The organism is Streptomyces sp. NRRL S-455, from assembly GCF_000717875.1.
In the GTDB taxonomy this organism is placed as follows: Bacteria; Actinomycetota; Actinomycetes; order Streptomycetales; family Streptomycetaceae; genus Streptomyces.
The window spans coordinates 679,004-736,674 of sequence record NZ_JOCT01000004.1 but is presented as its reverse complement, the minus strand read 5'-3'; the positions used below and the strand labels follow the sequence as shown (position 1 = coordinate 736,674).

The window sequence follows — 57,671 nt, the reverse complement described above, 5'->3', positions numbered from 1 at the left end:
TGGGGGTGGCCGGCGGGCTGGGCGTGCTGCGGCTGTTGCTGCTCGCGATGTTCGCCCGGGCCCATGTGCGCCGGCTGGAGCGGTTCCGGACCGGAGCGCCCTGGATGCGGGACACTTCCGGGCCGGTGACCGTGCTGGTCCCGGCGTACAACGAGGAGGCCGGGATCGGGTCGACCCTGCGGTCGCTGCTCGACTCCAGTCATCGCGAGTTGCAGGTCGTCGTCATCGATGACGGGTCGACCGACCGGACCGCCGATATCGCCGGGAACATGGGTGATCCCCGGGTGGAAGTCGTACGGCAGCCCAACTCCGGCAAGGCCGCCGCCCTCAACCGCGGTCTCGCCCATGCCCGTCACGACATCGTCGTGATGGTCGACGCCGACACCGTCTTCGAGGCCGACGCCATCGAGCGGATCGTCGAGCCGCTCGCGCATCCGGCCGTCGGGGCCGTCAGCGGCAACACCAAGGTCGGTAACCGGCGCAGTCTGCTGGGCCGTTGGCAGCACCTCGAGTACGTCTTCGGGTTCAACCTCGACCGGCGCATGTTCGAGGTGCTGGAGTGCATGCCGACCGTGCCGGGGGCCATCGGGGCGTTCCGCCGGGACGCGGTGATCGGGGTCGGCGGGGTCAGCGAGGACACCCTCGCCGAGGACACCGACCTGACGATGGCCCTGTGGCGGGCCGGCTGGCGGGTGCTGTACGAGGAGTCCGCCGTCGCCTGGACCGAAGTGCCCAGCAGCATCAGGCAGTTGTGGCGGCAGCGGTACCGGTGGTGCTACGGCACCCTCCAGGCGATGTGGAAGCACCGCGGGGCCGTCCTCAGCACCGGGCCCGCCGGGCGGTTCGGGCGGCGCGGGCTGACGTATCTCGCGCTCTTCCAGGTCGCCCTGCCGCTGCTCGCTCCGGTCATCGACGTCTACGCCCTGTACGGGGTGCTGTTCCGGGACCCGTGGGAGTCGGCCGCGGTGTGGTTCGCGTTCCTCGGTGTGCAGATCGTCTGCTCCGGTTACGCGCTGAGACTCGACGGGGAACCGGTGCGGGCGCTGTGGTCGATGCCGTTCCAGATCGTCGTCTACCGGCAGTTGATGTATCTCGTCGTGATCCAGTCGCTGGTCGCGCTGCTGCTCGGGAGCCGGCTCAGGTGGCAGCGGATGAAGCGGTCCGGGACGGCCGCTGAACAGATCGGTGGGCCCGTCCCGTATAGGAGTGTGCCGATGCGCTGACCCGAGAGCCCCCCACAGCACCTTCGAGGCGTCGATGAGCGACTGGACCGACCGTCCGGGACAACCCCCTGCGGAGTGGACCCCACGGCGGGAGCCGCCCGCGCCCTCTCTCGCGTCCCCGCCGACCCCCCGTACCGCACCCCCGCCCTCGACCCGCACCGCCCCCCTGCCCGGCATGTCCTCGCCCGCCGCGCCCGGCCGCTACTACGACAGCGGCGTCCACGAGCGCGGTCGGCGGGGCGGCGGCAGACCGGGCGGCAGCAGGAACCCGCGGCGCCGAGCCGGCAAGGGCCGCCGGTTCGTGCGGACGGGTGCCGTGCTGTCGGCCGCCCTCCTGCTCGCCGGCACCGGTACGTACGTCTGGGCCGACACCCGGCTCAACCAGGAGGTCGACCTCGGCACGCTCAGTGGCCGGGCGCGGGCGGGGGAGGGCACCACCTACCTGGTCGTCGGCTCCGACAGCCGCGAGGGACTGTCGGAGCAGGACCGGAAGGACCTGAACACCGGCTCCACCGACGGCCGCCGTACCGACTCGGTGATCCTGCTGCACACCGGTGCGAACGGCACCACCATGCTCAGCCTGCCGCGCGACTCCTGGGTCACCCTCCCGCCCTACGTCGATCCCGACACCGGCCGGAGCTACCGGGCCGCGCCGGACAAACTGAACGCGGCGTACTCGCTGGGCGGCCCCGACCTGCTCGTGCGGACCGTCGAGCGCAACACCGGTGTGCGCGTCGACCACTACGCGGAGATCGGCTTCGCCGGGTTCGTGGACGTCGTGGACGCCGTCGGCGGCGTCGACATGTGCCTGGACAAGCCCGTACGGGACAAGGACTCCGGCGCGAACCTGCCGGCCGGCTGCCAGACCCTCGACGGCGCCGAGGCCCTGGCCTTCGTGCGGCAGCGCAAGCAGGAAGCCCAGGGCGACCTGGGACGCACCCGCAACCAGCAGAGATTCCTCGCCGCCCTGGCCCGCAAGGCGGCCACCCCGTCCACCCTCGCCGACCCGTCCAAGTCCCTCCCGACCGTGCGCGCCGGCCTCGACACGCTCATCGTGGACGAGGGTACGGAGCTGCCCGACCTCATGTCGTTGTTCGAGGCGCTGCGGAAGGCGGCGTCGGGCGCGGGCCGGCAGCTCAACGTGCCGGTCGCCGACCCGGATCTGCGGACTTCCAAGGGCAGCGCGGTGAAGTGGGACGACCGGCGGGCCCGTGCCCTGTTCGCGGCCTTGCGGGAGGACCGGCAGGTCGGCTGATCAACGGGCCACGGGGCAGGCGGTGCCTACTCGGGCGCGGGGGAGCGCCACCGCAGCAGGCGGCCGAAAGCCCGCGTCAGCCCGGCCACCACACCCCACAACAGGAGTGCCAGGACGGCGCCCGTGAACAGGCCGGGCCAGAAGTCGGTGGCGAACAGGGGCGGGAGGGTGTTCTCGTCGGCCTCCGGAGCGTCGGCCGGGGCGGGCTCGAACTGCGGCCGGTCGGTGCGCGGGGTCTTGTCGAGGAAGGTCATCAGCGTGTCGAGGCGCTTGCCGAGGAGGTGGGGGTCGGCCTCGTCCCCGCTGCTGTCGCCCACCGTGACGGAGTCCGGCAGGCCGAAGGACAGGTGGTTGGAGTCCAGGCGCAGCCCGTGGTTGAAGACGTCGATCGTGCCGTCGTCCGGATCGGCGACGACGTATATCCCGTCCTCGCCCACCTTGGCGTGCACCGCGGCGGCGAACAGCCCCGAGTCGCCGGCCGCCTCGCTTTCGAAGGGCTGCGGCACGAGGGAGACGTACACCGGGCCGCCGCCGTCGGAGCGCCGGAAGTCCCGGATCCGGTCGTGCAGCCGGTTCAGCCGGGGGGAGTCGAGCACGCGAGGGCTCTCCGGGTCGGCGTAGACGGGGTCCTGCTTCAGACCCGCCGCGACGCGTTCGACGCGGGCGACCAGCTCGGCGGGGGTCGGCGGCTTCGCCGCGCTCGACTTGGTCTCGTCGAACACGACCGATGCGGTGACGGCGATGGCCGTGGCGGTGAGGGCGGCCACGCCGGGCACAACCCACCGGGGGACGCGCCGCTCGGCCCCGGACCGCCGGCGCCGGCGCCCCACGTACCCGGCCAGGAGCATGATCAGCAGCGGTACACCGCTCAGCAGGGTCCCCGTGAGGAGCGACTGGTTGCGGCGGTCGGACGGGCCGATGTACATGTCGGCGGGCTCACGGTCCTGGTACTTGTCGCGAGCGGCCTCGGCTCGGGCGGTGGCCTTCTCCCCGCCCTGCGCGATGACGTCGATGAACCGCTCGAAGCGCCGCAACGGTCCTGCGTCGTAGGGGAGTTCGTACAGCGCGACGGTGACGGCGGCGTCAGTGGGGGCGCGGACGCCGTAGGCCGCGGCCTCCGCGAGGTCCGTCCCTTCGAACAGGACGTACAGCCCGTCGCGCCCGAGCCGGTCGTGCACCTCTCCGAGCAGCCGCTTGGCGTCCGGGCCGGAATGCATGGGCAGGATCAGGACGTAGGTCGGAACGCCGGTCCTCTTCGCGAGCCTGGCGAAGTCGGGGGCGGTGGACCGCGGGATCTCGCGGGGGAGTTGGTCGGTGATGTGGACGGGGTTCTCGCGGAGGCGGTCGGCGAGGTAGGCGGCCTGGGTGACGGGGGGCCTCTCTGCCGCCCGGGCCGGGGTCGCGGTTGCGAAGACGGCGGTCATGGTGCAGAGGGCAAGGAGCAGCCGGAGTATGCGGGAACGGTCACCGATGCTCGCCCAAGTCCGCGCTGCGCAGGACTCGTTCGCCGTTATTGCTCTCACCGGTGTCGCTCCCCCGCGGTCCGATCACTGTCCGCGCGGCACTCTACCTGGGGCTTCGCGAGTGCCCAGTCGGTGAACCGCTGGTCGGAACATTCGATGGATCTGCACACCGTTCACCGTGAAGGCGCGAGAAACCGGGGCAAGGACTGTGCGCCACACACCAACCGCGCCGCACATTGCACTCCTGTACCGCGCAACGGCGGAACGTGTGAAGGTGGTGGGTATTTCGGTGACCGGAAATTCACATAGATGAATGCGGTCGCCGAAATCCGCGCGCAGTAATACCAGTGACTGGCCGTCTGTTCTCCCGACGTGCTTTGATCGGTCGCGCTCGAGCACGATCGAATTGTTTATACGAAGGGAACCGCCCCCCATGGCCCTCACCCCGCAGATCGAGACCGCCCAGATGTCCGACGCCGACCTGGACACCATCGCCGGCGGCCAGGCGGGCGGCGCCGCGGGTGCCGGTGCCGCGGCCGGCCTCTACGTCGAGACGACGGCCGCAAGCGTCACCGCCGGCCTGGGCGGCGGCGTGGGCCTCGCCGTGTCGCCGGAAGGCGTCGCGGCGGACCTCCACCTCAACGCCGCCGTCGCTCACTGACGACGCGAACGAAAGGCCCCGGATCTCCGGATCCGGGGCCTTTTCATGCTGCCGCTTCATCAACTTTCTTGGGTTCATAGGATCTCTGTAGGCTCTGCACACCTCTCCGCGCGCAGTTCGCCTCACGGCGCTCCACACACGACCCCGGGACACCGCCATGCCACGACGCCGCATCTCAAGCTCGTCCCGTTCGACGGGAAGCTCGATGGGAAGCTCGACGGGAAGTGCAGGAGCCGCGGGAACCACGACCCAGCGGGCGCCGCTCGAGGAGTCGCTCCCGACGCGGCGCGACGCGATCCCCGCGGTGGGATGAACACCGGGCTCCTCGCCACGGCCGCCGCGCTGTGGGGCGCGGCGGCGGGGATGTTCCTGCCGCGCGCGGCCTATCGGTTCTCGGCACCGTCCGGGGAGCCGTGGCGCCGTGAGTGCCCCGGCGGCCACGCTCTCAAGGGCTGGCTGGGACGGGCCTCCTGCCCGCAGTGCGAGGGGGCCGCGTACGGGCCGCGTACGACACCACTGGTGATCGCCACGGCCCTCGTCTGCGCCGTCCTCGCCGCCGCCACCGGTACCCGGCCCGAGCTGGGCGTGTGGCTGCTGCTCGCGCCCGTCGGAGTGCTGCTGACGGTCGTCGACCTTCGGGTGCGGCGACTGCCCGACCCGCTCACGCTCCCGTTCGCCGTGGCCGCACTCGTCCTGCTCGGCCTGACCGCGCTCGTGCCGGAGCACGCGGGGGAGTGGACGACCGCCCTGCTCGGCTCGCTCGCGCTGGGCGGCGGCTACTTCGTGCTGTTCCTCATCAACCCCGCGGGGATGGGCTTCGGCGACGTCAAGCTCGCCCTGGGCGCGGGAGCGGTACTCGGCTGGTACGGCTGGCCGACCGTGATGCTGGGCACCTTCGCCGGGTTTCTGTTGGGCGCGCTGTACGGCGGGGCCCTCGTCGTCGCCCGGCGGGCCGACCGCAAGACGGCGATCGCGTTCGGGCCGTTCCTGATCGCGGGTGCCTTCCTGGGGCTGCTGGTCGGGGCCGCGACGGCCTGACGTCCAGTGGTCCGCAGGGCTGGCGTACGCTGGCCTGGTCCGTCCACAACCCTTACGAAAGGGACGCCCGGTGACCGAGAAGGCCGACCTTCAGCCCATCCTCGACCGTGCCGCAGCCGGTGGACGGATCACCCCCGAAGAGGCGCTCGTGCTGTACCGGGACGCCCCGCTGCACGCGCTGGGCGCCGCCGCCGACGCCGTACGCCGCCGCAGGTACGCGGGCACCGAGCACATCGCGACGTACATCATCGAGCGCAACATCAACTACACGAACGTGTGCGTCACGGCCTGCCGGTTCTGCGCCTTCTACGCCGCCCCCAAGGACACCGCCAAGGGCTGGACGCGCGACCTGGACGACATCCTGCGCCGGTGCGCCGAGACCGTCGAGCTGGGCGGCACCCAGATCATGTTCCAGGGCGGGCACCACCCGGACTACGGCGTCGAGTACTACGAGAAGCACTTCGCCGCGATCAAGAAGGAGTTCCCGGAGCTGGTCATCCACAGCCTGGGGGCGTCCGAGGTCGAGCACATGGCCCGGATCTCCAAGGTGAGCGTGGAGGAGGCCATCCAGCGCATCCACGCCGCCGGGCTCGACTCCTTCGCCGGCGCCGGCGCCGAGCTGCTCCCCGAGCGGCCCCGCAAGGCCATCGCCCCGCTGAAGGAGTCCGGCGAGCGCTGGCTGGAGATCATGGAGATCGCGCACAACCTGGGTGTGGAGTCGACGTCGACCATGCTGATGGGCACCGGCGAGACCAACGCCGAGCGCATCGAGCACCTGCGGATGATCCGGGACGTCCAGGACCGCACGGGCGGCTTCCGCGCCTTCATCCCGTACACCTACCAGCCCGAGAACAACCACCTGAAGGGCCGGACGCAGGCGACGATCTTCGAGTACCTGCGCATGATCGCCATCGCGCGGCTGTTCATGGACAACATCGCCCACATCCAGGGCTCGTGGCTGACCACGGGCAAGGAGATCGGGCAGCTCTCCCTGCACTACGGCGCCGACGACCTCGGCTCGATCATGCTCGAGGAGAACGTCGTCTCCTCCGCCGGAGCCAAGCACCGGTCCAACCGGCTGGAGATCATCGACCTGATCCGGAAGGCCGGCCGCGTGCCCGCGCAGCGGTCCACCACGTACGAGCACCTCGTCGTCCACGACGACCCGGCGAACGACCCCGTCGACGACCGCGTGGTCTCGCACATCTCGTCCACGGCCATCGAGGGCGGCACGGCTCACCCCGAGCTGAAGCTGCTCGCCCCCAACTGAGCCACGAGCCGATTCCCCTCCTGATCAGCCCTCAACCGATCGGCAGCGCAGCAGAGTTGGAGACCATCCACACGGCCGACGCGGTCCGCGTCACCTGGGACTCCGAGCCCGTCAAGGGCGGTGCCGTGGTCGTCGGGCGGGACCGGATCGGCGCCGTCGGGAAACTCGACGACGTGCGCGAGGCGTTCCCGAACGCCCGGGTGCGTCGCTGGCCCGGCACGCTCGGCCCCGCCCGCGTCCACGAGGGCCCGCTCCCCGACGCCCCGAGCCCGCGCGAACGCGTCCACGCGGTGCTGAAACTCGGCGCGGTGGCGGTCCTGGAGGAGTACGTCGACTCGGCGGAACTCCGGTCCGCCGCCGACCGCAACGACGTCGTCGTCCTGCCCCGTGCGCGGCACACCGCGATCGTCCCGACCGGGCGCGCCGACCTCGCCGTGTACGACGCGGCGGGGGAGTGCGTCGCGACGGTGTGCGCGGGACGGCTCGTGCACCGGCGGCGCTGAGCCGCCCCCGGGTGCCGGGTCAGCCGGCGAACTCCTCCGCGAACGCCCCGGAACTCTGCCTCACCCCGCTGCAGTCGGTCGCCGCCCGGTCGGTGGCCGTGCCGTCCGGGCACTGCCGGTCCCGCGCCGTCGCCCACATCGACACCCACCCGATGCCCTTCTCCTCGGCGAACGCACGGACCTCGGCGGCGTCGGCGAGGGTGAAGGTCTCGCCGGCGACGTCGTTGACGCCGATCATCGAGGTGAGCGCCATGCCCCGCCAGGCTTCCGCGTCCGTCGTGTCGAAGACCTTCTTCAGTTGCCCGTGCGCGGCCTCGGCGGCCGCGAGGGCGTAGCCGCCCATGTCGCCGTCGTAGGACGCGCCGTAGTTCATCGTCATCAGGTTGACCGTGGCGACCCGTACGGCGTTGTCGTTGGCGGAGTTGAGCAGCGCCAGGCTGTCCTTGCCCAGGCCGTGGGGCATCACCGGGAGCGTGAAGGAGACCTCCAGGTCCGTGCGTTCCTTCTGGAGCAGTGCGATCGCCTTCGAACGTACGTCGATGGAGGCGGAGTCGGCGAGTTCGTCACCTTCGACATCGAAGTCGGCGAGGCTGGCACCGGCCGCGTCGAGGGCCTTGCCGTAGGCAGCCGCAAGCTCCGGGGCGCTGTCGCAGGCCGCCGCGAGCTCCTTGCCGGAGGCCCCGCCGAAGGAGACCCGGACCCGTGCGCCGTCCTCCTTGAGCTCGGCGATACGTGACTTCACCGCCGGGTCACCGATGTCACCGGTGCCGTCCCAGCGCGGGGTGCACGCGTCACCGCCGGCCAGGACGAAGGCCAGGTTGTACGTCGTGGGGGAACCGGCGGTGTCGGTGCCGGCGGCCTCCGTGGCGCTGACGTACGGGGCGTACGAGGTGCCGGACCCGTCGGGGCGCGCGGTGCTCGGCGGGGCCGGCGCCGAGGGCGCGGGGCGTGCCGCCTCGCCCTGTTCGGAGCACGCCGTGGCGGCGAGGGCGATCAGACAGCCCAGCCCGATCGCCGCGGGCTTCCGGTGACTCCGCATCGCGCACGCTCCCGTTCTCGTGAGGTCACTCCAGGCAATGGGTACAGACCCCCAGTACGTTTCCCGGCAGCGAACGTTTCACGGTGGATTTCTCGCACGAGTGCTGATTTCAGGGCATAAAGGAATTCTAGTGTCCAGGCCAAGCGTTCGAGCCGAGGCCTCAGCCCGGAGGGCGTACTGCAAGAATGGCCCCGTGACCCGCGCATCCCTGGACAAGCAGCCGCACGAAGTCGCCTCGATGTTCGACGACGTGGCGGAACGGTACGACCTGACCAACGACGTGCTGTCCCTCGGCCAGGACCGGCGATGGCGCAAGGAGGTCGCCAAGGCGGTCGACGCGCGCCCCGCGCAGAAGGTGCTCGACCTGGCGGCGGGCACGGGCACCTCCTCGCTCCCCTTCGCCCGGACCGGCGCCTACGTCGTCCCCTGCGACTTCTCCCAGGGCATGCTCCAGGTCGGCAAGCAGCGGCAGCCCTGGCTCCCCTACACCGCCGGGGACGCGACGCGGCTCCCCTTCAAGGACGGCACCTTCGACGCCGTCACCATCTCCTTCGGGCTGCGCAACGTGCAGGACACGGACGCCGCCCTGCGCGAGATGCACCGGGTGACCCGGCCCGGCGGGCGGATCGTGATCTGCGAGTTCTCGCACCCGACGTTGGCGCCCTTCCGCACCGTCTACACGGAGTACCTGATGCGTGCCCTGCCGCCGATCGCCCGGGCCGTGTCCTCCAGCCCCGACGCCTACGTCTACCTCGCCGAGTCCATCCGCGCCTGGCCCGACCAGCCGGCGCTCGCGGAGCGGCTGGGCGAGGCCGGCTGGTCACGGGTGGCCTGGCGCAACCTGAGCGGCGGGATCGTCGCCCTGCACCGGGGCTTCAAGGAGAGCTGAGGCTCACGGGGAGCTGGGGACCAGGTACGGGTCGCCCGGCTCGTCCAGCTCCCGTTGCAGTCCGCCCCGGGGCGGACGCGGGATCCGCGGCTCGTGCACCCCTCCGCCGCCCTCGCCGGGGCCGAAGTCGAACCAGACGTAGACCATCGAGTCGCGCGGCACCTGGGCTCCGGGCCGCGGGTACTGGCGTACGACGTAGTCGACGACGGCGAGATGGAAGTCGGGCCGGTCCGGAGCGCTGAGGAACAGGCCCTGCGTCCGGGCCGTCTCGCGGGCGTCCACGGCCATCAGGCCGACCAGATGAGGTACACGCACTTCGGGCGCTTTATGGGACATGTGCACAGATGTCACCCCCAGCGGTACGGGAAGGGTAACTCTCCCCCGATGAGGGCCGGAAGCAGCAGGTGTCTTACTGTGACGTCGACTACGCAGTGTGCACAGGTGGTTCCGTTCGCGGGGCGGCCCTTCGGCCGGGCGGCGAACGCCGCTGCATAGACTGCGCATGACCAGTGCCGGTCGGCACCAGATTCCGAACCTTGGGGAGATCCCGCCGTGACCGACGTGACCGAGCCCCTCTCCGAGAACACCGCCGACGTGATCGTCGTGGGCGCGGGGCCGGCCGGCTCCACGACCGCCTACCACCTCGCCAAGGCGGGCCTCGACGTCCTCCTTCTGGAGAAGACCGCGTTCCCGCGCGAGAAGGTCTGCGGCGACGGCCTCACCCCGCGCGCCGTGAAGCAGCTCGTGGCGATGGGCATCGACATCTCGGAAGAGGCCGGCTGGCTGCGCAACAAGGGCCTGCGGATCATCGGCGGAGGGGTGCGGCTCCAGCTCGACTGGCCGGATCTCGCCTCCTTCCCCGACTACGGTCTCGTCCGCAAGCGCGACGACTTCGACGAGCAGCTCGCCCGTCAGGCGCAGAAGGCCGGTGCCCGCCTGTTCGAGCGCTGCAACGTGGGCGGTCCGGTCATCGACGACCGTACGGGCCGCATCACCGGCGTGCGCGCCAAGCTCGGCGAGGACAAGCGCGAGGTCACCTTCCACGCGCCGCTCGTGGTGGCCGCCGACGGCAACTCCACCCGCCTGTCACTCGCCATGGGCCTGCACCGCCGTGAGGACCGCCCGATGGGCGTGGCGGTGCGGACGTACTTCACCAGCCCGCGGCACGAGGACGACTACCTGGAGTCCTGGCTGGAACTGTGGGACCGCCGCGGCGCCGAGGACCGCCTGCTGCCCGGCTACGGCTGGATCTTCGGCATGGGCGACGGCACCTCGAACGTCGGTCTCGGCGTGCTGAACACGTCCGACTCCTTCAAGGAGCTGGACTGGCGCGAGGTCCTGAAGGCCTGGTGCGCGTCCATGCCGGAGGACTGGGGCTACACCCCGGACAACATGACCGGCCCGATCCGCGGCGCCGCCCTGCCCATGGCCTTCAACCGCCAGCCGCACTACACCAAGGGGCTGTTGCTGGTGGGCGACGCCGGCGGACTGGTGAACCCCTTCAACGGCGAAGGCATCGCCTACGCCATGGAATCCGGCCAGATCGCCGCCGACGTCATCGTCCAGGCGCACGCGCGATCGACGCCGGCCGGCCGCGAGACGGCCCTGCAGCGCTACCCGCGTGTCCTCAAGGACACCTACGGCGGCTACTACACGCTCGGCCGCGCCTTCGTGAAGCTCATCGGCAACCCGAAGGTCATGCAGGTCGCCACCCAGCGCGGCCTCACGCACCCGCTGCTGATGAAGTTCACGCTGAAGCTCCTCGCGAACCTCACCGACCCGACCGGCGGCGACGCGATGGACCGCATCATCAACGGCCTGAGCAAGGTGGCGCCCAAGGCCTGATCCGGCGCCGAGCGCCTCGGCGTCGGCGGCCCGGCGGGCGAGCACCTCGTTCCGTCGGGCGAGCCCTTTCGTGACGCCGCAAAGCCTCAGAAGCGGCTCAGGGGGCCCGGCAGCCGGCTCGGCCGGTCCGGGAGCCTCCGGCCCGGGACAGGCCGGGAGAACGCCGCGAGGGCGGCGGGAGAGGCGCGCACAGCGGTTGAGGGCCGCTGCCCGCAGAGGCAGCGGCCCTCAAGCCCGTACGCGTGAGATCAGAGGACGCGCACCGCGCCCGACGCCGGGTATCCCGACAGTTCCTGGATGACGACGCCCTTGGACGGGTTGGCCGCGTCCAGGTACTGGCCGTTCCCGATGTAGACACCCGTGTGGTAGGCGGAGCCCTTGCCGCCCCAGTAGAGGATGTCGCCGACCTGGAGGTTGGACAGCGAGACCTCCGTGCCGGCCATCGACTGGTCCTGCGAGACACGCGGCAGGTCCACACCAACCTGCTTGAACGCGGCCTGCACCAGGGAAGAGCAGTCCCAGGCGTTCGGACCGGTGGCGCCCATGACGTAGGCGTCGCCCACCTGGGCCTTGAGGAAGGAGATGACGGTCGCGACGCTGCCGCTGGCGGGCGCCGACACCGAGGTGGACGCGGACGCGGACGAGGACGCGGACAGGGTGGCGCGCTCGGCGCTGCGCGTGGCGCGCTCGGCAGCGGCCTTGCGGGCGGCCTCGGCGGCCTTCTTCTTGGCTTCCGCCTTCTTCTTCGCCTCGGCGAGGTCCTTCTTGGCCTCCGCGGCGGCCTTGGCGGCGGCGGCGTCACGCTCGGCGCGCAGTTCGTAGTTCGCTGCCGCCTGCTGCGTGACGGCCGCGGACTGGGCGACCTGAGCGGACAGGTCGGCCGTCAGGGTGGGCAGTTCGATGGTCTGCGTCACCGGCTCGGCGGCGTTCGCCGAAGCCGACGCACCCGCCGCTGCCATGCTGAGAACGCCACCGGCAACTCCGGCACGCAGGGCGATCGTGGAGGTCGCGCTGCGGCGGGGTTTCCGGTGGCTGCGTATGTGAGCGGTGTGGGACATGGGAACAACCGGTACCAGGGGCTCCTTCATATCTTCAAGAAACGTGGGCTGTGCCACAGTTACTCAATGGGGGCCCCAAAAACCCCTCGCGAGGGCCTTTATTGACGCCGTAACGGACATTGCGGGCGCCTTGTAACCAGCCTGTGATCACGGCCTTTGATCAATACGCCCGAATTGCCCCGCACCTACCATCGGTTGGCTTGATTGGCCAAGCCCCGTTCTCATGAACCTCTCACGCATGTGATGGAGGTCACGGAACGGCTGCCGGGCCGGTCGCGTCCAGCGCCGTAGATCACGACCGGATCACGACCGCGCGAAGATCGTGAACGGATGCACGCGTCCACACCCCGCCCCGCGTGACCCCTGACGTGTGAACGCGCCTCTACCAAGAGATCGACTCCATCACCAATTTGCATGCACGCGAACTCTCTTGATATTGAGACGCCCCCTCCCGCCTGCGGTGACGAGCCAAAATGTCACCTCTGGTGATCACTCGGACGCTTCGCGTATGAAGATCACCGCTCATCCGACTTCATGATCGATCGTCAGGTGGTAGAGATCACAAAGCTTGTGCAATACCCCGTGTCGCAGATCACAGAGGGTCGGGCATAAGATGCACGCGGTTGGGCTTGTGACCTGCTTCACATGTTCCCGATCTTCGCCGGGGCGGGCGGGGTTCGAGGGACTGACGGGGCGGATGTGAGCCCGATGCAAACCGCCAGCAGTCAGTGCCGACTGAGAGGAGCGAGGAGCGGTGAACGCTTATGCGCCCATCCTCGTACTGGGAGCCCTCGGGGCAGGCTTTGCGATCTTCTCCGTGGTCATGGCCACGTTGATCGGGCCCAAGCGGTACAACCGGGCCAAGCTCGAGGCCTACGAGTGCGGTATCGAGCCGACCCCCACGCCGGCCGGTGGCGGGCGCTTCCCCATCAAGTACTACCTGACGGCGATGCTCTTCATCATTTTCGATATCGAGATCGTCTTCCTCTACCCCTGGGCCGTCACCTTCGACGCCCTGGGGATTTTCGGGCTCGTGGAGATGCTGCTCTTCGTGCTCACCGTCTTCGTCGCGTACGCGTACGTATGGCGGCGCGGCGGCCTGGAATGGGACTGAGGGGCCACACGTCATGGGACTCGAAGAAAAGCTGCCGAGCGGCTTCCTGCTGACCACCGTCGAGCAGGCCGCGGGCTGGGTGCGCAAGTCGTCCGTCTTCCCGGCCACGTTCGGCCTCGCCTGCTGTGCCATCGAGATGATGACCACCGGCGCCGGCCGCTACGACCTGGCGCGCTTCGGCATGGAGGTCTTCCGGGGCTCGCCGCGCCAGGCGGACCTGATGATCGTCGCCGGCCGGGTCAGCCAGAAGATGGCGCCGGTGCTCCGGCAGGTCTACGACCAGATGCCGAACCCCAAGTGGGTGATCTCCATGGGGGTCTGTGCCTCCTCGGGCGGCATGTTCAACAACTACGCGATCGTCCAGGGCGTCGACCACGTCGTGCCGGTCGACATCTATCTGCCCGGCTGCCCGCCACGGCCGGAGATGCTGATGGACGCGATCCTCAAGCTCCACCAGAAGATCCAGTCCTCCAAGCTCGGCGTGAACGCCGAGGAAGCGGCCCGCGAGGCGGAGGAGGCGGCGCTCAAGGCCCTGCCCACGATCGAGATGAAGGGGCTGCTGCGGTGAGCGACGCGAACGGCACCAACGGGCCGAACCCCGAGAAGGACCTGTCGGCCTCCAACCTCCCCGGCCATCGCGGCCAGGGCGGCGAGGAGATCCGCGTCCAGCGCGGCATGTTCGGCGCGAACAACGGCGGCGACACCTCCGGCTACGGCGGCCTGGTCCGCTCGGTCCGGCTCCCGGGACCGGCGACCCGCCCCTACGGCGGCTGGTTCGACGAGGTCGCCGACGAGCTGGAGGGCGCCCTGGAGGAGCAGGGCCTGTTCCCCGAGAACGCCATCGAGAAGACGGTCGTCGACCGCGACGAACTGACCTTCCACATCGAGCGCGAGCACCTGGTCCGCGTCGCCCGCACCCTGCGCGACGACCCGGCCCTGCGCTTCGAGCTGTGCACCGGCGTCAGCGGCGTCCACTACCCGAACGACAAGGGCCGCGAGCTGCACGCCGTGTACCACCTGCGCTCGATCACCCACAACCGGCTGATCCGCCTGGAGGTCAGCGCCCCGGACAGCGACCCGCACATCCCGTCGCTGTTCTCGGTGTACCCGACGAACGACTGGCACGAGCGCGAGACGTACGACTTCTTCGGCATCGTCTTCGACGGTCACCCGGCCCTGACGCGGATCATGATGCCGGACGACTGGCAGGGCTTCCCGCAGCGCAAGGACTACCCCCTCGGCGGCATCCCCGTCGAGTACAAGGGCGCCCAGATCCCGGCTCCGGACCAGCGGAGGTCGTACTCATGAGCACTTCGCACGCCTCCCCTCGCGAGACCACCGAGGGCACCGTCTACACCGTCACCGGCGGGGACTGGGACGAGGTCGTCGAGTCCGCGGCCCGCGCCGACGACGAGCGCATCGTCGTCAACATGGGGCCGCAGCACCCGTCCACGCACGGCGTGCTCCGCCTGATCCTGGAGATCGAGGGCGAGACCGTCACCGAGGCCCGCTGCGGAATCGGTTATCTGCACACCGGCATCGAGAAGAACCTCGAGTACCGGACGTGGACGCAGGGCACCACGTTCGTGACGCGCATGGACTACCTGACGCCGTTCTTCAACGAGACGGCGTACTGCCTGGGCGTCGAGAAGCTCCTCGGCATCGAGGACCAGATCCCGGACCGCGCCACGATCATCCGCGTGCTCCTGATGGAGCTGAACCGGCTGTCGTCGCACCTGGTGTGCATCGCCACCGGCGGCATGGAACTCGGCGCCACCACGATCATGATCTACGGCTTTCGTGATCGTGAACTCATTCTCGATATCTACGAGCTGATCACCGGCCTGCGGATGAACCACGCGTACATCCGGCCCGGCGGACTCGCCCAGGACCTGCCGCCCGGCGCGGTGGACCAGATCCGCGAGTTCGTGAAGAAGATGAAGAAGAACCTCCCGGAGTACGACAAGCTCGCCACCGGGAACCCGATCTTCAAGGCCCGCATGCAGGACGTCGGCTACCTCGACCTGGCCGGCTGCATGGCCCTCGGCGCCACCGGCCCGATCCTGCGCTCCACCGGCCTGCCGCACGACCTGCGCAAGACGCAGCCGTACTGCGGCTACGAGACGTACGACTTCGACGTCCCGACCGCCGACACCTGCGACTCCTACGGCCGCTTCCTCATCCGGCTGGAGGAGATGCGCCAGTCGCTGAGGATCATCGAGCAGTGCCTGGACCGGCTGCAGCCCGGCCCGGTCATGGTCGCCGACAAGAAGATCGCCTGGCCCGCCCAGCTCGCCCTCGGGCCCGACGGGCTCGGCAACTCCCTGGACCACATCAAGAAGATCATGGGCACCTCCATGGAGGCCCTGATCCACCACTTCAAGCTGGTCACCGAGGGCTTCCGCGTCCCGCCGGGACAGGCGTACGCGGCGGTCGAGTCGCCCAAGGGCGAACTCGGTGTGCACGTCGTGTCCGACGGCGGCACCCGCCCCTACCGGGTCCACTTCCGCGACCCGTCCTTCACCAACCTGCAGGCCATGGCGGCGATGTGCGAGGGCGGCCAGGTCGCCGACGTCATCGTCGCCGTCGCGTCCATCGACCCCGTGATGGGAGGCGTCGACCGGTGACCACATCGTCTTCCGAGCGGGGCGTCAGCCTCGGCATGCCCGAACTGCCCGCACCCGCCTACCCGGACGACGTCCGGGCCCGTCTGGAGACCGACGCGCGCGAGGTCATCGCCCGCTACCCGGACTCCCGGTCCGCCCTCCTGCCGCTGCTGCACCTCGTGCAGGCGGAGGAAGGGCACGTCACGCGCACCGGCATGCGGTTCTGCGCGGAGATGCTCGGTCTGACCACGGCCGAGGTCACCGCCGTCGCCACCTTCTACACCATGTACCGGCGCCGGCCGAGCGGTGACTACCAGGTCGGGGTGTGCACCAACACCCTGTGCGCGGTGATGGGCGGAGACGCGATCTTCGAGGAGCTCCAGGAGCACCTGGGCATCGGCAACGGTGAGACCACCGACGACGGCAAGGTCACCCTGGAGCACATCGAGTGCAACGCGGCCTGCGACTTCGCGCCGGTCGTGATGGTCAACTGGGAGTTCTTCGACAACCAGACCCCGGCCGGCGCCAAACGCCTCGTCGACGACCTGCGCGCGGGCCGGCCGGTCACGCCCACGCGCGGGGCGCCGATGTGCACCTTCAAGGAGACCGCCCGCGTCCTGGCCGGTTTCCCCGACGAGCGGGACGGGGCCGTCGAGTCCGGCGGAAGCGCGGGACCCGCTTCCCTGGTCGGCCTGAAGCTCGCCAAGGGGGAGTCCGCTCCCGCCCGCGTGGTGCATCCGCGCGGTGAGCCGGCCCGCACCGAGGCGCCGCACGACCCGTCGCCGACGGAGCACTTGAGCTCGCACGACGCGCCGCAGGACACATCGGCCTCCGATCCGTCCCACCCGGCCGGGCCCACCGCCGAGGAGGGGGAGTGATGACCTTGGCAGCCGAGCTGAAAGACATGAGCCCCGAGAAGCTGCTCGCACCGGTGCTGTCGGCCTTCTGGGACGAGGACAGGTCCTGGACGCTGGACGTGTACCGCAGGCACGACGGCTACGAGGGGCTGCGCAAGGCGCTCGCCATGACGCCGGACGACGTGATCGCCTACGTCAAGGACTCCGGTCTGCGCGGGCGCGGCGGCGCGGGATTCCCCACCGGGATGAAGTGGCAGTTCATTCCCCAGGGGGACGGCAAGCCGCACTATCTGGTGGTCAACGCCGACGAGTCGGAGCCCGGGACGTGCAAGGACATCCCGCTCCTCTTCGCGAACCCGCACAGCCTCATCGAGGGCATGATCATCGCGTGCTACGCCATCAGGTCGTCGCATGCCTTCATCTACCTGCGTGGTGAAGTCGTCCCGGTACTGCGGCGGTTGCACTCGGCCGTACGCGAGGCCTACGCGGCCGGCTTCCTCGGCGAGAACATCCTGGGCAGCGGGCTCGACCTCGACATCACCGTGCACACGGGCGCGGGCGCGTACATCTGCGGTGAGGAGACCGCACTGCTGGACTCGCTCGAAGGCCGCCGGGGTCAACCACGGCTCCGTCCCCCCTTCCCCGCTGTCGCGGGCCTCTACGCGTGCCCGACTGTGGTGAACAACGTCGAATCGATCGCGTCGGTTCCCGCGATCCTGCACCGGGGCAAGGAATGGTTCCGGTCGATGGGGAGCGAGAAGTCGCCCGGCTTCACGCTCTACTCCCTGTCCGGCCATGTCGCGAGCCCCGGCCAGTACGAGGCGCCGCTCGGGATCACGCTCCGCCAGCTCCTGGAGATGAGCGGCGGGATGCGCCCCGGGCACCGCCTCAAGTTCTGGACGCCGGGCGGCTCCTCGACCCCGATGTTCACCGACGAGCACCTCGACGTCCCCCTTGATTACGAAGGAGTGGGCGCCGCGGGTTCCATGCTCGGCACCAAAGCACTCCAGTGCTTCGACGAGACGACCTGTGTGGTCCGTGCCGTCACGCGCTGGACCGAGTTCTACGCCCACGAGTCCTGCGGCAAGTGCACGCCCTGCCGCGAGGGCACCTACTGGCTCGTGCAGCTGCTGCGCGACATCGAGGCCGGCAAGGGACAGATGTCCGACCTCGACAAGCTGAACGACATCGCCGACAACATCAACGGCAAGTCCTTCTGCGCCCTCGGCGACGGCGCCGCCTCGCCGATCTTCTCCTCGCTCAAGTACTTCCGCGAGGAGTACGAGCAGCACATCACGGGCCGGGGCTGTCCCTTCGACCCGGCCAAGTCGACGGCCTGGGCCGACCGCACGGAGGTGAACGCATGACCGTGACCACCAGCTCTCCCTCCGGCGGGGGAGCGGCGGCGGTCCCGCCGGAGGACCTCGTGACGCTGACGATCGACGGCGCCGAGATCAGCGTGCCCAAGGGCACCCTGGTCATCCGGGCCGCCGAGCAGCTCGGCATCGAGATCCCCCGGTTCTGCGACCACCCCAGCCTCGACCCGGCCGGCGCCTGCCGCCAGTGCATCGTCGAGGTCGAGGGCCAGCGCAAGCCCATGGCCTCCTGCACCATCACCTGCACCGACGGGATGGTGGTGAAGACCCACCTCACCTCGCCGGTCGCCGAGAAGGCCCAGAAGGGTGTGATGGAGCTCCTGCTCATCAACCACCCGCTGGACTGCCCGGTCTGCGACAAGGGCGGCGAGTGCCCGCTGCAGAACCAGGCCATGTCGCACGGCGACGCCGACTCCCGCTTCGACGGCCGCAAGCGGACCTACGAGAAGCCCGTCCCGATCTCCACGCAGGTGCTGCTCGACCGTGAGCGGTGCGTGCTGTGCGCCCGCTGCACCCGGTTCTCCAACCAGGTCGCGGGCGACCCGATGATCGAGCTGATCGAGCGGGGCGCGCTCCAGCAGGTCGGCACCGGCGAGGGCGACCCGTTCGAGTCGTACTTCTCCGGCAACACCATCCAGATCTGCCCGGTCGGCGCGCTGACCTCGGCGGCGTACCGATTCCGCTCCCGGCCCTTCGACCTCGTCTCCTCCCCGTCGGTGTGCGAGCACTGCTCCGGCGGCTGTGCCACCCGCACCGACCACCGGCGCGGCAAGGTCATGCGGCGGCTCGCCGCCGACGACCCCGAGGTCAACGAGGAGTGGATCTGCGACAAGGGGCGGTTCGCGTTCCGGTACGCCCAGCAGCGCGACCGGCTTCAGACGCCCCTGGTGCGCAACGCCGAGGGCGAACTCGAACCGGCCTCCTGGCCCGAGGCGCTGCAGATCGCGGCCCAGGGGCTGCTGGCCTCCCGGGGCCGCACCGGTGTCCTCACCGGCGGTCGCCTCACCGTCGAGGACGCCTACGCGTACAGCAAGTTCGCGCGGGTGGCGCTCGACACCAACGACATCGACTTCCGGGCGCGCGTGCACAGCGGCGAGGAGACCGACTTCCTCGCCGCCCAGATCGCCGGCCGCGGCCGGGACCTCGACGGCACGGGTGTCACGTACACCGCGCTGGAGAAGGCACCCGCCGTCCTGCTGGTCGGGTTCGAGGCGGAGGAGGAGGCGCCCGGCGTCTTCCTGCGGCTGCGCAAGGCCTGGCGCAAACACGGACAGAAGGTGTTCTCCCTGGCCACGCATGCCACGCGCGGTCTGGAGAAGGCCGGCGGGACGCTGCTGCCGGCGGCTCCCGGCACCGAGACCGAGTGGCTGGACGCGCTCGCGAGCGGTGTCGGCCTGGAGGACGAGGGCGCGCTGGCCGCCGAGGCGCTGCGCGCCGAGGGCTCGGTGATCGTCGTCGGCGAGCGGGTGGCCGCCGTGGCCGGCGGACTCACCGCCGCCGTCCGCACCGCCTCGGCGACCGGGGCCCGGCTGGTGTGGATCCCGCGCCGGGCCGGGGAGCGCGGCGCCATCGAGGCCGGCGCTCTGCCGTCGCTGCTGCCGGGCGGACGTCCCGCCACCGACCCCCGCGCGCGTGACGAGGTCGCCACCGTCTGGGGCGTCGCGGGACTGCCGCACCGCTACGGCCGCGACACCGGCCAGATCGTGGACGCCGCCGCGACCGGTGAGCTCCAGGCCCTGCTGGTGGCGGGCGTGGAGATCGCCGACCTGCCCGACCCGGCACGCGCGCGTGCGGCCCTCGACGAGGTCGGCTTCCTGGTCTCGCTCGAACTGCGGCCCAGCGAGATCACCCGCAAGGCCGATGTGGTCCTGCCCGTCGCCGCGGTCGCCGAGAAGGCCGGCACCTTCCTCAACTGGGAAGGCCGGGTCCGCTTCTTCGAGGCCGCGCTCAAACCGGACCAGATGACCCGCCACCTCGCGCCCACCGACGCGCGCGTACTGCAGATGCTGGCCGACGCCATGGACGTCCACCTCGGACTCCCGGACCTGCGCACCGTCCGGGCGGAGATCGACCGGCTCGGCGCCTGGGACGGCCCGAGGGCGACCGAACCCCTGGAGACCGCGGCGGCGCTGCCCCGCCCGGCCGCCGGGGAGGCCGTGCTCGCCGGGCACCGGCTTCTGCTCGACCAGGGTGTCCTCCAGCAGGGCGACGAAGCACTCGCCGGGACACGGCACGCCGCTCGCGCCCGCGTGTCGCCCGCGACCGCCGCCGAGGCGGGCGTCAAGGACGGCGACCTCCTCGCCGTCACCGGCCCCGCGGGGGTCGTCGAACTCCCGCTGCAGATCAGTGACATGCCCGACCGGGTGGTGTGGCTCCCGCTCAACTCCACCGGTGGCGGCGTCGCCTCCGACACCGGGGCGCGGCCCGGCTCCCTCGTCCGCATCGGCCCGGCGACCCTCGCCGGCGAGGCCCCCAAGGAGGTGGAGGCATGAGCCCGTACCTCGCCGCTGAAGACCTCTCGATGTTCGGCCACGACCCGTGGTGGCTGGTCGTCATCAAGGCGGTGTTCTGCTTCGCCTTCCTGATGGTGACCGTGCTGGTCTCCATCGTCATGGAGCGCAAGGTCGTCGCCTGGATGCAGCTGCGCATCGGCCCCAACCGGCACGGCCCCTGGGGCATGCTGCAGTCGCTCGCCGACGGCATCAAGCTGATGCTCAAGGAGGACGTCGTCGTCAAGCGCGCGGACAAGGTGGTGTACGTCCTCGCGCCGATCGTCGCGGCCATCCCGGCCTTCATGGCGATCGCGGTGATCCCCTTCGGCCCGGCCGGAAACGAGATCTCGATCTTCGGTCACCGCACCACGATGCAGCTCACCGACCTGCCGATCGCCGTGCTCTATCTCCTCGCGGTCGCCTCGGTCGGCATCTACGGCATCGTGCTGGCGGGCTGGAGCTCCGGATCGACGTACCCGCTGCTGGGCGGTCTGCGGTCGTGCGCACAGATGATCTCCTACGAGATCGCGATGGGCGCCGCGTTCGCCTCCGTGTTCCTGTACTCGGGGTCGATGTCGACGTCGACCATCGTCGAGGGGCAGACCGACCGCTGGTACATCGTCCTGTTGCCGCTCTCCTTCATCCTCTACATCGTGACGATGGTCGGCGAGACCAACCGCGCCCCCTTCGACATGCCGGAGTCCGAGGGCGACCTGGTCGGCGGCTTCAACACCGAGTACTCGTCGATCAAGTTCGCGATGTTCATGCTCGCCGAGTACGTCAACATGGTGACCGTCTCGGCCGTCGCCACCACCCTGTTCCTCGGCGGCTGGCGGGCCCCGTGGCCGGTCAGCACCTTCTGGGAGGGCGCGAACCACGGCTGGTGGCCGATGCTCTGGTTCACGGTCAAGGTCCAGCTGCTGCTGTTCATGTTCATCTGGATCCGCGGCACCCTCCCGCGCGTCCGCTACGACCAGCTGATGAAGCTCGGCTGGAAGGTCCTCATCCCGGTCTCGCTGGTGTGGCTGATGCTCGTCGCCACCGTCCGGGCCTTCCGGAACGAGGGCTACGACTTCGCCGACATCGCCCTCTACGTCGGCGGCGGCGTGCTCGCCCTGCTGCTGCTCTCCTTCGTCGCCGACATGTTCCGCGAGAAGTCGAAGCGGGCCGAACCGCCGGCCGAGACCCCGGCCTTCGACCCGATGGCGGGCGGATTCCCCGTACCGCCGCTGCCCGGACAGGAGCTCCCACCGGTTCCGCGACGCCGTTCGCGCGGCGAGAAGGAGCTGATTGTCAGTGGCGGCCCCGATACTCAGAGTGACGGACCCCTGGGCGGATCTACGGATGGAAAGGAGGCGTCCGATGGCTGAGGAACTCGAGCGTTCGCAGGCCGAGGAACCGAAGGACACCAAGCCCGGTTTCATGAACCCCGTGGCCGGCTTCGGCGTGACCTTCAAGGCCATGTTCAAGAAGCGGCTGACCGAGCAGTACCCGGAGCAGCAGAAGACCACGGCTCCGCGCTTCCACGGACGGCACCAGCTCAACCGCCATCCGGACGGCCTGGAGAAGTGCGTCGGCTGCGAACTGTGCGCATGGGCCTGCCCGGCCGACGCCATCTACGTGGAGGGCGCGGACAACACCGACGAGGAGCGCTACTCGCCGGGCGAGCGTTACGGCCGCGTCTACCAGATCAACTACGCCCGCTGCATCCTGTGCGGCCTGTGCATCGAGGCCTGCCCCACGCGAGCGCTCACGATGACGAACGAGTTCGAGCTGGCCGACTCCAGCCGGGCCAACCTCATCTACACCAAGGAGCAACTGCTCGCGGGTCTGGAAGAGGGCATGGTCGACTCGCCCCACGCCATCTACCCGGGCATGGACGAGCAGGACTACTACCGGGGCCTGGTCACGGAGGCCGCGCCCGGTACCGAGCGGCAGGTCGCCCACTCCAAGGGCGAGGTCGTGCAGGAGGCCGACTCGACCTTCGGCGGGACCGAACCGGCATCGGGGAAGGTGATCGGCCGATGACCACCCAGCTCGCCGCCTACTCCACCTCCACCGGAGAGGCCGTCCAGTTCTGGATCCTCGGCACCGTCGCGGTGATCGGCGCCCTGGGCACCATCCTCATGAAGAGGGCCGTGCACAGCGCCCTCTGCCTCGCCGGGACCATGATCGTCCTGGCGGTGTTCTACCTCGCCAACGGCGCCTACTTCCTGGGCGTCGTGCAGATCGTCGTCTACACCGGCGCGATCATGATGCTGTTCCTGTTCGTGGTGATGCTCGTCGGCGTCACCGCGGCGGACTCCCTGAAGGAGACCATCAAGGGCCAGCGATGGCTGGCCGCGCTGTGCGGCCTCGGCTTCGGCATCCTGCTGACCGCCGGGATCGGCAACGCCTCCCTGAGAGAGTTCAACGGCCTCGGCCAGGCGAACGCCGGCGGGAACGTGGAGGGCATCGCCGCCCTCATCTTCACCAAGTACGTGTTCGCGTTCGAGATCACCGGCGCCCTGCTCATCACGGCCGCCGTCGGCGCCATGGTGCTCACCCACCGCGAGCGCACCGAGCGCGCCAAGACGCAGCGCGAACTCGCCGAGGAGCGCGTGCGCGAAGGCAAGTACCTGCCGCCGCTCCCAGCCCCCGGTGTCTACGCCCGGCACAACGCGGTCGACATCGCGGGCCTGCTGCCCGACGGCACCCCCTCCGACCTCACCGTCAGCAAGACCCTGCGCGAGCGGGGCCAGATCCGGGACGTGTCGCAGGAGGCGCTCAACGACCTGCGGGCCCTGGAGCAGCGTGCCGAGGAGCGCCTGGAGCGGAAGGCCGTCGAGCCGGCCACGTTCAAGAGGCCCGAGGAGGCGTCGAAATGAACCCGGTCAACTACCTCTATCTCGCGGCCCTGTTGTTCACGATCGGCGCCATCGGCGTGCTGATCAGGCGCAACGCGATCGTGGTGTTCATGTGCATCGAGCTCATGCTCAACGCCTGCAACCTCGCGTTCGTCGCCTTCTCCCGGATGCACGGCAACCTCGACGGCCAGATCATCGCCTTCTTCACGATGGTCGTCGCCGCCGCGGAGGTCGTGGTCGGGCTCGCGATCATCGTGTCCCTGTTCCGTGCCCGCCACTCGGCCTCGGTCGACGACGCCAGCCTGATGAAGCTGTAAGGGGTCGGGAGAATCGTGGAGAACCTGATTGCGCTGCTGGTGGCGGCGCCCCTGCTCGGAGCGGCGGTCCTGCTGTGCGGCGGACGCCGGCTGGACGCCGTCGGCCACTGGATCGGCACACTGCTCGCGGCCGTCTCCTTCGTCCTCGGTGTCGTGCTCTTCACCGACATGCTGGGCAAGGGCGCCGATGACCGTCAGATGAACCAGCACCTGTTCAGCTGGGTCCCGGTCCAGGGCTTCCAGGCGGATGTCGCCTTCCAGCTCGACCAGCTGTCCATGACGTTCGTCCTGCTGATCACGGGCGTCGGATCGCTGATCCACCTGTACTCGGTCGGGTACATGGAGCACGACGAGCGGCGCCGCCGCTTCTTCGGCTACCTGAACCTGTTCCTCGCGGCGATGCTGATCCTCGTCCTCGCCGACAACTACCTGCTGCTGTACCTCGGCTGGGAGGGCGTCGGTCTCGCCTCCTACCTGCTGATCGGCTTCTGGCAGCACAAGCCCAGTGCCGCCACGGCCGCGAAGAAGGCCTTCCTGGTCAACCGCGTCGGCGACATGGGCCTGTCCATCGCGATCATGCTGATGTTCCTGTGGTTCGGCACCTTCGCCTTCGGGCCGGTGCTCGGCAGCCACGAGGAGGCCGGGCTCGCCGGTGCCGCCGGTGAGGACAAGCTGACCGCCATCGCCCTGATGCTGCTGCTCGCCGCCTGCGGCAAGTCCGCCCAGGTGCCGCTGCAGTCCTGGCTCGGGGACGCGATGGAGGGCCCGACCCCGGTCTCGGCCCTCATCCACGCCGCGACGATGGTGACCGCGGGCGTCTACCTGATCGTCCGCTCCGGCGCCATCTTCAACGGCGCACCGGACGCGCAGCTCGTCGTCACCATCGTCGGCGCCGTCACGCTCCTCTTCGGTGCGATCGTCGGTTGCGCGAAGGACGACATCAAGAAGGCCCTGGCCGGCTCGACCATGTCGCAGATCGGCTACATGGTGCTGGCCGCGGGCCTCGGCCCGATCGGCTACGTCTTCGCGATCATGCACCTGGTGACGCACGGCTTCTTCAAGGCCGGGCTGTTCCTCGGCGCCGGTTCGGTCATGCACGGCATGAACGACGAGGTGGACATGAGGAGGTACGGCGGCCTCCGGAAGTACATGCCGATCACGTTCGTCACCTTCGGCCTCGGTTACCTGGCCATCATCGGCTTCCCGGGCCTGTCCGGCTTCTTCTCCAAGGACAAGATCATCGAGTCGGCGTTCGCCAAGGGCGGGACCGAGGGCTGGATCCTCGGCGCCTGCGCCCTGCTCGGCGCGGCCATCACCGCCTACTACATGACGCGCGTGATGCTGATGACGTTCTTCGGCGAGGAGCGCTGGCGCAACGCCCCGACGCCGTCCCCGGCCGAGCCGAGCGCGGAGCCCGCCGCCGAGACCCGCGGCGAGTACACCCCGCCGCATCCCCACGAGTCGCCCAAGGTCATGACGATCCCGATGATCGTGCTGGCCGTCGGGTCGGTCTTCGGCGGTGCGGTCTTCAGCATCGGCGACCGCTTCGTGCACTGGCTGGAGCCGATCACCGGACACAGCCACGGCGACTCGCCGCTCAGCGCCGCCACGGTCACGAGCGCGACGGTCGCGTGCATGGTCATCGGCGTCGCCGTCGCCTGGGCCCAGTACGGCCGCCGCCCGGTCCCGGCCGTCGCCCCGCGCGGCTCGCTGCTCACCCGGGCGGCCCGGCGCGACCTGCTCCAGGACGACTTCAACCACGTCGTCCTGGTCCGCGGCGGCGAGCACCTCACGCGGTCCCTGGTCTACGTCGACCACACCCTGGTCGACGGCGTCGTCAACGGCACGGCGGCCTCGGTCGGCGGCCTCTCCGGGCGGATGCGCAGGCTGCAGAACGGCTTCGCCCGCTCCTACGCGGTCTCGATGTTCGGCGGCGCGGCGCTCATCGTCGCCGCGACCCTGCTGATGAGGGCGGTCTGATACCGATGTCCTTTCCTCTGCTGACAGCGACAGCGGTCCTCCCGGCTGTCGGGGCGATCGCCACGGCCGCCGTACCGGCCGCGCGGCGCACCGCCGCCAAGTGGCTGGCGCTGCTCTTCTCGCTCGCCACGCTCGTCCTCGCGATCACCGTCCTGGTCCGCTTCGACCCGGGCGGCGACCGTTACCAGCTCACCGAGTCCCACGCCTGGATCGCGGACTTCGGCGTCCGCTACGAACTGGGCGTGGACGGCATCGGCGTGGCGCTGATCGCGCTCACGGCCCTGCTGATCCCGTTCATCATCCTCGCGGGCTGGCACGACGCCGACCCCCTGGAGACCGGCAGCAGCCGGTGGCGGCCGACGCAGGGCTTCTTCGCCCTGATCCTCGCCGTCGAGGCGATGGTGATCCTCTCCTTCGAGGCCACCGACGTCTTCCTCTTCTACATCTTCTTCGAAGCCATGCTGATCCCGATGTACTTCCTCATCGGCGGCTTCGGGGACCGTGCCCACGAGCACGGCGAGGAGGCGGCGGCGACGCAACGCTCGTACGCGGCCGTGAAGTTCCTCCTCTACAACCTGGCCGGCGGTCTGATCATGCTGGCCGCGGTGATCGGCCTGTACGTGGTCGCCGGGACCTTCTCCCTCACGGAGATCGCCGAGGCTCGCGCGGGCGGCTCGCTCGACATGGCGACCAGCACCGAACGCTGGCTGTTCCTCGGCTTCTTCTTCGCCTTCGCGGTGAAGGCGCCGCTGTGGCCGCTGCACACCTGGCTGCCCAACGCGATGCAGGAGTCGACGGCTCCCGTCGCGGTGCTCATCACGGCGGTCGTCGACAAGGTCGGCACCTTCGCGATGCTCCGCTTCTGCCTCCAGCTCTTCCCGGAGGCCAGCAAGTGGGCGACGCCCGTGATCGTCGTCCTGGCGCTGATCAGCATCATCTACGGGGCGCTGCTCGCGGTCGGCCAGCGCGACATGAAGAGGCTGATCGCCTACGCGTCGATCTCCCACTTCGGCTTCATCATCATGGGCATCTTCGCGATGACCAGCCAGGGCCAGTCCGGCGCGACGCTCTACATGGTCAACCACGGCATCTCGACGGCCGCGCTGATGCTGGTCGCCGGTTTCCTGATCTCCCGGCGCGGCTCGCGGCTCATCGCCGACTACGGCGGAGTCCAGAAGGTCGCGCCGGTACTCGCCGGCACGTTCCTGATCGGCAGCCTCGCCACCCTCTCCCTGCCGGGTCTCGCGCCGTTCGTCAGTGAGTTCCTGGTCCTGGTCGGCACGTTCACGCGCTACCCGGTGATCGGCATCATCGCCACCCTGGGCATCGTCCTCGCCGCGCTCTACACCCTCGTCCTCTACCAGCGGACGATGACGGGCCCGGTGAAACCGGAGGTCAGTGCGATGCCGGACCTCAGGGTCCGGGAACTCGTGGTCGTCGCCCCGCTGGTCGTGCTGCTGATCTTCCTGGGCGTCTACCCGAAGCCCGTCACGCAGATCATCGATCCGGCGGTCAAGCAGACCATGTCCGACGTACAGCAGAAGGACCCCAAGCCCGAGGTGGAGGCGGCCAAGTGAGCGCATCAGCCGTCCACAGCCTGTGGACAACGGCGGCCGATCCGATCGCGAAGATCGACGCGCCGAAGATCGAGTACGGGCAGCTCGCCCCCACCCTGATCATCGTCGGCGCGGCGATCGTCGGGATCCTGGTCGAGGCGTTCGTCCCGCGTAAATCGCGCTACTACGCCCAGATGTTCGTGTCCGTCGTCGCGCTCGCCGCCGCCTTCGCAGCGGTCGTGGCGCTCGCGGCCGACGGATACGGCACGACCAAGGCACGTATCGCGGCGATGGGCGCGATCGCCGTCGACGGCCCGGCCCTCTTCCTCCAGGGCACGATCCTGCTGGCGGCCCTGGTCGGCCTGTTCACCTTCGCCGAGCGGCGCCTCGACCCCGTGGTGCACGGCAACCGGGTCGACTCCTTCGCCGCGCAGGCCGCGTCCGTGCCGGGCAGCGAGAGCGAGAAGGCCGCGGTGAAGGCCGGGTTCACCACCACCGAGGTGTTCCCGCTGCTGCTGTTCGCCGTGGCCGGCATGCTGATCTTCCCGGCGGCCAACGACCTGCTGACGCTGTTCGTCGCCCTGGAGGTCTTCTCCCTCCCGCTGTACCTGCTGTGCGCACTGGCCCGCCGCAAGCGGCTGATGTCGCAGGAGGCGGCGGTCAAGTACTTCCTGCTCGGCGCGTTCGCCTCCGCGTTCACGCTGTTCGGCATCGCGCTGCTGTACGGCTACGCCGGCTCGATGTCGTACGCGACGATCGCGCAGGTCGTCGACGGCACCGTGCAGGACGTCAACCCGGCGCTCGCCGGCACCATGGGCAACGACACGCTGCTGCTGATCGGCGCCGCGCTGCTGGTGATGGGTCTGCTGTTCAAGGTGGGCGCGGTGCCGTTCCACATGTGGACACCGGACGTGTACCAGGGCGCTCCGACGCCGGTGACGGGTTTCATGGCGGCGGCGACCAAGGTGGCGGCCTTCGGTGCGCTGCTGCGGGTGCTGTACGTGGTCCTGCCGGGCCTGCGGTGGGACTGGCGGCCGGTGATGTGGGCCGTCGCGATCGTGACCATGCTGGGCGGTGCGATCGTCGCGATCACGCAGACCGACATCAAGCGGCTGCTGGCGTACTCGTCGATCGCGCACGCCGGGTTCATCCTGGCGGGCGTCATCGCGACCACGCCGGACGGGGTGTCGTCCGTCCTGTTCTACCTGGCGGCGTACTCGTTCGTGACGATCGGCGCCTTCGCGGTGGTCACGCTCGTGCGCGACGCGGGCGGTGAGGCGACGCACCTGTCCAAGTGGGCGGGACTCGGGCGCAGGTCGCCGCTGGTGGCGGCCGTGTTCGCGGTGTTCCTGCTGGCCTTCGCGGGCATTCCGCTGACCTCCGGCTTCGCCGGGAAGTTCGCCGTGTTCAAGGCGGCGGCGGAGGGCGGGGCGGCCCCGCTCGTCGTCATCGGTGTGATCTCGTCGGCGATCGCGGCGTTCTTCTACATCCGCGTCATCGTGCTGATGTTCTTCAGCGAGCCGCGGCCGGAGGGCCCGACGGTGGCCGTGCCGTCGCCGCTGACGATGACGGCGATCGGGGTGGGCGTGGCGGTCACGCTGGTGCTCGGTGTGGCGCCGCAGTACTTCCTGGATCTCGCGGGGCAGGCGGGGGTGTTCGTCCGCTGACCCCGCGCTCGCCGAGCGGCTGCGGCCCGGTTCCCCGTTCGGGGGCCGGGCCGCGGCCGCTGTCCGTGACGCGGTGCCGCGAGCCCCGTTCAGCCGAGGACGCCGGCAGCCTGTGGATAACTCCGGGGGCTGTCGGCGCCGCCCCCTATCGTGGACGCAGTGGTCGAAGGACGACGTACGGGGGGCACGACGATGGGTGGGACGGGCGGTATCGCCGAGATGGCAGTGACGCAGAGCGAGGCGCTGGCCGCGCTGCACCGGGTCTTCGGGTACGAGGCCTTCCGGGGTGAGCAGGAGGCGGTCGTCGAGCATGTGGTGGCCGGTGGGGACGCCGTCGTGCTCATGCCGACCGGGGCCGGGAAGTCGCTGTGCTACCAGATTCCCTCCCTGGTCAGGCCGGGGACGGGCGTCGTGGTCTCGCCGCTCATCGCGCTCATGCAGGACCAGGTGGACGCCCTGCGGGCGCTGGGCGTGCGGGCCGGGTTCATGAACTCCACGCAGGACTTCGACGAGCGGCGGATGGTCGAGGCCGAGTTCATGGCGGGGGAGCTGGACCTGCTGTATCTGGCGCCGGAGCGGCTGCGGCTGCAGAGCACGCTCGATCTGCTCTCCCGCGGGAAGATCTCCGTCTTCGCGATCGACGAGGCGCACTGCGTCTCCCAGTGGGGACACGACTTCCGGCCCGACTACCTGGCCCTGTCCCTGCTCGGCGAGCGCTGGCCGGACGTGCCGCGGATCGCGCTCACGGCGACGGCCACGCGCGCTACGCACCAGGAGATCACCGAGCGGCTGAACATGCCGTCGGCCCGGCACTTCGTGGCGAGCTTCGACCGGCCCAACATCCAGTACCGGATCGTGCCGAAGGCCGACCCGAAGAAACAGCTGCTGAGCTTCCTGCGCGAGGAGCACGCGGGCGACGCGGGCATCGTCTACTGCCTGTCGCGCAACTCGGTCGAGAAGACCGCCGAGTTCCTGAGCCGCAACGGCATCGAGGCGGTGCCGTACCACGCGGGCCTGGACGCGGGCACGCGAGCCGCCCACCAGTCCCGCTTCCTGCGGGAGGACGGCCTGGTCGTGGTGGCGACCATCGCCTTCGGCATGGGCATCGACAAGCCGGACGTCCGCTTCGTCGCCCACCTCGACCTGCCCAAGTCGGTCGAGGGCTACTACCAGGAGACGGGGCGGGCCGGGCGGGACGGGCTGCCGTCGACGGCCTGGATGGCCTACGGGCTGAACGACGTCATACAGCAGCGCAAGCTGATCCAGTCCGGCGAGGGCGAGGAGGCCTTCCGGCGGCGGGCCCAGGCCCACCTGGACTCGATGCTGGCGCTGTGCGAGACCGTCCAGTGCCGCCGTGGCCAGCTCCTCGCCTACTTCGGCCAGGACCCGGACCCGGCCGGCTGCGGCAACTGCGACACCTGCCTGACCCCGCCGGAGACCTGGGACGGCACGATCGCGGCGCAGAAGGTGCTGTCGACGGTGGTGCGGCTGCAGCGGGAGCGCGGGCAGAAGTTCGGCGCGGTGCAGATCGTCGACATCCTGCTGGGGAAGCGGACAGCCAAGGTCATCCAGTTCGATCACGACCAGCTGTCGGTGTTCGGTATCGGCGACGACCTGACCGAGGGTGAATGGCGGGGTGTCATCCGGCAGTTGCTCGCCCAGGGGCTGCTCGCGGTGGAGGGCGAGTACGGCACGCTGGTGCTGACCGAGGCCAGCGGGACGGTACTGCGGCGGGAGCGGGACGTGCCGCTGCGCAAGGAGCCGAAGAAACCGGTGACCTCCCGGTCGGGGGGCTCCGGGTCGTCGGGCTCCGGGCGGGGCGAGCGCAAGGGCAGGGCGGCCGCGCCCGAGCTTCCCGAGGCGCTGCTGCCGGCCTTCGAGGCACTGCGCGCCTGGCGGGCCGAGCAGGCTCGTGAGCAGGGCGTCCCGGCGTACGTCATCTTCCACGACGCGACGCTGAGGGAGATCGCCACGGTGTGGCCGACGTCGGTGGCGGAGCTCGGCGGGATCAGCGGGGTGGGCGAGAAGAAGCTCGCGACGTACGGCGAGGGTGTGCTGGAGGTGCTGGCGTCGATGGACGGAGCCCCCGGCCCGGCTCCGGCGCCCGACTCCACTCCGGCTCCGGCGCCCGGCCCGGACGCGGCCGGGCCGGACGACTGGCCGGAGCTCGACGAGGAGCCGGAGCCCGACTGGACATAGGGGGTGTTCACGAGACCGACGCTGACTGTGGAGTGGGCGCGTTCTCAAGGGTGCCGGTGATAGGCCTTGTTGGCGATGCGCCAGCCGTCGTCGGTGCGGACCAGCAGGAATACGTCGGTGAACGTGTCCGCGCCGTGGCAGAGCGTCATGGTGGCGGTGGCGACGGTGCCGTGGACGTCGATGGTGTCGATACGGCGCGTGCGGGTCGGTTCGTCCGGTGCCGGCCGGCCCTGGAAGAGGGCACAGTACTCGTCCAGGCGCCAGGACACGAAGGCACCGTCCCGGATCCCTTCGATGTGGGCGGTGGGCAGGAACGCGTCGTGGAAGTGGGTGGGGTCGCCGCTGGCGTGTCCGCGTATGTAGGCGCGGAGCGGTTCGAGCACGGCGTCCTTCACGGCGGGGGCCGTGGCGGCGACAGCGATGTCGGCCTCGGGGGCAGCAGGGGCGTCGGCCAGGCCCGTTGCGCTGCGCAAGGGGGTGTCCGACGCGGCGGCCAGCAGAGCCATGTCCTTGGCCAGCGCGCCGATGGTGAATTCGGCGGCGGCAGCGGTCGGTTCGCCGAGGAGGAAGTGTCGCTTGCGGGCCACGAGGGCGCCTAGTTGGCCGAGTTCGAGGACGTCCAGTGTCTGGGGGCGGGGCAGGCCGAGGGCGTCGGCTAGCCGCAGTGAGTCGCGCAGAGCGAGGACGGCTCCGGCGAGGCTGTTGTTGGCGATCAGCTTGAGCGCGGCGGCGGTGGAGGCGTCGTCCGCGTGCCGGATGGTGCCCAGCGTTTCCAGAACCGGTCGGACTCGGTCGAGAGCGTCCTGGTCGGCGGCGGCGAGGATCCGAAGGGTGCCGGCGGCGGCAGCCGGCACTGAGCCGAGCAGGGGCGCGTGGACGTAGGACGGGCCGAGTCGCCGGGACAGCCTCGCTGCTTCGGCGGGGGCGATGGTGCTGGTGTTGAGCACGATCGCGTCCGTTCGCAGTGAGTCACGGACGTCATCGAGGACCTGTTGGCAGGCCGGGCCGTCGAACAGTGCCAGGAGTACGAGGTCTGCCCGCGCCACAGCCTCGTTCGCGTCGCAGGTCGTCTTGACGGTGTCTGAATGGCGTCCTGAGCGGGTCCAGCCGACGACGTCCCAGCCCTGGCCGGCCAGGCGTGTCGCGATCGCGCCGCCCATGCGCCCCAGACCGAGGACGGCGATTCTGTGCGGTGTGGTCATGCGCGCCACAGTGGTGCACGCCGATGGTTGCGACAAGCGCAGATTTCGCAGGCCCGCTCTGCGGGACTCGCATACCGGCTGGGCATACTGCCGCCATGGATCTGACGGTGTGGCGGGCTTTCGTGACGGTGTGCCGGGTCGGATCGCTGTCGGCGGCGGCAGCCGAGCTGAATCACACGCAGTCGGCCGTCTCCCGGCAGATCGCCGGGCTGGAGCGGCAGCTCGGTGTGCCTCTGGTGGAGCGCCATGCGCGTGGGGTGCGTCCGACGCCGGCCGGTGAGGTGTTCCGGCGCCACGCCCTGGCCACGCTCAACGAGGCCGACCGTGCCGTTCGGGCGATGCGAGACGTGCGTGACGGGGTGTGTGATCGGCCCCTGGCCATCGGGGCGACACCGTCTCTCGCCGCGGGGATCGTCCCTGAGGCCGTCCGGGGCCTGCTGGGGCGGACCGGACCCGTCCGGTGGAGCCTGCTCCCGGGTCTGAGCGCACAGCTGCACGGCCGCGTGATCGCCGGCGATCTCGATGTCGCCGTGGTCACCGACGCTCCGCCGGGGCTGGTCGTCGACCCGCGGGTCGAACGCCGGTTCCTCGGGCTGGACGAGATGGTCGTCGTAGTGCCCGTCGGCCATCCGCGGGCCGGGCGGGGGCCGGTGCGCATCGAGGCGCTGGCCGACGAGACCTGGGCCGAGGACAACGACGGCTCGGCGGCACTCCTGCGCCAGCACGCCGCCCGCGCCGGAGTCAGCGCCCGCATCGACCTCGCCGCAGCCGATCTGCCCGGCAAACTGGCCCTGGTCGCTACCGGTCACGCCATCGCCCTGATCCCCGGTGTGCTGAGGTGCGCGCTGCGGGCCGACGTCACCACCATGCCCCTCGTAGATCCCCCGACCCGTGGGATCTACGCGATCACACCGCGCCGCGACCCCCACCCCCGCGCAGTGCCCCTGCTGGACCAGCTCACCACGACCTTCGCCGCGGTCCGTCCGGCCCAAGTCGGGTACCAGCCGACCGAGTCGGACGCCCGTGCCGCTGTGCCGCCACCTCAGGGCGGCATCAGCGAAACGCCCCACGACACGGTCACAGGGCCCGGGCCGCGTACGCCCTGACGTCCGCGTCGGAGTCCGTCGTCGCCGTGGACAGTGCCGCGCGGGCCTCCTCGGTGGTGCTGTGCCTGGTCAGTGCCAGGACGGCGGCCTTGCGGACGTCGGCGTTGGCGTCCGCGAGGGCCTTCGCGAGGGCGGGGACGGCGACGTCGGGGTCGGCGACGGACAGGGCCGTGGCGGCACCCGCCCGTACCTGCCAGGTCGTCTCGGAGAGGGCGGCCACGGCTCGCGTGGTGAGGGGCGCCGGGCAGCCGGTGGTGCCCAGTGCCCCGTAGGCCGCCGCACGCACCAGGGCGTCGGGGTCGTCGAGGAGGCCGGTGAGGGCCGCTTCGACAGGGGTGGCGGGGGAGTCGGCCGGGGCGTCGCCCGCCGGCCGTCCGGCGCCCACCGTGGCCAGCCCCTTGGCGATCGCCACCCGGACCTCGCGGGACGGGTCGGCCGGCGCCGCACCGGCCAGTTCGTCGGCGGCGTCGACCGACACCAGCGCCCGCACGGCCTCGATCCGGACGGCGGTGTCGGAGTCGGCCAGGGCGCCCGCGAACAGGGCGGCGTCTCCGAGGCGCAGGGCACGCAGGACGTCCAGCGCGGCGGCACGGACCACCGGGTCGGGCTCGGCCAGGGCGGCGGCCAGGCCGTCGCGCAGGTCGGGCCCGGGCGGGAGCGTCTCGACGAGTTCGCGCAGGGACGCGGCCGCGGCGGCACGTACCTCGGCGGCGGGGTCACGCAACGCGGCGGCGAGGGCGGGGCCGGTGCCCGGCGGCAGCGTCTCGGTGAGCACGCCGACCGCCTCGCGCCGGACGGCGGGCTCGGGGTCGGTCAGGTAGGGGTGGAGGGCGGCGAGTTCGGGCTCCTCGTCGGCGAGCGCGACCAGTTCGAGGAGACGGGCGGAGGACTGTTCGGCAGGGGCGGCGGAGGGCAGGTCCCGCGTACCCGGAGCCCGCTCCGGCTCAGCCTCCGCCAGGGCCGCCACCGGTGCCAGTTCCCGTGATCCCGCCGTCGCCACGTCCTCGGCGTGGACCTCGCCGAGGTGACGGGAGGTGCCGCCGACGGGGGCGAAGCCGTCGACCGGAACGAGGTAGGGAGCCACGGGGCGGGCCGTGAACTCCATCGCACCGGAGGGGGACTTGCGCAGATCGAGATGGTGGAACCAGGACGCGTCGTCGCGGGCGGGGTGGTCGAGGCGGTCGTGGTAGAGGCCCCAGCGGGACTCCGTGCGGGCCAGGGAGGAGCGCGCGGCCATCTCCGCGCAGTCGCGGATGAAGGTGACCTCCGCGCAGCGCATCAGTTCGTGCGCCGTGCGGGCGCCCATCGCGGCGATGTCGTCGCGCATCCGCTCGAACGCCTCCAGGGCCAGCGACAGCCGGGCGCCGGACTTCGGCGGTGCCACGTAGTCGTTCACGAAGCGGCGCAGTTTGTACTCGACCTGGGGCTGCGGCGGGCCGTCGGGGTTGCGCAGCGGGCGGTAGATCAGCTCGTGCGCCTCCCGGAGCTGCTCGAGCGGCAGTTCACCCTCGTACACCGAGTACCGCGAGGCGTCCGCGCCGGCCAGGTCGCCGAACACGAACGCGCCGATCATGTAGTTGTGCGGCACGCACGCCAGGTCACCGGCCGCGTACAGGCGGGGCACGGTCGTACGGGCGTGGTCGTCCACGCGGACGCCGGAGGCGGAGTGGCCGCCGCACAGGCCGATCTCGGAGATGTGCATCTCGACGTCATGGGTGCGGTAGTCGTGGCCCCGGCCGGAGTGGAAGGTGCCGCGGGTCGGGCGTTCGGTGGAGTGCAGGATCGACTCCAGGGCCGAGACCGACTCCTCGGGGAGGTGGCTCAGCTTCAGGTAGACGGGGCCCCGGTCGGACGCCACCTCCGCGGCGAACTCGGCCATCATCTGGCCGGACCAGTAGTCGGAGTCGACGAAGCGCTCGCCGTGCCGGTTGACCTGGTAGCCGCCGAACGGGTTGGCGACGTAGGCGCAGGCCGGGCCGTTGTAGTCCTTGATCAGCGGGTTGATCTGGAAGCACTCGATGCCGGTCAGCTCGGCGCCGGCGTGGTAGGCCATGGCGTAGCCGTCGCCCGCGTTGGTGGGGTTCTCGTAGGTGCCGTAGAGGTAGCCGGAGGCGGGCAGGCCGAGGCGGCCGCAGGCGCCGGTCGCGAGGATCACCGCGCCCGCGCGGACCTGGACGAACCGCCCGGTGCGGGTGTTGAAGCCGGCCGCCCCCACGGCCTGCCCGCCGGCCGTGAGCACGCGCACCGGCATCACCCGGTTCTCGATGCGGATCCGCTCCCGCATCTCGCGGCGCCGCAGCTGCCGGTACAGCACCTTCTTGACGTCCTTGCCCTCCGGCATCGGCAGGACGTAGGAGCCGGAGCGGTGGACCTGGCGGACCGCGTAGTCACCGTGCTCGTCCTTCTCGAACTTCACGCCGTACGACTCCAGCCGCTGCACCATGGCGAAGCCGCGGGTGGCGGTCTGGCGGACGGTGGACTGGTCGACGATGCCGTCGTTGGCGCGGGTGATCTCGGCGACGTAGTCGTCCGGCTCGGCACGGCCCGGGATGACCGCGTTGTTCACGCCGTCCATGCCCATGGCGAGCGCCCCGGAGTGGCGGACGTGGGCCTTCTCCAGCAGCAGCACGTCCTTGCCGTGCTCGGCGGCGGTCAGGGCCGCCATGGTGCCGGCGGTGCCGCCGCCGATGACCAGGACGTCGCAGGTCAGTTCCTCGGCATCGGCGAGGGACGGGACGGCCAGCGGGGTGTCCGCAGGGGTGTCCGCAGGGGGGTTCACGGAGGTGGTCACCGGAGTGCCTTTCACGTACCGAGCGAGGTGAGGACGTCGCGCCGCAGGGCCAGGCGCGCCGGGGCGTCGTGCGCGCCGCGGTCGCGGGGGCGGGGCACGTCCCGTACGGCGACGATGCCGCCCGCGCCGAGCAGGGCCACGCGGTCGCCGAGGAACAGGGCCTCGTCCACGTCGTGGGTGACGAAGACGACGGTCGCGCCCGTGCCCCGGAGCACGTCCACGAGCAGGTCCTGCATGCCCGCGCGGGTCTGGGCGTCGAGGGCGCCGAACGGCTCGTCCATCAGGACGGCGCGGGGGCGGCCGGCGAGGGCCCGGGCCAGCTGGACGCGCTGGCGCTGCCCGCCGGAGACCCGGTGCGGCAACTGCCGTGCCTGCGTGCCGAGTCCGACCCGCTCCAGCCAGGCCTCGGCCTGCTCCCGGCGCTCGGCGCGGGGCACGCCGCGGATGGCGAGGGGGAGTTCGACGTTGGCGCGCAGGGTGCGCCAGGGGAGCAGGGCGTCCTCCTGGAAGACCAGGGCGCGGTCGGCCGAGGGGCCGGTCAGCGGGTGCCCGTCCTCGGTGATGTCTCCGGCCAGCGGGGACAGCAGTCCGGCGAGGGTGCGCAGGAGGGTCGACTTGCCGCAGCCGGAGGGGCCGACGACGGTGAGGATCTCGCCGGGGGCGATGTCCAGGTCGACGCCGTCCAGGGCGGGTGCGCCGGGGCGGCCGAGGGAGGCGCCCGTGAGGGTGAGCCGGGTGCCGCTGACCGGCGGTGCGGCGACGGCGGTCCCGGGCGAGGCGCTCGGGGCGGACCCGGACGAGGTGCTGACGGTCTCAGACGAGGTGCTCATAGCGGGCCTCCTCGGGTGCGGAACCGCTCTTCCCGGCGGCGGGGGCGGTTGGGACGGACGGCCCGGGCTTCACGGACCGGGCGGGCCGGGGCGGCCGGGCGCCGGGGACGTACGCGGTGCGCGGCAGCCAGCGGGTCAGGCGGCGGCCCAGCAGCTCCACGGCCGTGGAGGTGAGCCAGCCGAGCACGCCGATGGTGACCATGCCGACGAACACGCCCGGGTAGTCGACGACGGTGTAGTCCTGCCAGGTGCGGTAACCGACCCCGTACTGGCCGGAGATCATCTCGGCGGAGATCACACAGATCCAGGACACGCCGATGCCGACCGACAGGCCGCCGAACACCCCGGGCAGCGCGCCCGGCAGGACGACGGAGCCGAGGATCCGCCACCGGCCGCCGCCCATCGTGCGCACCGCCTCCTCCCACACGGGGGTCAGGGCACGCACCGCGTGCCGGGTGGAGACCAGGACCGGGAAGAAGGCGGCGGTGAAGGTGATGAAGACGATGCCCTGTTCGTTGGAGGGGAACAGCAGGATCGCGACGGGGACCAGGGCGATCGCCGGGATCGGGCGGATCACCTCCAGCACCGGGCCGAGCAGGTCCTCGGCGAGCCGCGAGCGGGCCACGAGCACGCCCGTGGCCACGCCCAGGAGGGCGGCCAGCAGAAAGCCGGTGAGGATACGGGCGAGGCTGTCGGTGAGGTCCGTCCAGTAGTCCGGCCCGGACAGCCGGGCGGCGAAGGCCCGGGCCACGTCGGTGACCGTCGGGAACTGCGAGAAACGCAGCCACAGGTCGACGTTCAGGCTGGTCAGCGCCTGCCACAGGCCGAGCGCGGCGACCAGCGAGAACACCCGGATCACATACCGCTTCACGAGGCCCGCTCCAGAGCGTCGGCGTACGGGACGACACGCGCCCCGCCGTGCCCGGCGACGTACGCCTGCGCGGTGTCGGGCGCGACGAACGGCAGCAGCTGGTCGCCGTCGGCCACCCACACGGCCTTGTCGGCGAACCACAGCGTGCCGGTGGTGGTGTCGGGGACGTAGGCGGCGCGGAGACCGTCGCGGTGTCCGGCGGCATAACGCAGCAGCGCGGAAGGAGAGTCGAAGGTGACGGTCTTCGAGGCGCCCTCGGGCCAGGCCTCGCTCGCGGCGGGCGCGGGCTTCGTGGCGAGACGCTTCGCGTACGCCGCCGGTCCGAGGGCCTTCTTCACGTACTGGTCGTCGACGAAGGAGTCGACGTCCACGTCGCCGGTGAGCTTCGCCGACTTGAGGACCGACACGTCCTCTTTCAGGGCGGAGACGAGCTGGGGCTTGATCGCGGGGTCGAAGGTGGCGATGCCGTGCGCGCCGTTGTAGAGGTAGACGACCTCGGCGGGCAGGCCGGTGGCCTTCGCGACCTTCTCGGCGGCGGCCACCGGGTGCTCGTTCAGGTAGTCCGTCGCCTCCGCCTGGGCCTTCAGGAACGCCTCCAGCACGGCCGGCCGCTCCTTGGCGAAGTCCTCCCGGGCGGTGACACCGTGGAAGGTGGGCAGGTTCAGCCGGGCGCCGTCGTACACGGCTTTCGCCTTGCCCTGGTAGGCGAGCAGGCCCGGCCACGCGACGAACTGGGACAGCGCGTCCGTACTGCCCGCCGCGAGGGCGGAGGCGCCGACGGAGGGCTGCTGGTTGAGCTTCTCGATACCGCTGTCCGGGTCGATACCGGCGCGCTGCAGAGCCCGGACGAGCGTGCCGTCGGCGGCCGATCCGACGCTCGTGGAGACCTTCCTGCCCTTCAGGTCCTTCAGGGAGGTCAGCTTGGAACCGGGCGCGGCGACGATGGTGTTGAGGCCGCCGCGCAGGTTGTAGCCGGTGACCGACACCAGACGGGTGGGCCTGTTCAGCTGTTTGCCGCGGGCCGCGTTGATGAGCAGCGGGAAGTCACCCATCGAGCCGATGTCGATCTTTCCGGCGGTCATCTGGGCGGTGATGGGCGCGCCGGTGGCGTAGTCCTGCCAGTCGACCTTGTAACGGACGCCGTCGTGGAGGGAGTTCAGCTGCTTCTCGAAGGAGCCGAGGGAGCGGAGCAGGGTGCCCGCCGTGACGGTGTTGATCGTCCGGGACTGGTAGCCGACGGTGACGGTGACCGTGGAGCCGCCGCCGGCCTCGGCGTCACCGCCGCAGGCGCTGAGCGGGAGCAGGAGGACGACGGCGGACATCGCGACCGCTGTGCGTTTCATGGTGGTTCGGGAAACGGTGGTTCGGGAAAAGCTGGTTCGGGACATGGGGTTCGGGCCTCTCACCGGAGCAGATAGGGCATGTTGACCGTGACGGCTCCGGTGGGGCAGCGGGCCGCGCACGGGCCGCAGTACCAGCACTCGTCGACATGCATGTAGGCCTTGCCGTTGCGCTCGTCGATGGCGAGGGAGTCCAGCGGGCACATGTCCACGCAGAGCGTGCAGCCGTCGATGCACTTCGACTCGTCGATGGTCACGGGCACGTCGGCCCGCTGGGGCGCCAAGGGCATGGATGTCTCCGGGAGAGTGCGCGAGCGGGGTGGTTACCGGTTGCGGTGCAGCAGACCGCTCATGGTGATGCGGTCGCCGCGGAAGCGGATGAACTCGAGGTCGACGGGGCGGCCGTCGGCGAGGTGGGTGAGGCGTTCCAGCATGAGGACGGCGGCCCCGCGCGGGGCTTCGAGCACGGCGGCCGAGTGGGTGTCCGCGCTGACCGCTTCCAGGGTGATCTCGGCGTGGCCGAGACGTTGGCCGGTGACGGCCTCCAGGAGGCGGAAGACGTCGGTGTTCTCGAGGTCGGCGCCGAGCAGTTCGGTGCCGATGTCGAGCGGGATGTAGGTGAGGTCGAGGGACAGGGGCAGACCGCCCAGGCGGCGCAGGCGTTCGATGTAGAGGACGTCGGTGCCGGGCGCCAGGTGGAGGCGTTCGGCGACCGGCGCGGGTGCCGGGGCGGGGCCCATGGTGCGGACCTCGTTGGTGACCCGGCCGTGTTCGCGGAGGGTTTCCGCGAGCCCCATCAGACGGTCGAGGCCGTGCGGGTACTTCTGGGCCACGACCACGGTGCCGACCCCCGGCTGGCGTTCCACGAGGCCCTCGGCCCGCAGCAGGTCGAGCGCCTCGCGGACCGTGTTGCGGCTGGCGCCGTAGTCGGTCGCGAGGGCCGACTCGTGGGGCAGGGTGCCGTCGGGAAAGGCGCCGGCCAGCAACTGGCGGCGGAGCAGGTCGGCCAGTTGCCTCGCCCGGTCGGCGCGCAGCCGGCGCCGCGCGCGGTGGGCGGCGACGGTGGTCGCGGCTCCCTGGCCTGCGTGGTCCCGGATGCGGTCGGTAGGCATGGATCGGACCATACCTATCCGATAGGGAAAGTAGTGTTGCGGGAGTGTTGCGCCACTGGGAATGTGACCGGCTCGACGATTGAACTGGGGTTTCGTCCGCGGTGCGGGAAGATCTGCCACCACCCGGAGGCGGGCCGCTATGGCTACGACAGGGCCGTCAGCCCGGGCGCGAACACGATCAGCAGGGGCAGCAGCGGTACCAGTGCGGCCGTGGTGGTGGTCAGGGCCCGGTGCCGGCGGCCCAGCCGGGGCGGCGGCTCCAGGAGCCGGTCGACCCGCTCGCCCAGCAGCCGGTGGCTGGAGGCGCAGGACAGCACGCCGCGGTGCTGGTTGAGCTCGATCAGGGCCAGGGCCGTGGTCAGGTGGCCGCAGCGGCGGGAGGCCGTGTCGTCGGCGGCGAGTTCGACCAGGCGGTGGGTCTGGTCGCAGAAGTGGGCGAACAGCGGGACGCGCGGGAAGCCGGTGGCCAGGGCGGTGGACAGGTGCAGCAGCCAGTCGTGGCGGGCGCGGGCGTGGCCGCGCTCGTGGGTGAGGACGGCGTCCAGCTGGTGCCGGGTGAGGCGGTGCAGGGCGCCCGTGGTGACGATCAGCTGGGGCGGGTTCCCGGGCATCCACCAGGCGTCCGGGTACTCGTCCTCCAGCACGAGCAGGGGGCCACGCGCGGCTCCCAGACCCGCCGGCAGATCGGGGGCGCGCTCGCGCAGATGGGCGCGGGACAGGGCGCGGCGGCGCCGCGCCTCGACCAGTTCACGCGCGAGCATCGCGGTCGTCCAGGCGGCACCGCAGGCCAGCAGCAGGGTGAGGGCGGCGGCCCACGGCGGTGCGGTGGACAGGTCGTACGCCGCTGTCACCGCGGGCGGCGCCGGGGCGAAGAGCTGGGCGCGGACCGTGCCGAAGACGGCGGCGGCGCCCAGGGCGAGCGCCGTCACGCAGCACAGCAGGACGGTGGCGACCAGGCACTGCCACACCCACAGCCCGACCACCGGTTCCCGCTCGGGCCAAGCGGCCCGGGTCAGCGCACGGGGAACGGGTACGGCGGCCGTCACGGCGACAACGCTCAGCAGGAGCAGGCAGACGGTCATGGCCACGGGCTCCGGTCCTGGTCGGAAGAGGGGCGGCTACGGGTCGTGCTGGGGAGGGCGGTCGCAGTGCGCACCGGTGACGCGACTGCCGTGCGCACCGGTGACGCGGCCGCGGGGCGCGGCGATGTTGCGGCTGCTGTGCGCACCGGACACCGCGACGAGCACGGCTGACGTGCCGTGTTGCCGCGCGCGTGCGGGCACACCGCCCGACGCCAGTATGACGGTGCCGGGCGGTGTGAGTCAGGGGTCGCGCGGATCAGAACAGCCGGGGCAGGTCGGAACAGCCGGGAAGGGGCGACGGCCCGCCGGACCCGGGCCTCCGGGAGGGCTCACGCGCCTCCCGGCACGACCCGCCCCGTCACCTCGCCCAGCCCCACCCGCACGCCGTCGGGCCCGGGCGCCCAGGCCGAGAGGGTCACCACGTCGCCGTCCTCCAGGAACGTCCGCTTGCCGTCCGGGAGTTCGAGCGGGTCGCGGCCGTTCCAGGTCAGCTCCAGGAGCGAGCCGCGCTCCCGGTCCGACGGGCCGCTGACCGTGCCCGAGCCGTACAGGTCGCCGGTGCGCAGCGAGGCGCCGTTCACGGTCATGTGGGCCAGCTGCTGGGCGGCCGTCCAGTACATGGTGGAGAAGGGCGGCTCGGAGACGACGTGGCCGTTGAGGGCGACGGTGATCCGCAGGTCGTAGCCGCCGGGTTCCTCGTCGCTGTCGTCCAGGTACGGCAGCAGCGCGTGGGTCCGGGCCGGCGGGGCCACCCGGGCTTCCTCCAGGGCGTCCAGCGGAGTGATCCACGCCGACACCGACGTGGCGAAGGACTTGCCGAGGAACGGGCCGAGCGGGACGTACTCCCAGGCCTGGATGTCGCGTGCGGACCAGTCGTTGAGGAGGCAGAGACCGAAGACGTGCTCGCGGAAGTCGCCCAGGGACACGGGCGCGCCGAGCCGCGACGGCACGCCGACGACGAAGCCGACCTCCGCCTCGATGTCCAGGCGGACCGACGGGCCGAAGACGGGAGCTGGGTCCGTCGGCGCCTTGCGCTGGCCCGAGGGGCGTGCGACGTCCGTGCCCGAGACGACGACCGTGCCGGAGCGGCCGTGGTAACCGATCGGCAGGTGCTTCCAGTTGGGGGTCACGGAGTCCTCGGCGTCGGGGCGGAAGATCCGGCCGACGTTCCGGGCGTGGTTCTCGGAGGCGTAGAAGTCGACGTAGTCCGCGACCTCGAAGGGCAGGTGCAGGGTCACCTGGGACAGGGGGTGGAAGAGCGGTTCGACGGTCTCGCGGTGGGACGGCACGGTCACCCAGGCCGTCAGCGCCCGGCGCACGTCCGACCAGGCCGTGCGGCCGGCGGCCAGCAGCGGGCCGAGGGTCGGCTGCGCGAGCAGGGAGGCGTACGGGGAGCCGAGGGCGTGGGCCGCCGCGCCGGCGTCCAGCACGTGGTCGCCGAGCCGGACACCCACGGCCCGGTGCGAGGAGCCGGGGAGGGAGAACACGCCGTACGGCAGGTTGTGCGGACCGAAGGGATCGCCCTCGGGGACATCGAAGGGGGGCATCGGGTGCTGCCTCGCTTTCGGGTGTGCCGTGTCGTCGCCACGTGTTCGTGGTCATGCCACACGTTACGGGTGGCACACCGCTCCTGGGCAGAGTCCGAGGAGGCCGACACGGACGAACGGGGCAGGTGAGCCCGGGAACGGCCGCACCGTGCGCCCTTCCCTGGGAGTTCCCGCCGGACGCGGCCTCCCTCGGGTCCGACGGTGCGGCCTCCCTCGGGTCCGACGGTGCGGCCTCCCGCGGGTTCGCCTGTGACGGGGATCACGGTCAGGGGAAAACCCGCCGTCCGCACCCGGCGTCTAGCGGGTGTGAGAGCAGTCAGGAAAGCACCCGGCGAGCCGGATGAGGAACGCCTTGTCCGGCTGGTGGCCACGGGCGACCGCGCGGCGTTCGAGGAGCTGTACCGGCGCACCGCGCCGTGGCTGGCGGTGCGACTGCGGCGCCGCTGTGCCGACGAGCAGATCGTCGCCGAGGTCATGCAGGAGACGTATCTGGCGGTGTGGCGTGCGGCGGGCGCGTTCGCGGGGGCCGCGGTCGGAGGGACCGCCGTCGGCTGGCTGTGGACGATCGCGGCACGCCGTCTCGTCGACGCCTTCCGGCGCAGGGCCCACCACGCCCAGCCGCCGCCCGCGGCGGCCGCGCACCCCGTGGCGCCCGCCGCCGAGGAGGAGGCCCTCGCGGCGACCGTCGACGGCGACATCGGGGACGCGCTGCGGCGTCTGGCACCCGAACTCAGACAGGTACTGCAGGCCATGGTGCTCGACGGACTGTCCGTCCGGGAGACCTCGGTCCTGCTCGGCGTGCCCGAGGGCACCGTCAAGACCCGTGCCCGCCGGGCACGGACCGAGATGCGGAGGGCCCTGACATGAGCGCGGAACACGCGGCGGCGCGGCTCATCGACGCGTACGCGCGCGGCGACACGCACATCGCCGCCGACGAGGTGTGGGCCCTGGAGGCCCATCTGGAGCTGTGCCGGATCTGCCGGGACCGGCTGTCGGCCGCCACCACGGCGGGAGCACCGGCCGTGACGGCGGTGGTCGACGCCGTGTGGTCGGACCTGGAGCCCCGGCTGGCCGCCGCCGCACCCCGCCGGCGGATCAGGCCGGCACGGTGGGCGAGGTGGCTGACCCCCACGATGGTGCCCTGGCTGGCCACGGTCATGAGCGTCACCCTGTTCGCCCTGCTGTTCGACCTGACCGGCAGCGGCACGGGTCACGGCCCCGGCGCCGGCCGGGTGCCGCTGGTGCTGCTGGTCGCCCCCGTCCTGCCCGTGCTCGGCGTCGCGGCGTCGTGGTCGCGCGGCCTGGATCCGGCCTGCGAACTGACCGCCTCCACACCCCGGGCCGGGCTTCCCCTGGTGCTGCGGCGTACCGCGTCGGTGCTCGCCGTGGTCGTCCCCGCCCTGCTGACGTGCGGATGGGCGACCGGCGTGGCAGCCGGGCAATGGCTGCTTCCCAGCCTGGCGTTCACCTCCTCGGCCCTGGCGCTGGGCGGAGTCGTCGGTGTGACCCGCGCCGCCGTCGTGCTGATCACGGTGTGGGCCGCGGTGGTTGTGGCGCCGGCCCTGGCCACCAGCCGCACCCCCCTTGTCCTGCACACGGACGGCCTGCCCGTGTGGGGGCTGATCCTCGCCCTCGGCACCGGTGTCGTCATCGCCCGCAAGGGCGCGTACGCCGTCCCCGGAGCACTTCGATGACCGACCGGAAGGAACACCACTCGATGTCCGCGATCAGCGCGGCCGACCTCGCGCCGACGTCCTACGCCTGGCAGATCCGGGCCACGGGGCTGAAGGTGAGAGCAGGCCGCAAACGGATGGCCGTCGACGGGCTCGACCTGTCGCTGGGTACCGGCGTGACCGGCCTGCTGGGACCCAACGGGGCCGGAAAGACCACCCTGATCCGGGCGCTGGCCACGGTGCTGCGCCCGGCCGGAGGCAGCCTGGAACTGCTCGGCAAGCCCGTGACGGACGGGGGCGAACACCGGGCGCTGCGCCGCCGGATCGGCTATCTGCCGCAGGAGTTCGGCTACTACAAGCGCTTCACGGTGCGCGAGTTCGTCGAGTACATGGCGTGGCTGAAGGAGGTCCCCAAGGCGGATGTCCCGGCCGCGGTGCAGCGGGCGGTGGAGCGCGTCGGCCTGGCCGACCGCGCCGACGAGCGGCTGAAGGCCTTGTCGGGCGGCATGGTGCGGCGCGTGGGGATCGCCCAGGCCATCGTCAACGACCCGGCGATCCTGCTCCTGGACGAACCGACCGTCGGCCTCGACCCGGCCCAACGGTTGCGCCTGCGCCAGCTGTTGCAGGAGCTGGGAACCGACACCTGCGTGGTCGTCTCGACCCACCTGGTGGAGGACGTCGCCGCCGCCTGCACCGACGTGGTGCTCTTCGACGAGGGCCGGCTGGTCTTCCAGGGCACTCCGGGCGACCTGGCCGCGGCGGGCGGGCCCGAGCACGTGGGCGACAGCCCCTTGGAGCGCGGCTACTCGGCGCTGCTCCAGGGCCCCGAGCAGGGAAGGGGCGCCTGGTGAACCTCCGTGTCCTGCGCACCGAGCTGAGACGCTCCGTCGCGCCGTGGGCCGGCGCCCTGGTCCTGACGATCGCGCTGGCGTTCCTGTATGTGCTGGACGGGATGTGGTGGAGGGGCACCACGGCGTGGACCGCCCAGTGGACGCCCCTGGCGCTGTGGACCCGCTCCCTGCTGTTCTACCTGTGGCCACTGGCCGTGGGCCTCGGGGCGCTCCAGGGCCTGCGCGACCACCGCTCGAAGATGACCGAACTGCTGACGACCACCTCGCGTCCCGCCTGGCACCGCGCGGCCACCCTGGTGGGCGCGACGGCCATCACCCTGGTCTCGGCCTTCGCGGTGCTCATCCTCGTGGGCGCGGTCCACGTTCTCGCCAACACCGGCTACACGCACGTCGGATGGCTGCCGATCTCCCTGATGGGGGCACTCGCCCTCGTCGCGGGAGCCGCGCTGGGCATGGGGGCCGGGCGCGCCCTGCCCTCCGCGCTCACCCCTCCGGCCCTGGCCATGGGCGCGTTCGTGTTCACCGCTCTCATGCACATGTCGCTCGGCCGGACGGAAACGACCACGGCGGAGGGCCTCACGAGCTCGGAGCCGAATCGGATCTCCCTGCTGTCACCAGCGGTGGGAGAGGTGCGCGACGCGCTGCTCACACTCTCCGCCGCCGTGCACGCCGGGCAGACGATCTGGCTGCTGGGCATGGCCGCGACCGGCTTCGCGCTCCTGGTCGCCGCGACTCCGCGTACCCGGCTGCTGGCACTGACGCCGGTCCTGGCGGGCGCGCTGCTCGCCCTGCTCGTCCTGCCCTCCGACCCGCGTCGGATGTACGTTGTCGACGAGGCCGCCGCGGAGCCGGTGTGCGACGGCCCGGTGTGCGTGACCAGGACGCAGCAGGCGCGACTCGCCGAACTGGCGGGCCCCGGCAAGGAGGCACTGCGTCTGCTGCGCGGCTCCCTGGGCGGCCAGGCACCGGTCTCGGTCCGGGAGAACTCCGCCGTACTGCCGGACGGAGCCACGCCGCGGTGGTCCCGCAAGAGCGTGCTCTTCGACTTCGACGACGACGTCATCGCCGCCGCGAAGGGCCGGGAACAACTGACCCGGGCCCTGATCGCCAAAGGCATGGTGCCGGGGTGCACCCCGGTCGGCTGGAGCGGCCTGGGCAACGACGAGTTCGCGCAGGCCGTCGCGGTGGGCTGGGTCCTCGGGGACCTCGAGCCGCTGCCCGGTTCCTGGCCGGCACGTCTGCTTCGCGAGGTCGATGTCCAGGCCCGCCCGGTGTGGAAGAAACTCAAGGCGCTGCCGCGAGCCGAGCAGCTCTCGCGGATCCACGCGATGCGCGCCGCCGCGCTCTCCTGCGAGGGCGACCCCTTCGAGACGCTGAAAGGCGGTAAGTCCCGGTGAGATGGCTGGTGCTGTACGCGCGCTCGCGTCAGGTGCCCGCGTCGCTCGCCGCGGTGGTGGTCAGCGCGGCAGCGGTGTGGGGACTCGCCCGGGACGGCGGAGCCGGACAGGGCGATCCGCGGCCGGCCGTGCTCGTCCTCGCCGCGGGGGCCATGGCGGTCTCGATCGGATTCAGCGGGCAGGACCTCGCGCTGGACCGTACCGCGGCGATCGGATGGGCCCCGCGCAGAGCGGCGCACGTGCTGCTCGCCGGCGCGTTCGTCTGCGCCGTCCTGCTCACCCTGCAGACGATGGGCCACGACCTGGCCACCACCGCGTTCATCGCCCGGGACAGCGCGGGGCTGGCGGGACTGGCCGCCCTGGGCGCGGCCCTCTCGGACGGCCGGTACGCATGGGCATTGCCGTTCGCCTGGCTCGCCTTCGCGTTCTTCGCGCCGCCCCCGACCAGCGTGCCCACGCAGGTGGCGGCCTGGATGCTGCTGCCGGCCGGCACGGCGGCGGCCACCTGGACATCAGCGGGCCTCGCGATCGTCGGCGTCACGGCCTACGCCATCGCGGGACCGAGGAACTAGGGGCCTGTTACGGAAGTGCCCTCCGCCGCGTCCACAGGACGCGACGCAATCTTGACGGAGCGGTGCGAACGGGGCGACTCTGGGCGGGTGCCGGAAGGCCTCGGGGAGGGGGCGTTCCCACGGCACATCTGGGGGGCGGATGGCCATTGGGGAGGCCGGTCCGGGCGCGACGCGGCGTGGTTCTCAGCTGAAACGGCTGGAAGAGACCATGCGGGCGCGGCTCGGCCGGGAATGTGTGTACGTACCGTCGTGCCGTTTCGGGCTGTACGTGGCGCTGCGCCACTGGTGCCCGCCGGGCGGCCGGGTACTGATGTCGCCGGTCAACGACGACGTGATCTTCTTCGTCGTGCTCGCGGCCGGACTTCGCCCGGTGCAGGCGCCGTTGAACCCGCTCGACGCGTCCATCGACGTCGATGCCGTGCCCGACGAGACGTGGAGTTCGGTGTCGGCCGTGCTGACCACGAATCTGTACGGGAACCCGGACCCGGCGCCGCGACTGCGTCAGAGATGCGACGCGTTGGGGATCCCGCTGTTCGAGGACGGGGCGCACGCCATCGGCAGCCGGGTGGGGGACCGGCCGGTCGGCGCCTGGGGCGAGGCCTCGGCGTTCAGTCTGTCCAAGCACGTCGGGGCCAAGGCAGGAGGCATGCTCTCCCTGGCGGACCCGGGCCTGCGGGACGCGGTGGAGAAGACCTGCGCCGGATTGCTCACGCCGAATCGACTGACGTCCGAACTCGCCTACGCCGTCCGGCCGTACGCGGAGGCGGCGGTGCGCGGACTGCGGCTGCGGCGCGCCGCCTGGGCCGCGATCCGGCTGCTGGGCCTGGCGGACCGCGACGAGATCCGCATGCCGCTGCGCCCGGACGAACTCGCGCGGGCCGCCCCCCGGGCGCCCGGCTTCGACGCCCACGACCCGTGGGTACGCGTCGACATGCACGACTACCGCCAGGAGTCCGGCCGGCTGCGTCTGCGGCGCATCGGACGCGAGCTCGACCGGCTGGACGACGTGCTGGACTCCTGCCGCGCGGGTACGGAGCTGCTGCTGTCCACGCCCTGGGCCAAGCCGCGCGACGCGTACGGCACCCAGCCGCTCTTCCGTGTCCCGCTGTTCGTGGCGGACCGGGACGCGGCGATCGCGGCCCTGGCACGTCACGGCGTCGTCGTCGGCTACCTCTACGACCCGCCCCTGGACGACTACGCCGGTGCGGAGTTCACCGACCCCTCGCCGGCACCCGAGGCGGCCCGCTGGTTCGCACGGCACGCGCTGCCCGTGGACCCGCTGCGGGCCCGGCCGGTGATCGAGGCGCTGGAGCGCTCCGGCGCACGGCCCGTCGACGCGCCGGGAGAGCTGCCCCGGAGCGGGCCGACACCGGGAGGGCCGGGTCAGTCCCGTGGCTGAGATCCAGGTGCACGAGCCCGCCCCCACGCGCGCCGCCGACGGTGGACCGAAGCCCGCCGACAGCGGACACACCCACGACTCGCTGTTCAAGAACGCCTACTTCCTCATGCTCAGCACCGGCGTGTCCGCCGTGCTGGGCCTGGGATTCTGGCTGGTGGCCGCGCGCTACTACTCCGAGGAGGCCGTCGGGCAGGGCTCCGCCGCCATCGCCGCGATGCGGCTGCTCGCCAGCATCACGGCCACGACGATGATCGGCGCCGTCGTCCGCTTCGTGCCCCGGGCGGGACGGGAGACCGGGCGCCTGGTGTGGGGCACGTACGCGGTCAGTTCGCTGGTCGTGGCGCTCGCCGCCGCCGTGTTCCTGCTCACGCTCGACACCTGGGGGGCGTCGTACGCCCCGCTGGGCACGCCCATGGCCGGGGCGGTGTTCGTCGCGGCGTGTGTCGCCTGGGCGCTGCTCACCCTCCAGGACGGGGTGCTCACCGGCCTGCGCAAGGCGGAGTGGGTGCCGGCCGGGAACGCGGTGTTCTCGGTCGGGAAACTGGCCCTCCTGGCCGTCTTCGCCGGCACGCTGCCCGTCCTCGGCATCTTCGTGTCCTGGGCGGTGGCGATCGCCTTCTCCACGCTGCCGCTGGGCTGGCTGATCTTCCGCAGGCTCATCCCGCGCCAGGCGGCCGCCGACCGCGACAAGGAGCCCCCGAGGCTCAAGGACATGGGCCGCTTCCTCGCCGGGGACTCGCTGGGCGCCGTGTTCAGCCTGGCGATGATCAACCTGCTGCCGGTGATGGTCGCGGTCCGCTTCAGCGCCGCCGAGAACGGCTACTTCTACGTGGCGTACACCGTCGGCGGCACGATGGAGTTCATGGCCATCAACATGGCCTCGTCCCTCACCGCGCACGCCTCGCACGACCCGCGCGGGCTCGCCGACGGCGTCCGGGGCGCACTGCGCCGCATGACGCTGCTGCTGGTCCCGGTCGTCCTGGTGCTCGTCCTGTTCGCCCCGTACATCCTCACGCCCTTCAGTCCGGACTACGCCGAGCACGGCTCGACGGTGCTGCGGCTGCTCGCCCTCGGCGCGCTGCCGCGGGTCGTGGTGGAGCTGTACATCGGCGTGCTGCGCGTTCAGGGGCGTACGGGGGTACTGGCCGCGCTCCAGGGGGCCATGTGCGCCCTGGTCCTGGGCAGCGCGGCCGTGCTGTTCACCCCGGCCGGCATCGCGGGCGCCGGCTGGGCGGTGCTGCTGAGCATGACGGTGATCGCCGTCGTCTCCGCGGCCGGACTGCGCGCGGCCCTGCGCCACAACGGCAGCGCACCCGCCGCCCGCCCGCCCGCCGCCCCCTCCTACGGCACCCGCTGGGCGAAACTGAACGCCACGGCCGGATACGGCACGACCTGGGCCCGCCGGGCCGCGTACCAGCCCAAGGACGGCGACGAGGACACCGTCACGTTGTTCATCGGGCGCCCCGGCTACGAGCGTGAGGCGTTGCAGGCGGACACGCTGGCGCTGATCGTGCGGCCGGAGGGCCCGACCCGCGAACCACCACCCCGCGAGCTCACGGTCCAGGAGCCACGGGAACGGCGGCTGCGCGGTGCCCTCTGGAGCCTGCTCGGTGTCGCCGCGGTCTTCTTCTGGGCGCCGCTGCACGAGCTGCCCTGGCTCGGCGGCACCCCCGTGAACGAGCTGACGGGGCGGCAGCTGCTGGAAGGCCTGCCCTTGCCGTCGCTCACCGCCGGAGGCCTGCTGCTCGTGGTGTTCGCCGCCGCGGTCACGCTGTGCGCCCGGCGCGAACCGTGGTTGCCCGGCACGGCGTTGTGCGCCGCCCTGTTCGCCCTGTACGCCGCCCCGGTCGCCCTCGGGCGGGAACCACGGCCGCTGGACGGGGCGTTGTATGTGAGGACGGCCGGCTTCCTCGCGGACGTGCTGGGCCTCGACGGGCCCGACCCGCTGCTGCGCTGGGTGCCGCCGGTCTGCCAGCTGCTGTGCCTTCTCCCGCTGTGGCTGCTGCTCGCGAGCGCGGGCGGACGGCTGCCGTGGCAGGGGCGCTGGGGGGTTCTGTATCTCGTCGCGGTCGGCGGCTGGGTGTGGCGCGAGGCGCTCGCTCCGGTCGCGCCGGCCCTGCTTCTCGTACTCGTCGTACTCGTCCTGGTTCTGCCGCTCTGCCGTCGTGCCGCGTCGGCCCGGTGGCTGCCGCACCACAGAAATCCGAACGGCCCAGCCGCCGACTGACCGATCGCCCGAGCCGAACAGAGCCACACAGAGCCGAACCGCCAGGGGGGAACCACCGTGCGTCCGCCAGCCACTCCACGGGAGAGATCCACGCCAGAACCCACGCCCGCCCAGGACGGCACGGACACGCCCGGCACCACCCCCGAGACCTCCAGCCAGTCCTCCAGCCCCTCCTCCTCGGAGTCGTCGAACCCCGCCCATGAGCCCGTGACGGACCTGTCCGACCTGCCCCCCGCCCGGACGGGACGGCTCGCGCTCGCCCGGCCCGCTGCTCCGCTGCTCGCCGCGCTCGCGCTCTGGGCGTACGCCGTGCGGCACACCGACGTCTCGCGGCTCGACGACTACGGGCTGGTCACCGCGCTGCACCCCACCTTCTGGGCCGGTCTGGTGGTGCTCACCGCCGGCTTCTTCTTCACGGTGCGCGACCCGCGCCGGCCGGGCGGCTGGGCGGCGGCGTACGTCCTCGGCCTGCTGGTGATGGAGCGGGCCACCCAGGCCGTGGTCTATCCGACGCCGCTGTACGCCTGGGCGTGGAAGCACGACGCGGTCATCGACCACCTGCTGACGGCAGGCGGGCTCCAGACCGCCGACCAGGTCGGCGACATGGCGGTCTACGACCAGTGGCCGGGCTTCTTCGCGGCCCAGGCCGCCCTGGTGCGGCTGCTGGGCGTGGAGTCGTCGGCGATGTTCATGGCCTGGTGGCCCCTGGTCTCCAGCCTGATGCTGCTGCTCCCGCTGCTGCTGATCTTCCGCACCTTCACCGAGGACCGGCGGCTGATCTGGACGGCGGTCTGGCTCTTCTACGTCGCCAACTGGGTCGGGCAGGACTACTTCTCCCCCCAGTCCGTGGCCTACGCGCTGCACGTGGGCGTACTGGCCGTGGTTCTGCGCCGCTTCGGCCGGTCCGCGGTGCGGCGCGGGCAGCCGCGGCAGGCCGTGTGGACGGTGGCGATCACCGTCATGATCGTGACGATCGTCATCTCCCACCAGCTGACCCCGGGCATGCTCGTCGTCTGCCTGCTCGCCCTGTGCCTCAGCCAGCGCCACCGCGACGGGGTCCCGCTGCTCACGACCCTCGTGATCTTCCTGGCCTGGTGCCTCACGGCCGCGCTGCCCTTCCTGTCCGCGGCGATGCCGGACATGATCCGCTCCATCGGGGACGTGGGTGCCAACGTCGAGACCGGTTACGGCGCCACCCCGACGGGCAGCGGAGCGATCGCGACCTCCTGGGCGGCCCGGCTGCTGTCCGGTTCCGTCCTGCTCCTCGCGGCGGTCGGGGTCCTGCGGCAGCGGGTGCTGCGGCACCGCGCGCTGCCCCTGCTGCTGGTCGGTGCGGCCCCGCTGCCGATGTTCGCGGCGAGCAGCTACGGCAGCGAGATGATCTTCCGGGTGCTGCTGTTCATGCTGCCCGGCGCCGCGTTCTTCGCCGCCGCCGCGCTGCTGCCCAAGGTCCGTACGCTGGCCGCCGACGCCGCCGCCAAGGAGGCCGGCAGCCCGGCCACGAGCCGCCGGCGGGGGACCGGCACCTGGGTGCCGCTGACCGCCCTGCTCCTCGGAACCCTGGCGTTCGTCCCGGCCTACTCGGGCAAGGACCGGATCAACTACTTCCCGCCGCAGGAAGTGAGCCTGGTACGGCAGCTCTTCGACCAGGCGCCCGACGGTTCGCTCGTGGTGGCCGCCAACCGCAACTACCCCCTGGCGTACGACTCCTACTGGAGCGTCGACCACTACTGGTTCCTCGACGACGCGCGCGGTCACGTCGACCGGATCGTCAGGAACCCGGCCGCCACCCTCGCCAGCGACATGGCCGGGGTGGAGCGGCCGGCCCGGGCCTACTTCCTGCTCACCCAGGGCCAGCTGGCCAACTCCGAGATGAACGGGCAGCTCACCGAAGCCCAGCTGGACCGCGTCCAGAAGTCCGTCGCCGCCTCACCACGGTTCCGGCTGGTGGCCGAGAACAGCGCCGGATGGCTCTACGAACTGAAGCAGGCCGGGGGAGCCGAGCGATGACACCGCAGCAACTCGTGGTCCGGATGCTGCCGCCGTTCGGCGGCTGGCTCGCGCTCGCCGCGCTCGCCCTGCCCGGCGGATCGCCGCTGCGGGGCGCCGCCGTCGTCCTCTTCCTGGCCGCGGGCCCCGGCGCGGCCGCCGTCAGGATCTGCGCCCCCGCGCTGGGGGCGCGGCCCGCCGAAGGGCCCGTCGAGCGCCGCGACCCGGACTTCGCCCGCCACTCCGACCTGCTGGAGCGGCTGATGCTGGCACTGTTCCTGAGCATCGGCGCCCTGACGCTCGTCGCGACCGTACTGATCGCCACGCACACCTTCAGCGCGCAGCGCGTGCTGCTGACGCTGACCCTGCTGACCACGCTCGCCGCGTTCTGTCCGCCGCTGCGCGCATCGCCGCCGCCGGGGACGACGCCGAGGACACCGAAGGGTTCCACTCAGTGAGGTTCAATCGTCCGCACCGTCCCCTTCGCCGCGACCCGGCCCCGACCGGACAGCACCGCAACGCCGAGCCGGGCGGGGAACGGCCGGCCGCCGGCCCGTTCGCGTCGAGCCGGCGCCGCCTGCTGATCACGTCCGCCACGGTGGTCAGCGCGGTCCTGGTCGCCGTACTCGCCCTCCGCAACGCCTCCGGACCGGAACCGGGGGCCACCGGTTCCGACGCGGACTGCCGCCCCACGGCCCTCCTGGAACCGCCCTGCGGCGCCTGGTTCGGCGCGTTCGTGCCGCACGAGCGGGACGACCTGCCGCAGAAGGTGCGCGCCTACGAGGAACGCGTGGGCCGCAAGCTCGACATCGTGTACACGTACCACGACATGTCCCTGCCCGAGGGCACCCGCCGGGAGGGGCAGCTCCTCACCCCGGAGGAGCGGCGCGTCGGCGAGGACCACCTGCTGCTGCTGTCCTGGGAGAGCAAGTGGTGGGGCGGCACGAAGAAGCAGCAGCCGACCTGGAAGCAGATCGCGGCGGGTGAGCTGGACAGCACCGTCATCGACGTCCAGGCCCAGCGCATCAAGGACTACGGCAGGAAGGTGTTCCTCTCCTTCGACCTGGAGATGGACACCCGCACCCCGGCCAACGGCACGCCCGCCGAGTACGTGAAGGCGTACCGGCACATCCACGACCGGTTCCGCGAACTGGGCGTCGACAACGTGGTGTGGACGTGGATCACCACCGGCTATCTCGACCACGCCGACGTGATCAAGGCGATGTACCCCGGCGACGACTACGTCGACTGGGTCGCCTACAACCAGTACAACTACTACCGCTGCCACGACACCGGCTGGCTGACCTTCGCGCAGACCCAGGACACCACGCACGAGTGGATCCGGAAGAACATCTCCGACGACAAGCCGCTGATGCTCTCCGAGTTCGGCACCGCCGCGGACCCCGACCGCCCGCGGCGGCAGGCCGAGTGGTACGCGCAGGTGCCCCGGGTGCTGAAGGGCCTGGAGGGCGTCAAGGCCGCCCTCCAGTGGAACTACCGCGACCCCGGACCGCACTGCGACCTGGCCCTCGCGAACGACGAGGCCTGGGACAGCCTGCGCGAGGCGGCCGCCGACCCGTACCTCAACCAGCCGCTGAAGTAGCCCGACGGCCGGCCGCTCACGCGGCGGCGGGGTCAGCCCGCGAACTCGGGCCCGTGCAGCACCGCGCGGGCCCGCCGGTACCACCGCCAGGCGATCGTCTTCGGCCCGTCCCGGTACGGCGCGACCCGGGCGCCCGCGCCCGCCAGCCACCCCTCGACGTCGGCGACGGTGTGTGCGCGCCGGACGATGAGCCGGGCGATGCGGTACCGCTCGTCGCGGTCGGAGCTCAGGGCGTGGCGCACGGCGGTCGCCGTCTCGTAGCCGGCCCGGGCCGACATGGCCCGCACCCGCGGGCTGTTGTAGCCGTGCGGATAGGCGAGATGCCGGATCTCGTGCCCGAGGGCGTCCTCCAGCACGGCCTTCGAGGTGCGCAGCTCGTACGCCAGGTCCCTGCCGGACAGGGTGTCGAGCTGTGCGTGCGTCACCGTGTGGCTGCCGATCTCCATGCCGGAACGTTCCAGCTCCGCCGCCCCCGCCAGCGTCATCATCGGGGCGGGCGGCAGGAGGCTGCGGCCGCCCGGGGCGATGGCGCCGGTGGTGAGGTAGGCGGTGGCCGGCAGGGCGCGGTCGGCCAGCGCCTCGGCGGTGGGCCCGGGCAGATCGGCGAAACCGTCGTCGAAGGTGAGCAGCACGGGCCGCGGCGGCAGCGGCGCCCGGCCGGCCAGGTGGTCGGCGACCGTGCTGATCGTGACGGGCGTACGCCCGCTGCGGACCACCGCGTCGAGATGGGCGGCGAACTGCTTCGGCGTGACCGTGAACTCGGCGATCCAGCCGGGCGGGTCGTCCATCACGGCGTGGTACAGGAAGACGGGAATCGCCGGAGCGGCGACGGAACCGGCGACAGGATCCGCCGCGGCTATCGGCCCCTCCCCGTCCCGCCCGTCCCGCGCGCCCCGCTCCGCCCCGCCTCTGCCGGCCGTCCTCATCTCGCCCCCCGCACCGTCGCGCGCAGCGCCCGCCGCGCCTTCAGATAGCCGACCGGCCCGTACACCATGCCCCTGCGCTGCAACCGCGACAGCCGCCGCGGCCAGGGATGCGTCCGCACGTCGTGATCCCCCGGCGTACCGCCGACATCCGCCCCGTCCGTCGCGCGTACGGCGGTCAGCGCCCGGGCATGAGCGAGTCCTCGCGGCAGCCGCGCGAGGAACGCCGGCAGCAGCGCCGGCCGGTTCACCAGCACCGCCGTGAGATACGCGGTGAGCCCGGCCCCGTAGCCGTAGGCCTGCGTCTCCAGGTCCCGCCAGGTCTCCCGGTGGTGATGCCACACCAGCGCGGACGGCGTGTAGCGCAGCCGGTGGCCCTGCGCCAGGACACGGACGAATCCGTACAGATCGTCACCGCCCCTGGCGGCCGTCCCGGCACCGGTGGCCGGGTCGAAGCCGCCGACCTCACGCAGCACGGCCGTACGGAACGCCATGTTGGCGCCCGAGCCGAACCGCCCCGCCGTGAACGGGAACAGCGGCTCGTCGCCCGGCGGGTGCGCCGGGTCGTACGTCCTTGGAGTGAAGCCCTTCGCGAAGCCGCCGTGGCTCTCCAGCAGCACCTGGGCCGGGGTGGTCAGCCGCGCGGGCAGGATCAGCCCGGTGCTGCAGCCGAGTCGGGCGTCGGCGGCGAAGGGCGCGGTCAGCTCGGTCAGCCAGCGCGGGTCGGCGACCACGTCGTCGTCGGTGAAGGCGACGACCTCACCGCGCACGGCGTCCAGCCCCGCGTTGTGCGCGCCTGCGAGCCCCGGAACAGGCTCACACACGTACCGCACGCGCTCGGCGTACTTCCGCTCGACCAGCTCCCGCGTCTCGCTCGTCACGGGCGCGTTGTCGACGACCACGATCTCGAACCGCGGATGGTCCTGCGCCAGCAGCGAATCCAGCGCGCGGGCCAGCTGCCCGGCCCGCTCCCGGGTGGCCACGACGACACTCGTGAACGGCGGCTCCCCGGGCTCCTCCGCGACGGCCGGCGCACACTCCGCCCGCGCCCGCGCCACGAGCACGGCCCTGGCGTCCGCCCCCTCCGGCACCTGTCCGAGCAGCGTGCCCACGGGCCGGCCGCCCCACCGCACCAGCACGAACACCTCGCCGTGCGTCACCGGCGGACTCCCCGGGCCCGGTCTGAGCACCGCCTCCTCACCGTCCAGGTCCAGCTCGGCGACCTGCACCGCCCCGATGTCCAGGAACCGCCGTAGCTCCTCCCGCGCACGTGCATGACGAACCATGCGCCCTCCCCCCACTCGTGTGTCAGCCACGGCGCAGCCGAGCCGCGCCCTTCAGCGTCCGCGCGGCCAGCGACGCGAGCCGCGGCCTGCCCCGCACGAAGCTGTGCGCGCGGCGGGCCGGCTCGCGGCTCAGCCAGTGCAGCGCCGCGCCCGCCCCCGGACGCGTCACCGCACCCTCGTACACGGGCAGTTCGCCCGTCTTCAGCGCGTCCTTGTACTCGGCCGCGCCCCGCCCCAGGTCGAGCATGCCGATGCCCTCGGCGGCCGCCGCCTCGGCCATGCGCAGGTGCAGCACCAGACCCGGCGAGTACTTCGAGAACTCCGGGTCGTAGGCCGGGAACCAGCAGGCCAGGACCGATGCCGAACGCAGCCCGAAGTGGGCGGCGACCGGACGCTCCCCGGCGTACAGCACGGACAGCGTGCCGCTGCACTCCGGCGCCCGGGTCCGCGACAGGTGCCCGACGAGCCGGCTGATCCACTCCTGCGCGAACCGGTCCCGGCGGCCCGTCCTGCGGTACTGCGCCGACTTCCACTCCATGAGCGTGCGCAGGGCGGCCGGTTCGCGTTCGTCGAACACGAACCGCAGCTCGCCGACCTGCCTGCCCAGCCTGCGCTC

The 57,671-nt window shown here is 71.6% G+C and carries 50 protein-coding genes (2 of these 50 running past the window's edge); 34 read left to right on the top strand and 16 right to left on the bottom strand.

All coding sequences use genetic code 11. The features are described from left to right. On the top strand, nt 1-1,223 hold the 3' portion of the coding sequence (locus tag IE97_RS0109060; protein ID WP_037844071.1) for a glycosyltransferase. 703 nt of this gene lie to the left of the window's left edge; the window shows 1,223 of its 1,926 coding nt (coding positions 704-1,926); the start codon falls outside the window, past its left edge; the stop codon is at nt 1,221-1,223. A gap of 34 nt (nt 1,224-1,257) precedes the next feature. Then, on the top strand, nt 1,258-2,478 hold the full coding sequence (locus IE97_RS0109055) for an LCP family protein (protein WP_030234385.1): 1,221 nt from the start codon (nt 1,258-1,260) through the stop codon (nt 2,476-2,478). 26 nt (nt 2,479-2,504) lie between these two features. Here the strand turns inward: IE97_RS0109055 and IE97_RS0109050 are convergent, their stop codons facing one another. After that, nucleotides 2,505-3,902, bottom strand: coding sequence for a hypothetical protein (locus IE97_RS0109050; RefSeq protein ID WP_234331790.1), 1,398 nt, complete (start codon nt 3,900-3,902; stop codon nt 2,505-2,507). Nucleotides 3,903-4,374: 472 nt separating this feature from the next. On the opposite strand from IE97_RS0109050, the gene IE97_RS0109045 reads away from it, so the two are divergent. From IE97_RS0109045 to IE97_RS0109030, 4 genes are all read left to right on the top strand, one after another. Then, nucleotides 4,375-4,602, top strand: a complete 228-nt coding sequence (locus IE97_RS0109045; RefSeq protein WP_030234378.1) for a hypothetical protein — start codon at nt 4,375-4,377, stop codon at nt 4,600-4,602. 309 nt (nt 4,603-4,911) lie between these two features. Further along, complete coding sequence (locus IE97_RS0109040; RefSeq protein WP_030234376.1) at nt 4,912-5,640, top strand: prepilin peptidase; 729 nt, start codon at nt 4,912-4,914, stop codon at nt 5,638-5,640. 70 nt (nt 5,641-5,710) lie between these two features. Then, complete coding sequence (mqnC, locus tag IE97_RS0109035; RefSeq protein WP_030234374.1) at nt 5,711-6,910, top strand: cyclic dehypoxanthinyl futalosine synthase; 1,200 nt, start codon at nt 5,711-5,713, stop codon at nt 6,908-6,910. Nucleotides 6,911-6,966: 56 nt separating this feature from the next. After that, nucleotides 6,967-7,413: a hypothetical protein gene (locus IE97_RS0109030; RefSeq protein WP_030234371.1), complete on the top strand. Its 447-nt coding sequence runs from the start codon at nt 6,967-6,969 to the stop codon at nt 7,411-7,413. 19 nt (nt 7,414-7,432) lie between these two features. Here the strand turns inward: IE97_RS0109030 and IE97_RS0109025 are convergent, their stop codons facing one another. Next, nucleotides 7,433-8,452: a chitinase gene (locus IE97_RS0109025; protein ID WP_030234368.1), complete on the bottom strand. Its 1,020-nt coding sequence runs from the start codon at nt 8,450-8,452 to the stop codon at nt 7,433-7,435. 193 nt (nt 8,453-8,645) lie between these two features. Here IE97_RS0109025 and IE97_RS0109020 point away from each other — a divergent pair, with 193 nt between their 5' ends. After that, nucleotides 8,646-9,341, top strand: coding sequence for a demethylmenaquinone methyltransferase (locus IE97_RS0109020; protein WP_030234365.1), 696 nt, complete (start codon nt 8,646-8,648; stop codon nt 9,339-9,341). A 3-nt stretch (nt 9,342-9,344) separates the two neighbouring features. On the opposite strand, the gene IE97_RS0109015 is transcribed toward IE97_RS0109020, so the two are convergent. Then, nucleotides 9,345-9,656: a PASTA domain-containing protein gene (locus IE97_RS0109015; protein WP_234324054.1), complete on the bottom strand. Its 312-nt coding sequence runs from the start codon at nt 9,654-9,656 to the stop codon at nt 9,345-9,347. A gap of 237 nt (nt 9,657-9,893) precedes the next feature. Here IE97_RS0109015 and IE97_RS0109010 point away from each other — a divergent pair, with 237 nt between their 5' ends. Continuing rightward, on the top strand, nt 9,894-11,186 hold the full coding sequence (locus IE97_RS0109010) for a geranylgeranyl reductase family protein (RefSeq protein ID WP_030234355.1): 1,293 nt from the start codon (nt 9,894-9,896) through the stop codon (nt 11,184-11,186). Nucleotides 11,187-11,434: 248 nt separating this feature from the next. On the opposite strand, the gene IE97_RS0109005 is transcribed toward IE97_RS0109010, so the two are convergent. Continuing rightward, nucleotides 11,435-12,274 carry a C40 family peptidase gene (locus tag IE97_RS0109005; RefSeq protein WP_030234352.1) on the bottom strand — a complete coding sequence of 280 codons (840 nt, stop codon included), beginning with the start codon at nt 12,272-12,274 and terminating at the stop codon, nt 11,435-11,437. 724 nt (nt 12,275-12,998) lie between these two features. On the opposite strand from IE97_RS0109005, the gene IE97_RS0109000 reads away from it, so the two are divergent. From IE97_RS0109000 to recQ, 15 genes are all read left to right on the top strand, one after another. Then, the gene (locus IE97_RS0109000) at nt 12,999-13,358 is read left to right on the top strand and encodes an NADH-quinone oxidoreductase subunit A (RefSeq protein ID WP_003974383.1); all 360 of its coding nucleotides are present in this window, start codon (nt 12,999-13,001) and stop codon (nt 13,356-13,358) included. A 13-nt stretch (nt 13,359-13,371) separates the two neighbouring features. Next, entirely contained in the window at nt 13,372-13,926 is a 555-nt protein-coding gene (locus IE97_RS0108995) for a NuoB/complex I 20 kDa subunit family protein (protein WP_006133126.1), read from the top strand. After that, on the top strand, nt 13,923-14,666 hold the full coding sequence (locus IE97_RS0108990; protein ID WP_030234350.1) for an NADH-quinone oxidoreductase subunit C: 744 nt from the start codon (nt 13,923-13,925) through the stop codon (nt 14,664-14,666). Before IE97_RS0108995 ends, IE97_RS0108990 begins: the two co-directional genes overlap by 4 nt. Further along, nucleotides 14,663-15,985 (top strand): NADH-quinone oxidoreductase subunit D, encoded by a 1,323-nt coding sequence (locus IE97_RS0108985; RefSeq protein ID WP_030234348.1) that lies wholly within the window; start codon nt 14,663-14,665, stop codon nt 15,983-15,985. The genes IE97_RS0108990 and IE97_RS0108985 overlap by 4 nt, the downstream gene beginning before the upstream one ends. Further along, nucleotides 15,982-16,842: an NADH-quinone oxidoreductase subunit NuoE gene (gene nuoE, locus IE97_RS0108980; RefSeq protein ID WP_030234346.1), complete on the top strand. Its 861-nt coding sequence runs from the start codon at nt 15,982-15,984 to the stop codon at nt 16,840-16,842. The genes IE97_RS0108985 and nuoE overlap by 4 nt, the downstream gene beginning before the upstream one ends. Further along, on the top strand, nt 16,839-18,188 hold the full coding sequence (nuoF, locus tag IE97_RS0108975; RefSeq protein WP_199809798.1) for an NADH-quinone oxidoreductase subunit NuoF: 1,350 nt from the start codon (nt 16,839-16,841) through the stop codon (nt 18,186-18,188). The genes nuoE and nuoF overlap by 4 nt, the downstream gene beginning before the upstream one ends. Then, nucleotides 18,185-20,689, top strand: a complete 2,505-nt coding sequence (locus tag IE97_RS0108970) for an NADH-quinone oxidoreductase subunit G (protein WP_030234342.1) — start codon at nt 18,185-18,187, stop codon at nt 20,687-20,689. The genes nuoF and IE97_RS0108970 overlap by 4 nt, the downstream gene beginning before the upstream one ends. Next, nucleotides 20,686-22,059 (top strand): NADH-quinone oxidoreductase subunit NuoH, encoded by a 1,374-nt coding sequence (gene nuoH, locus IE97_RS0108965; RefSeq protein ID WP_030234339.1) that lies wholly within the window; start codon nt 20,686-20,688, stop codon nt 22,057-22,059. Before IE97_RS0108970 ends, nuoH begins: the two co-directional genes overlap by 4 nt. Then, nucleotides 22,052-22,717, top strand: a complete 666-nt coding sequence (nuoI, locus tag IE97_RS0108960) for an NADH-quinone oxidoreductase subunit NuoI (protein WP_030234330.1) — start codon at nt 22,052-22,054, stop codon at nt 22,715-22,717. Before nuoH ends, nuoI begins: the two co-directional genes overlap by 8 nt. After that, nucleotides 22,714-23,556 carry an NADH-quinone oxidoreductase subunit J gene (locus IE97_RS0108955; protein WP_030234327.1) on the top strand — a complete coding sequence of 281 codons (843 nt, stop codon included), beginning with the start codon at nt 22,714-22,716 and terminating at the stop codon, nt 23,554-23,556. Before nuoI ends, IE97_RS0108955 begins: the two co-directional genes overlap by 4 nt. Then, entirely contained in the window at nt 23,553-23,852 is a 300-nt protein-coding gene (gene nuoK, locus IE97_RS0108950) for an NADH-quinone oxidoreductase subunit NuoK (protein WP_030234325.1), read from the top strand. The genes IE97_RS0108955 and nuoK overlap by 4 nt, the downstream gene beginning before the upstream one ends. 15 nt (nt 23,853-23,867) lie before the next feature. Further along, nucleotides 23,868-25,832 (top strand): NADH-quinone oxidoreductase subunit L, encoded by a 1,965-nt coding sequence (gene nuoL / locus IE97_RS0108945; protein ID WP_030234322.1) that lies wholly within the window; start codon nt 23,868-23,870, stop codon nt 25,830-25,832. A gap of 5 nt (nt 25,833-25,837) precedes the next feature. Beyond that, nucleotides 25,838-27,409, top strand: coding sequence for an NADH-quinone oxidoreductase subunit M (locus IE97_RS0108940; RefSeq protein ID WP_030234319.1), 1,572 nt, complete (start codon nt 25,838-25,840; stop codon nt 27,407-27,409). Then, nucleotides 27,406-29,055 (top strand): NADH-quinone oxidoreductase subunit NuoN, encoded by a 1,650-nt coding sequence (gene nuoN / locus IE97_RS0108935; RefSeq protein ID WP_030234305.1) that lies wholly within the window; start codon nt 27,406-27,408, stop codon nt 29,053-29,055. The genes IE97_RS0108940 and nuoN overlap by 4 nt, the downstream gene beginning before the upstream one ends. 192 nt (nt 29,056-29,247) lie before the next feature. Next, complete coding sequence (gene recQ, locus IE97_RS0108930) at nt 29,248-31,254, top strand: DNA helicase RecQ (RefSeq protein ID WP_030234302.1); 2,007 nt, start codon at nt 29,248-29,250, stop codon at nt 31,252-31,254. A 44-nt stretch (nt 31,255-31,298) separates the two neighbouring features. Here the strand turns inward: recQ and IE97_RS0108925 are convergent, their stop codons facing one another. Then, nucleotides 31,299-32,456 carry a nuclear transport factor 2 family protein gene (locus IE97_RS0108925; RefSeq protein ID WP_030234299.1) on the bottom strand — a complete coding sequence of 386 codons (1,158 nt, stop codon included), beginning with the start codon at nt 32,454-32,456 and terminating at the stop codon, nt 31,299-31,301. Nucleotides 32,457-32,551: 95 nt separating this feature from the next. Between IE97_RS0108925 and IE97_RS0108920 the strand changes: the two genes are divergently transcribed. Then, on the top strand, nt 32,552-33,562 hold the full coding sequence (locus IE97_RS0108920; RefSeq protein WP_078603137.1) for a LysR family transcriptional regulator: 1,011 nt from the start codon (nt 32,552-32,554) through the stop codon (nt 33,560-33,562). On the opposite strand, the gene IE97_RS0108915 is transcribed toward IE97_RS0108920, so the two are convergent. From IE97_RS0108915 to fahA, 8 genes are all read right to left on the bottom strand, one after another. Continuing rightward, nucleotides 33,534-36,353, bottom strand: coding sequence for a fumarate reductase/succinate dehydrogenase flavoprotein subunit (locus IE97_RS0108915; protein WP_030234283.1), 2,820 nt, complete (start codon nt 36,351-36,353; stop codon nt 33,534-33,536). The genes IE97_RS0108920 and IE97_RS0108915 overlap by 29 nt on opposite strands. Nucleotides 36,354-36,364: 11 nt before the next feature. Then, complete coding sequence (locus IE97_RS0108910) at nt 36,365-37,183, bottom strand: ABC transporter ATP-binding protein (protein WP_030234281.1); 819 nt, start codon at nt 37,181-37,183, stop codon at nt 36,365-36,367. Further along, nucleotides 37,167-38,054, bottom strand: a complete 888-nt coding sequence (locus tag IE97_RS0108905) for an ABC transporter permease (protein WP_030234276.1) — start codon at nt 38,052-38,054, stop codon at nt 37,167-37,169. Before IE97_RS0108905 ends, IE97_RS0108910 begins: the two co-directional genes overlap by 17 nt. Then, nucleotides 38,051-39,397, bottom strand: a complete 1,347-nt coding sequence (locus IE97_RS40010) for an ABC transporter substrate-binding protein (RefSeq protein WP_030234273.1) — start codon at nt 39,395-39,397, stop codon at nt 38,051-38,053. Before IE97_RS40010 ends, IE97_RS0108905 begins: the two co-directional genes overlap by 4 nt. A 59-nt stretch (nt 39,398-39,456) precedes the next feature. After that, on the bottom strand, nt 39,457-39,684 hold the full coding sequence (locus IE97_RS0108895; RefSeq protein WP_003992261.1) for a 4Fe-4S dicluster domain-containing protein: 228 nt from the start codon (nt 39,682-39,684) through the stop codon (nt 39,457-39,459). Between the two features lie 33 nt (nt 39,685-39,717). Beyond that, on the bottom strand, nt 39,718-40,518 hold the full coding sequence (locus IE97_RS0108890) for a GntR family transcriptional regulator (RefSeq protein WP_037836129.1): 801 nt from the start codon (nt 40,516-40,518) through the stop codon (nt 39,718-39,720). A 131-nt stretch (nt 40,519-40,649) separates the two neighbouring features. Beyond that, entirely contained in the window at nt 40,650-41,588 is a 939-nt protein-coding gene (locus IE97_RS0108885) for a M56 family metallopeptidase (protein WP_030234265.1), read from the bottom strand. Nucleotides 41,589-41,917: 329 nt separating this feature from the next. Continuing rightward, the gene (fahA, locus tag IE97_RS0108880; protein ID WP_030234261.1) at nt 41,918-43,135 is read right to left on the bottom strand and encodes a fumarylacetoacetase; all 1,218 of its coding nucleotides are present in this window, start codon (nt 43,133-43,135) and stop codon (nt 41,918-41,920) included. A 306-nt stretch (nt 43,136-43,441) separates the two neighbouring features. On the opposite strand from fahA, the gene IE97_RS0108875 reads away from it, so the two are divergent. The 10 genes from IE97_RS0108875 to IE97_RS0108830 all read left to right on the top strand — a co-directional run bounded on the left by IE97_RS0108875 (nt 43,442) and on the right by IE97_RS0108830 (nt 54,846). Then, nucleotides 43,442-44,002, top strand: coding sequence for an RNA polymerase sigma factor (locus tag IE97_RS0108875; RefSeq protein ID WP_030234256.1), 561 nt, complete (start codon nt 43,442-43,444; stop codon nt 44,000-44,002). Continuing rightward, a complete protein-coding gene (locus IE97_RS0108870) occupies nt 43,999-44,829 on the top strand; it encodes a membrane protein (protein ID WP_030234253.1) in 831 nt (276 codons plus the stop codon). Before IE97_RS0108875 ends, IE97_RS0108870 begins: the two co-directional genes overlap by 4 nt. Then, on the top strand, nt 44,826-45,659 hold the full coding sequence (locus IE97_RS0108865; RefSeq protein ID WP_030234249.1) for an ABC transporter ATP-binding protein: 834 nt from the start codon (nt 44,826-44,828) through the stop codon (nt 45,657-45,659). Before IE97_RS0108870 ends, IE97_RS0108865 begins: the two co-directional genes overlap by 4 nt. Continuing rightward, a complete protein-coding gene (locus IE97_RS0108860; RefSeq protein ID WP_030234245.1) occupies nt 45,656-47,056 on the top strand; it encodes a hypothetical protein in 1,401 nt (466 codons plus the stop codon). Before IE97_RS0108865 ends, IE97_RS0108860 begins: the two co-directional genes overlap by 4 nt. Then, complete coding sequence (locus IE97_RS0108855) at nt 47,053-47,628, top strand: hypothetical protein (protein WP_030234241.1); 576 nt, start codon at nt 47,053-47,055, stop codon at nt 47,626-47,628. Before IE97_RS0108860 ends, IE97_RS0108855 begins: the two co-directional genes overlap by 4 nt. A 139-nt stretch (nt 47,629-47,767) precedes the next feature. Further along, complete coding sequence (locus IE97_RS0108850; protein ID WP_030234236.1) at nt 47,768-49,027, top strand: DegT/DnrJ/EryC1/StrS family aminotransferase; 1,260 nt, start codon at nt 47,768-47,770, stop codon at nt 49,025-49,027. Further along, nucleotides 49,020-51,254 (top strand): lipopolysaccharide biosynthesis protein, encoded by a 2,235-nt coding sequence (locus IE97_RS0108845; RefSeq protein WP_030234232.1) that lies wholly within the window; start codon nt 49,020-49,022, stop codon nt 51,252-51,254. Before IE97_RS0108850 ends, IE97_RS0108845 begins: the two co-directional genes overlap by 8 nt. A gap of 57 nt (nt 51,255-51,311) precedes the next feature. Beyond that, nucleotides 51,312-53,264 (top strand): hypothetical protein, encoded by a 1,953-nt coding sequence (locus tag IE97_RS0108840; RefSeq protein ID WP_030234228.1) that lies wholly within the window; start codon nt 51,312-51,314, stop codon nt 53,262-53,264. Continuing rightward, the gene (locus IE97_RS0108835; protein ID WP_030234225.1) at nt 53,261-53,701 is read left to right on the top strand and encodes a hypothetical protein; all 441 of its coding nucleotides are present in this window, start codon (nt 53,261-53,263) and stop codon (nt 53,699-53,701) included. The genes IE97_RS0108840 and IE97_RS0108835 overlap by 4 nt, the downstream gene beginning before the upstream one ends. Further along, complete coding sequence (locus IE97_RS0108830; protein ID WP_030234222.1) at nt 53,698-54,846, top strand: glycosyl hydrolase; 1,149 nt, start codon at nt 53,698-53,700, stop codon at nt 54,844-54,846. Before IE97_RS0108835 ends, IE97_RS0108830 begins: the two co-directional genes overlap by 4 nt. A gap of 32 nt (nt 54,847-54,878) precedes the next feature. Here the strand turns inward: IE97_RS0108830 and IE97_RS0108825 are convergent, their stop codons facing one another. The 3 genes from IE97_RS0108825 to IE97_RS0108815 form a co-directional block, all read right to left on the bottom strand. Continuing rightward, nucleotides 54,879-55,634: a polysaccharide deacetylase family protein gene (locus tag IE97_RS0108825; protein ID WP_030234220.1), complete on the bottom strand. Its 756-nt coding sequence runs from the start codon at nt 55,632-55,634 to the stop codon at nt 54,879-54,881. Nucleotides 55,635-55,768: 134 nt separating this feature from the next. Beyond that, nucleotides 55,769-57,055 carry a glycosyltransferase gene (locus tag IE97_RS0108820; protein ID WP_037844061.1) on the bottom strand — a complete coding sequence of 429 codons (1,287 nt, stop codon included), beginning with the start codon at nt 57,053-57,055 and terminating at the stop codon, nt 55,769-55,771. Nucleotides 57,056-57,077: 22 nt separating this feature from the next. Next, a protein-coding gene (locus tag IE97_RS0108815; RefSeq protein WP_037836145.1) for a GNAT family N-acetyltransferase crosses the window boundary here: on the bottom strand, nt 57,078-57,671 show its 3' portion. The gene runs 492 nt beyond the window's last position; 594 of the gene's 1,086 nt are visible here — the last part of the coding sequence; the start codon falls outside the window, past its right edge; its stop codon occupies nt 57,078-57,080.

What these genes read in the sequence shown, in the direction of transcription:
- IE97_RS0109055 (WP_030234385.1), top strand. Translation starts at nt 1,258, where the DNA reads ATGAGCGACTGGACCGACCGTCCGGGACAACCCCCTGCGGAGTGGACC.
- IE97_RS0109050 (WP_234331790.1), bottom strand. Translation starts at nt 3,902, where the DNA reads ATGACCGCCGTCTTCGCAACCGCGACCCCGGCCCGGGCGGCAGAGAGG.
- IE97_RS0109045 (WP_030234378.1), top strand. Translation starts at nt 4,375, where the DNA reads ATGGCCCTCACCCCGCAGATCGAGACCGCCCAGATGTCCGACGCCGAC.
- IE97_RS0109040 (WP_030234376.1), top strand. Translation starts at nt 4,912, where the DNA reads ATGAACACCGGGCTCCTCGCCACGGCCGCCGCGCTGTGGGGCGCGGCG.
- IE97_RS0109025 (WP_030234368.1), bottom strand. Translation starts at nt 8,452, where the DNA reads ATGCGGAGTCACCGGAAGCCCGCGGCGATCGGGCTGGGCTGTCTGATC.
- IE97_RS0109005 (WP_030234352.1), bottom strand. Translation starts at nt 12,274, where the DNA reads ATGAAGGAGCCCCTGGTACCGGTTGTTCCCATGTCCCACACCGCTCAC.
- IE97_RS0108995 (WP_006133126.1), top strand. Translation starts at nt 13,372, where the DNA reads ATGGGACTCGAAGAAAAGCTGCCGAGCGGCTTCCTGCTGACCACCGTC.
- IE97_RS0108985 (WP_030234348.1), top strand. Translation starts at nt 14,663, where the DNA reads ATGAGCACTTCGCACGCCTCCCCTCGCGAGACCACCGAGGGCACCGTC.
- IE97_RS0108970 (WP_030234342.1), top strand. Translation starts at nt 18,185, where the DNA reads ATGACCGTGACCACCAGCTCTCCCTCCGGCGGGGGAGCGGCGGCGGTC.
- nuoH (WP_030234339.1), top strand. Translation starts at nt 20,686, where the DNA reads ATGAGCCCGTACCTCGCCGCTGAAGACCTCTCGATGTTCGGCCACGAC.
- nuoI (WP_030234330.1), top strand. Translation starts at nt 22,052, where the DNA reads ATGGCTGAGGAACTCGAGCGTTCGCAGGCCGAGGAACCGAAGGACACC.
- IE97_RS0108955 (WP_030234327.1), top strand. Translation starts at nt 22,714, where the DNA reads ATGACCACCCAGCTCGCCGCCTACTCCACCTCCACCGGAGAGGCCGTC.
- nuoK (WP_030234325.1), top strand. Translation starts at nt 23,553, where the DNA reads ATGAACCCGGTCAACTACCTCTATCTCGCGGCCCTGTTGTTCACGATC.
- IE97_RS0108940 (WP_030234319.1), top strand. Translation starts at nt 25,838, where the DNA reads ATGTCCTTTCCTCTGCTGACAGCGACAGCGGTCCTCCCGGCTGTCGGG.
- recQ (WP_030234302.1), top strand. Translation starts at nt 29,248, where the DNA reads ATGGGTGGGACGGGCGGTATCGCCGAGATGGCAGTGACGCAGAGCGAG.
- IE97_RS0108925 (WP_030234299.1), bottom strand. Translation starts at nt 32,456, where the DNA reads ATGACCACACCGCACAGAATCGCCGTCCTCGGTCTGGGGCGCATGGGC.
- IE97_RS0108920 (WP_078603137.1), top strand. Translation starts at nt 32,552, where the DNA reads ATGGATCTGACGGTGTGGCGGGCTTTCGTGACGGTGTGCCGGGTCGGA.
- IE97_RS0108910 (WP_030234281.1), bottom strand. Translation starts at nt 37,183, where the DNA reads ATGAGCACCTCGTCTGAGACCGTCAGCACCTCGTCCGGGTCCGCCCCG.
- IE97_RS40010 (WP_030234273.1), bottom strand. Translation starts at nt 39,397, where the DNA reads ATGAAACGCACAGCGGTCGCGATGTCCGCCGTCGTCCTCCTGCTCCCG.
- IE97_RS0108895 (WP_003992261.1), bottom strand. Translation starts at nt 39,684, where the DNA reads ATGCCCTTGGCGCCCCAGCGGGCCGACGTGCCCGTGACCATCGACGAG.
- IE97_RS0108890 (WP_037836129.1), bottom strand. Translation starts at nt 40,518, where the DNA reads ATGGTCCGATCCATGCCTACCGACCGCATCCGGGACCACGCAGGCCAG.
- IE97_RS0108885 (WP_030234265.1), bottom strand. Translation starts at nt 41,588, where the DNA reads ATGACCGTCTGCCTGCTCCTGCTGAGCGTTGTCGCCGTGACGGCCGCC.
- fahA (WP_030234261.1), bottom strand. Translation starts at nt 43,135, where the DNA reads ATGCCCCCCTTCGATGTCCCCGAGGGCGATCCCTTCGGTCCGCACAAC.
- IE97_RS0108870 (WP_030234253.1), top strand. Translation starts at nt 43,999, where the DNA reads ATGAGCGCGGAACACGCGGCGGCGCGGCTCATCGACGCGTACGCGCGC.
- IE97_RS0108865 (WP_030234249.1), top strand. Translation starts at nt 44,826, where the DNA reads ATGACCGACCGGAAGGAACACCACTCGATGTCCGCGATCAGCGCGGCC.
- IE97_RS0108850 (WP_030234236.1), top strand. Translation starts at nt 47,768, where the DNA reads ATGGCCATTGGGGAGGCCGGTCCGGGCGCGACGCGGCGTGGTTCTCAG.
- IE97_RS0108835 (WP_030234225.1), top strand. Translation starts at nt 53,261, where the DNA reads ATGACACCGCAGCAACTCGTGGTCCGGATGCTGCCGCCGTTCGGCGGC.
- IE97_RS0108825 (WP_030234220.1), bottom strand. Translation starts at nt 55,634, where the DNA reads ATGGACGACCCGCCCGGCTGGATCGCCGAGTTCACGGTCACGCCGAAG.
- IE97_RS0108820 (WP_037844061.1), bottom strand. Translation starts at nt 57,055, where the DNA reads ATGGTTCGTCATGCACGTGCGCGGGAGGAGCTACGGCGGTTCCTGGAC.